Origin of the sequence: Stenotrophomonas sp. 2YAF26, assembly GCF_052114625.1 — a bacterium.
GTDB lineage: Bacteria > Pseudomonadota > Gammaproteobacteria > Xanthomonadales > Xanthomonadaceae > Stenotrophomonas > Stenotrophomonas indicatrix.
This window is the reverse complement of sequence record NZ_JBFRFC010000002.1, coordinates 1-52,094: the sequence shown is the minus strand read 5'-3', so window position 1 is coordinate 52,094 and position 52,094 is coordinate 1. Positions and strand designations below refer to the sequence as shown.

The window sequence follows — 52,094 nt, the reverse complement described above, 5'->3', positions numbered from 1 at the left end:
CTGATCATGGCGCCGAACAAGACCCTGGCGGCGCAGTTGTATGGCGAGTTCAAGGCGTTCTTCCCGCACAACGCGGTGGAGTATTTCGTCAGCTATTACGACTACTACCAGCCGGAAGCCTACGTGCCGTCGTCGGACACCTTCATCGAGAAGGACAGTTCGATCAACGAGCACATCGAGCAGATGCGGCTGGCGGCAACCAAGACCCTGCTGTCGCGACCGGATGCGATCGTGGTGGCGACCGTGTCGGCCATCTACGGCCTGGGTGCGCCGGAAGACTACCTGTCGCTGCGCCTGATCCTGTCCAAGGGCGAGCGCATCGACCAGCGCGACCTGATCAATCACCTGACCCAGCTGCAGTACACGCGCAACGAATACGAGCTGCAGCGCGGTACCTTCCGCGTGCGCGGTGAAGTGATCGACGTGTTCCCGGCGGAGTCGGACAGTGAGGCCCTGCGCATCGAACTGTTCGATGGCGAGGTGGAAAAGATCACGATGTTCGATCCGCTCACCGGCGAGACCATGCGCAACCTCATGCGCTTCACCGTGTACCCGAAGACCCACTACGCGACTACGCGTGAACGGGTGCTGGCGGCGGTGGAGACCATCAAGGTCGAGCTGAAGGAGCGGTTGGAGCAGCTGTACGCGCAGAACAAGCTGGTCGAGGCGCAGCGCCTGGCCCAGCGCACCCAGTTCGACCTCGAAATGATGGCCGAAGTCGGTTTCTGCAACGGCATCGAGAACTACTCGCGGCATTTGACCGGCAAGAACGCGGGCGAGCCGCCGCCGACCCTGTTCGATTACCTGCCGGCTGATGCGCTGCTGGTGATCGACGAATCGCACGTGACCATTCCGCAGATCGGTGCCATGTTCAAGGGTGACCGGTCGCGCAAGGAAACCCTGGTCGAGTTCGGCTTCCGCCTGCCGTCGGCGCTGGACAACCGTCCGCTGCGCTTCGAGGAGTGGGAGGCGCGCTGCCCGCGCAGCATCTATGTGTCGGCGACACCGGGTCCGTATGAATTCCGCGAGGCCGGAGAGGACATGGCCGAGCTGGTCGTGCGCCCGACCGGGCTGATCGACCCCGTGGTGGAGATCCGCCCGGTCGGCACCCAGGTCGATGACCTGATGAGCGAGGCCAACGAGCGGATCAAGGCCGGTGACCGCGTGCTGGTCACCACCCTGACCAAGCGCATGGCCGAAAACCTCACCGAGTACCTGACCGAGCACAGCATCCGCGTGCGCTACCTTCACTCGGACATCGATACCGTCGAACGCGTGGAGATCATCCGCGACCTGCGTCTGGGCAAGTTCGATGTGCTGGTCGGCATCAACCTGCTGCGCGAGGGCCTGGACATGCCGGAGGTCTCGTTGGTGGCGATTCTGGATGCGGACAAGGAGGGCTTCCTGCGCTCGACCGGTTCGTTGATCCAGACCATCGGCCGTGCGGCCCGCAACGTGCGCGGCAAGGCGATCCTGTACGCGGACAGGATCACCCGTTCGATGCAGGCGGCAATTGACGAGACCGACCGTCGTCGCGCCAAACAGGTCGAGTACAACAAGGAACACGGCATCATTCCGCGCTCGGTCCTGCGGCCGATTGTCGATGTGCTGGAGGGCGCACGTTCGGATGCCGCTGAGAAGGAGGCCCGCAAGGGCAAGGGCAAAGGCCGTTCCGGCGTGGCCGAGGATGCGGCCGACTACCGGTCGCTCAGTCCGGCGCAGTTGGCCGCTCGCCTCAAGGCGCTGGAGCAGCGGATGTACCAGCATGCCAAGGACCTGGAATTCGAAGATGCCGCCCGGGTCCGCGACCAGATCAGGCAGCTGAAGGAAGCCAGCCTGGGCTGAACGCGGTAAAACGGCTTTTCTTCACAAAAGTATTGCGCTTGCCGGTCGCCATCCGTAATATACGCGGCCTGCACCGACGCAATCGCGGCGCTGCAGAAGCAACAAACGGGCGGTTAGCTCAGCGGTAGAGCACTACCTTGACATGGTAGGGGTCACAGGTTCGAACCCTGTACCGCCCACCACGGAGTCCCCCAGGGGGCTGTCGTGAGGATCAAAAGCCCGGCCCTGGCGCCGGGTTTTTACGTAGAAGCACCAGCCTGCGGGCTGTACGGAATTTTTGGGCGGTTAGCTCAGCGGTAGAGCACTACCTTGACATGGTAGGGGTCACAGGTTCGAACCCTGTACCGCCCACCACCGATCCCCGGCATGGCCGGAGCAGCGGTGGACACGATGAAAGCCGGCCCCGGGCCGGTTTTTTTGTGCCTGCGATTCGCCGTCGTTCCAGCCTGGCCGGCTCGCTGCCAGCGTCAACCGCGTTGCTCGACACTGGCGCTGCGCTGCAGCTGCCAATGACCATCTACGCGCTGCCACAGTTGCATGAGGCCCCGGCTATGCACTTGCCCGCGCTGTCCCCCAGGCGCTTCACGCTGCACGCGACCATGGGCCACCTGAAGCACGCGATCCGCACTCAGGCGCAGGATCTGTACGCTCTGGCGCTCCGTCTGCCCGCGCGTGGCGGGCTCGCGAGCGGCGCGTTGGGCATCGGCCTGCAGGATCTGCAAGCGCAGCGAATCGTGTCCGGCGCCGGCGTCGCGGTTGCATAGACCGGCCATCAACAGCAGCAAGGCAAGCATCGGCATGGCACGGTGCTCCGGAGAAGGGAGTCCAGCGTTGCACCGTGGCCTGCGCTGTGAAATCGGCATGCGACGAAGACCGGAAAAGCGCGTGCCAAGTGCCGTCTGCAAGGATGAATCCGGGCCGCAAAAAAAAGGGCCGCCCAATCGGACGGCCTGTTGCAACGCCCAGTGCAGACGGGGCGCGTCATCCATGCAGGAACTGTGGCCGGGAAGCCGAAGTCAGGTCCTGCGCTGGATGGGGTGGATCAGGGAACCTGGCAGCAGACGCGTCCGCCGCTCCAGCGGCCGTTGCCGCCGTAAGGACAGCCCGGCGTGTACTCACAGCCCGGTGCGAACCCGGCCTTGGCCGGGGTGGTCGCGAAGGCCTGCGCGGCGCCGAATGACATGGCGGCCACGACAACGATGCCGGCAATGGACGAGAACAGCTTCTTCTTTCCGATCATCTGTATCTCCTTTGCAGAGCTTCGAGGCGGGTTACATGGGATCGCAGCAGGCCAGCAGGCCGTGGGAGCCTGCGTTGCCATAGGGGCAGCTCGGATGTTCCTTGCAGCCCGGCGCGAAGCCGGTCTTCACCGGAGTGGCGAAGGCCTGCGCGGCACCGAATGACATGGCGGCCACCACGACGAGGCCGGCAATGGACGAGAACAGCTTCTTCTTTCCGATCATGTGTATCTCCTTGGAATGGCGATGGAACATGAAGTCACCGCGTGCGGGGCGGTGTCGAAGCGGGATCAGTTGGCGACGCAGCAGATGCGCGTGCCGCCGGCGCGGCCATTGCCGCCGAACATGCATCCGGGGGTATCCACGCACCCTGGGGCGAAGCCGGTCTTCACCGGTGTGGCGAAGGCCTGTGCGGCACCGAATGACATTGCAGCAACGATGACGATACCGGCGACGGACGAGAACAGCGTTTTCTTCCCGATCATGTGTATCTCCTTCAGTTGGTGTGGCTTCCCGGATTCATTGCCTTGGCGACGGCCTGTACCGTCTCTGTGTCGAGCTGGCCGACATGCTTGTAGGCGACGCTGCCATCTGCGGCGAGCACCATCAGCATCGGTGTCAGCGTGGCGCGATAGCGTTTGGAGACTTCGCCCTGATCGTCGACGGCGATAGGGAACGCCAGCGCGTGCTTGCCGGCGTACTCGGCAAGCTGGTCATACGGTGGCAGGCCGACGCCCACAAGTTCGGCGCTGCCGCGTGCAGCCGCGATCTGCTGCAGCTGTGGCACCGAGGCCAGGCAGTAGCGGCAGGCAGTAGAGAAGAAGTAGAGGATCTGCGGAACGGCGCGTGCGCCGCCGATATTGACATGGGCCTGCTGCGTCGTCCGCAGCGTCAACAGTTCAGGTCGGGTGCCGGTTGCAAGGCCATGCGCATCCAGCTGGGTCTGCTGCAGCTGTGCCGCCATTTGTTCATTGACCTGCCGCAACTGGCGGTTCTGCCAGGAAAGCATGATGACCAGTGCGGCCAGCAGCAGGGCGACTACGGGAAACAGTGCACGCTTGAGCATCGATCATCCTTGAACGCCGCGTTGCATTGACCATACCGGAAACAGCAGCAGGAATGTCAAGCTTTTGTATCATCGGTGACGCAGTTCCCAAACCACAGGACACAACCATGAGTGACCATGCTCCCGTTTCCCGGCCGAACCCGATCATCGACCTGCTGTTCGGTGGCAACATGCTGGAAGGCACGTTCAAGGCCGTGGTGTGGGTAGCGTTGCTGTCCGCGGTTCTGGCCTGGACAACCTTCCGCTGACGGAATGCTCAGGCGGCGGTGAAGGCCTGCCGCAGGCTGCGCAGCGTTGCCTGCCGATACTCGGCTGCACACGGCTCACCCATCTCCAGTTCCTGCAGGCGCAGACCGACCAAGGTCATCGACAGCGCATATCCGCGCGCAGCATCGGCAGCGCGTGACAGGCCAAGTGCACGTCGGGTCAAAGCGTCCACATGATCCATGTCCGGCAGCAGGCCCAGGTAGGCGCGCTCGGCGCTGTCCAGATCCGGCGCGCGCAGGATCGCGTTGGCATCGGCGGTGGGGGTGACGGCGGCCATGCGGGATCCTTGTTGTCCGTGCGGCGGATGCAGGTTCGGTCAGAACGCGCGCATCAGTGAGATGAAAGCGGATGTCTGGCTGCTGCGCCGTGCCATCGGGCTGTCCTCGACGGCATCACCGAACCACTGGTTGGCGACGACGCCGGTAGCGCGCCATTTCGTACCCAGCGGCGTGCTGACCGCGATCTGCAGGCTCGGCGAGGTGGCACTGCCGGGCTTGTAGGCCGCCAGCCCGGAGCGCAGCGCTTCCTCGTCGCTGATCCCGTAGTAGTAGTCGAGCAGGCGGGCGCTGGAATGCACCACGCCCACGCGCGGCACCCAGGTGAAGCGACCGGCCTGGATCGGATAGCTGTAATGCAGGCTTGATTCAATACCGCCGCCATGCCCGCTCACTTCGCGCTTCACGCTGGCCGCCACCGCGCCCCAGTCGGCGCTGTAGTCGGCATTGATGCCGACCATCGCCGACATCTGCCGGCTGTGCAGGCGGCGCAGCTGCGGATCGTTCACGTCGTCGGTCTTGAAGCGCAACGTGTAGGGCGTCGCCACCGCCGACAGGCGCAGGCCGTCGGCCTTGTAGAGGTTCATGCCAAGCGAACCGGGGCTGGCGAAGAAGCGCTTGCCCTGCCAGGACAGCGCCGGCAGCACCAGCGGCTTGTCGTCATAGTGTGCGTAGGCGCCAGTGGTCGCGCCGAAGGTGATGCCGGCCTGTACCCCCGGAGCCTGTTCCTGCGCGGTGGCCAGCAGCGGCGTGGAGAGAGCGACGGTGCACAGCAGGGGGCGCAGCAGGGCGGGGGACAGTGAGGTCATCGAAGTAGTGCGTTGCAGGGATGGCGATGCATGCTGCGCGCGCAACATTGTCGGAACATTGCGCAGGCGCAATCTGCTGGCATCGCCGCCACCTGCACGCCGAAGGCACTATGATCGGCACCGTTTCCGGTTGCCGAGCCCCTGATGCGTATTCTCCTGGTCGAAGATGACCCCGATCTCTCGCGAGCCCTGCAGTCCGGGCTTGAGCGCCAGGGTGTGGTCGCCGACGTGGTCGGCAGCCTGGCCGAGGCTGCGCTCGCCCTGCGTGAGCCGGTGCATCAGCTGATGCTGCTCGATCGGCAGCTGCCGGATGGTGATGGCGTGGGCTTCGTGGCGACTGCCCGTGCCCTGCGGCCGAACCTGGCGGTGATCATGCTCACCGCCAAGGGGGGCCTGTCAGACAAGGTGGAGGGGCTGGATGTCGGTGCCGATGACTACCTGGTCAAGCCGGTGGCGATCGAAGAGCTGATGGCGCGCATCCGCGCCGTATCGCGTCGACCGTCGGCAATGGTGACCCCCCGGTTGCGGCTGGGCCGGCTGGAGTTTGATTTCGAATCGCTGCAGGCACAGGTGGATGGCCAGCCGGTCGCACTGCCGCGGCGGCAGGTGCTGGTGCTGCAGGCCTTGGCGATGCGGCAGGGGCGCACGGTCACCCGCAGCGCGCTGGAAGCGGCGGTGTACGGATTCGATGATGAGATCCAGTCCAATGCGCTCGACGCGCATATTTCAAAGCTGCGCAAGGCGCTGCAGCAGGCTGGGGCAGGCGTGGAGATCCACGTGATCCGTGGCGTCGGTTACCTGTTGGCGGAGGCTTGAGATGGCGCGACCGATCCGTTCGATCACGCTGGGCCTGGCATGGCGGCTGTTCCTGGCGCAGGCCTTCACGGTGTTGTTCGCCGTTGTCGCGCTGATCCTGACCTGGGGCGACAAGGACACCTGGGGCATGGACATGTTCATGGCCGAGAGCGCGGCCAATGCCGTGCACAGCGAAGGGGGCCGGCTGGTGCTGGACGAAGCACGCTGGCAGAAGCTCGATGCGCGTGCTGGTGGCAACCTGTGGTTTGCCGCGGTCGACGATCGGGGTGTATGGCTGCAGCGCGGCACGCTGCCTGCCATCCACGCGCCGCTGCTGGCCCGCCTGCCGACACTGGGCGCCACCGAGCTGGGGTCGCTGGTACCGCCGTACCTGGACGTGGCCCGGGTGATGATCCGCAACGAAGACGGCCGCCGCATCACGGTGATGGTGGGCGGGGCGCCGAAGGGCGGCCTGCTGGATGGCGCATTGATGGTGCTGCGGTTGATCGGCCTGTGGTTCTTCCTGCCGTTGATCGTGGTCACGCTGCTGGTGATGCCGACAGTGATCCACCGCGCCATGCGTGGCGTGCGCCGGTCCGCGCAGCAGGCCAAGGAACTTGATATCGGCCAGCCCGGTGCGCGCCTGGACGCGCAGCTGGTGTCTACCGAGGTGGCGCCTCTGGTTGAAGCGTTCAACGATGCGATCGACAAGGTGCAGCAGGGCTACGCAGCACGCGACAAGTTCCTGGCCGATGCCGCGCATGAACTGCGGGTGCCGATTGCGGTGGTGCAGGCGCGCTTGTCGCAGTTGCCGCAGGGAGAGTTGAAATCGCAGCTGCTGACCGATGTCGCCCGCCTCGGCAACGTCGCCGAGCACCTGCTCGACCTGCAGCGCCTGGACCGGAACGTCGCAGCGTTGCAGCGGCTGGACCTGGCGCATGTCGTGCGCGAAGCGGCCGCGGACCTCGCTCCGCTGGTCGTGGGTGCCGGCTATGGCTTCGAAGTGGATGCGCCGGAAACGCCGGTATGGATCCATGGTGATGGCCTGGCCCTGGGCCGGGTGATCGCCAACCTGGTGCACAACGCCATCGTCCACGGCGGCGGACGCGGCACCATCTGCGTGCGTCTGGACCGACAGGGCCTGCTGGAGGTCAGCGATCAAGGCGCCGGTGTGCCGGTCGGTGACCGCGAAGCGATCTTCGAGCCGTTCCACCGCCTGCGTGCCGCCGGCAGCGGCAGCGGCCTGGGCCTGCATCTGGTCAAGGAAATCGTGCAGCACCACGGGGGCACGGTGAGCGTGGGCGAGGCTGTCGGAGGCGGCGCCAGTTTCCGGGTCAACTTCCACCGCGGCAGCGTGCGTCGTTAGTCGGGCGCTGACAAAACCGCAGGGAGTTGCCTGATGGTTGCGTGAGGCCTTACCACGGCACGCTGTGTCGATGGCTGCCGATCGGACCTTGTCGCCGCTGCTGGGCCCCGCGTGCGCCGCCGCTCTGGTCACCGGTGCCTTGGCCTGCGTGCTGTTGCCGGTGTTGCCGCCGCTGTGGCTGTCTGTTCTGGCGGCCGCCGTGGCGGCGTTGGGCTGGGTGCTGCGCTGGCGCGGGCGCGCGGCGGCTGCGCTGCTGTTCGGCTTGGCCTGGACGTCCTGCCATGGGCATTGGGCATTGCAGGCGCAGCTGCCGGCCGGTGCTGCTGCCCAGGATGTGCTGGTCCGGGGGCAGGTCGTCGACCTGCCGAAGCAAGCGCCTGGATACACCCGGTTCGAATTCCGGGTCGATGCGTCCGATGCGACGCCGATGCTGCGTGGAAAGCGGCTGCAGGTGTTCTGGCACGCGCCCCGGCGCGGGCCGGTCGACGCCGGGGCTGATCAGAGACATCGCCTGCACGCCGGCGCGGACTGGCAGTTGTCGCTGCGCGTGCGGCCGCCACGCTCGCGTATCAATCCAGGGGGCTTCGATGGCGAACGGCATGCGTTGCTGCACGGGCTGGCAGCGAGTGGCAACGTGCGTGATGCCAGCACCACGAGGCAGCTGCGTCCCGCGCACGGCCTGCCCGCTTGGCGCGAGCGCACCAGTGCGGCCATCGCCACGCAGATCGCACACCCCTCGGCACGGTTCATCCAGGCCTTGGCGCTGGGCGATACGCGTGGCCTGTCCGATATCGACTGGGCGCAGCTGCGCGCGCTGGGCCTGACCCACCTGATCGCCATTTCCGGCTTCCATGTCGGTCTGGTGGCGGGCTTCGCCGCATTGCTGTGTTCTGTTCTCTGGCGGTCCTGGCCGGGGCTTGCCGGGTTCTGGCCACGACCACAGGCGGCGGCCTGCGCGGCGGCGGTGGCAGCGGCCGGCTATGCCGTTGTCGCAGGCAGCGAGCTGCCGACTGTGCGCACCGCGTTGATGATCGCGGTGGTGGCCCTGGCACGCGTCGTCCGCCGTCCGGTGACAGTGGCACAGGGCTTGGCGCTGGCCGCGCTGGCGATGTTGCTGCCGGCACCGCTGTCGGTGCTGTCTGCGGGCTTCTGGCTCAGTTTCGGCGGCGTACTGTGGTTGTTGTGGTGCCTGCCGCAGGGGCGGCCGAAGGGGGGCGCCGCGATGCTGCGCGGCGCGCTGGCAGGACAGGGGGTGGCCAGCGTCGCTCTGCTGCCGCTGGCAGTGGCGCTGTTTGGCGGAACCGCGCGGCTGGGGCCGCTGGTGAATCTGCCGGTCATTCCGCTGTGGAGCCTGCTGGTAGTGCCTTTGGCCCTGCTGGGAACCGCTCTGGAGGCCCTGCTTAGTGGGGCAGGGCAGTGGCCTTGGCGCGCGGCAGCCTGGGTGTTCGATGGCAGTTGGCAGCTGATGCAGCCGTTGGCCGAGCACCCGCAGGCGATGTGGTGGCTGGCGCAGGGGCCAGCCTGGGCGGTGCCGGCGGCGTTGCTGGGGGTGTTCTGGTGGTTGTTGCCGCGTGGTGCCGGTGCGGTGCTTGCCGGGTCATTGCTGTGCCTGCCATTGCTGTGGCCGGCACGGTCGGTGCCGCAGCAGGGCGAGTTGGAACTGGTGGTGCACGATGTCGGCCAGGGCGCGGCCGTGCTGCTGCGAACCGCCCACCACGCACTCTGGTACGACGTCGGCCCGCCGGCGGGCAGCGGAGGCGAGGAGCGGATACTGCTGCCGACGTTGCGGGCGTTGGGACAGGTGCCGCCGGCACGGGTGATGATCAGTCACGACCACCTGGACCACAGCGGCAACCTCGCCGCGTTGCGCCGACAACTGCCGGGCCTGGACGTACTGGCGCCACAGGGCAGTGCGATTGCCACTGCCCGCACCTGCCAACAGGGACTGCGCTGGCAATGGGATGGGGTCGATTTTCAGGTGCTGCATCCGCCCGCTTTGCCTGCAGCTCCGGCGAAGGGCGTCGACAACGAGGCCAGTTGCGTGCTGCGGGTCGCCGGCGCACACGGGGTGGTGCTGCTGCCCGGTGACATCGGCCGGCCCGGCGAGCAGGCGCTGCTGGCGGGCGCTGCCGCGGCGCTGCGTGCTGACGTGGTGCTGGTGCCCCATCACGGCAGTGGCGGCAGCTCCACCCCCGGCTGGGTGAAGGCGGTGGCGCCACGGTTGGCGCTGGTCTCGGCCGGGCACCAGAACCGCTTTGGACACCCGAAGCGTGACGTGGTGCAGCGCTGGCGGGCGGCCGGCGCCGAAGTGCTGTCCACCGCCGAGTCCGGCGCGATCCGCGTATGGCTTGGCGCACAAGGCCTGCAGCTGCGTGAACAGCGTATCCACGCAGCCCGGTGGTGGGATGCCGCTGGGCGGGCACGGTCGGCTGCTATCCTATCGCCGATCGAACAAGCGGCCGTTGGGCCGGAGGGTTGAAACGTGTGGGAACTGGTCAAGGCCGGTGGCTGGCCGATGGTGCCGCTGCTGCTGTTGGGCGTACTGGCTTTGGCGATCGTCCTGGAGCGTTTCTGGTCCCTGCGGCGTAACGAGGTACTGCCGCCTGGCCTGGGCCAAGAAGTGCGCAACTGGGCTGCGCGCGGCAAGCTCGACCCGGCGCACCTGCAGACCCTGCGTGCCAATTCGCCGTTGGGCGCCCTGCTGGCCGCGGCACTGGAAGCGCGCAATCGCCCGCGCGACCAGATCCGCGAGCGCATCGAAGACACCGGTCGCCACCTGGTGCACCGCATGGAGCGTTTTCTCAACGCGCTGGGCACCATCGCCTCGGCCGGCCCGTTGCTGGGCCTGCTCGGCACCGTGGTCGGCATGATCCAGATGTTCCTGGGCATCCTCGATCACGGCGTGGGTGACGTGAACCAGCTTGCAGGCGGTATCGGCAAGGCGCTGGTATGCACCGCCACCGGCATGATCGTGGCGATCCCGGCGCTGATGTTCCACCGCTTCTTCAAGGGCCGCATCCACGGCTACGTGGTGGAGATGGAGCAGGAAGCCAGCGCATTGCTGGATACGCTGGATGGCCGGCCCGGGGTGATGACCCCGGCACCCGCCACGCGCGCGTCCTCCGCCGCTACGGCAAAGGCCTGATCGATGCGTATCGGCAACGACCGGTCCCAGGATGAGCCGCATATCGACCTGGTGCCGCTGATCGACGTCATCCTGGTGCTGATCATCTTCTTCGTGGTCACCACCACCTTCGATGCGCGTTCGACCCTGCAGGTGCAGCTGCCGACCGCCAGCCAGCAGCAGACCAACGAGCCGCCGCGCTCGCTGAGCGTGCTGATCAACGCTGACGGCCGCTACTTCGTCAACGATCAGGAAGTGCTGCGCAGCGACGTCGAGTCGGTCAAGCAGACCATTGCGGCTGTCGCCGGCAGCGACCGCGAACAGACCGTGCTGCTGCGTGCCGACGCGCGCACTCCCTACCAGGCCGTGGTCACCGCGCAGGACGCGCTGGGCCAGCTCGGATTCCGTCGTATCGCCATTGCAACAGCGCCAGAGGTGCGTCCATGAGTTCCCATCACGCGCCAGTGTGGCCGATCTACAAACGTCTGCTGGGCTATACCCGCACCTACTGGGTGTTCATGATCGGCGCGGTCATCGCGATGGTGGTCGAAGCCCTGGCCGGCTATCACTTCACCAAGCTGATGGAGCCGCTGGTCAACCGGGGCTTCGTCAACCCTGAGCCGCGCATGGCGGTGATCCTGCCGCTGACCATCCTCGGCCTGTTCCTGATGCGCAGCGTGGCGACCTGGGTCAGCGACTACACGCTGGCCAAGACCGGCCGCAGCGTGGTCCGCGATCTTCGCGAACAGGTACTGCAGAAGTACCTGCACCTGCCGTCCTCGCACTTCGACGCCGAAGCGACGCCGGTGATGGTCAGCCGCCTGAACTTCGATACCGAACAGGTCACCCAGGCAAGCGCCGACGCGCTCAAAACCGTAGTCGCCGATACCCTCACCATCATCGCCATGCTGGCGGTGATGCTGCAGATGAGCGTCAAGGTGACGCTGGCGATGCTGGTGGTGGTGCCGCTGATCGGCGTGATCGTCTCCTACGTGGGCAAGCGCTACCGGCGCATCAGCCGCGGCATCCAGGACGGCATGGGCACCATGGCGCAGACCGCCGAGCAATCGCTGGCGGCGCAGCAGGAAGTGAAGGTGCACGGCACCCAGCAGCACGAGATCTCGCGCTACTCGCGCCTGGCCAACCGCATGCTGGCACTGAACATGAAGGTGGAAGTGACCCGCGCGGCCGCCTCCAGCGTGGTCCAGTTCCTGGCGGCGCTGGCGCTGGCGGTGATCGTGTGGGTGTCCACCCGCGAGGCGCTGGCCGGCAAGCTCAATGCAGGCCAGTTCATGGGCCTGATGACCTCGATGATGGCCATCATTCCGTCGCTGCGCCGGCTGACCAGCGTGCAGACCTCGATCTCACGCGGCGTGGCCGCTGCCGAGCGCCTGTTCAGCATCATCGACATGCCGGTCGAGCGCGACGACGGCAAGCACGCGGTACAGCGCGTACGCGGCGAGCTGGCCTTCGAGCACGTCATGCTGCGTTACCGTGAAGACAGCGGCATCGCCCTGGACGACATCAGCTTCGTTGCCAGGCCGGGTACGGTCACCGCCATCGTCGGTCGTTCCGGCAGCGGCAAGACCAGCCTGATCCGGCTGGTCCCACGCTTCTACGAACCCAAGGGGGGGCGCATCCTGCTCGACGGCGTCGCCCTGGATGACTACCCGTTGGCCGATCTTCGCAGGCAGGTGGCCATCGTCGGCCAGAAGGTGATGCTGTTCGACGACACGATTGCGGCCAACATCGCCTACGGCATGGATGCAACCGACGAGCAGATCCGCGCGGCGGCCGAAGCGGCCAATGCCTGGGAGTTCATTGCACGCATGCCGCAGCAGCTGCAGACACCGGTGGGTGAGAACGGCGCGCTGTTGTCCGGCGGCCAGCGCCAGCGCCTGGCGATCGCCCGCGCGATCCTGCGCGACGCGCCGATCCTGATCCTGGACGAGGCCACCGCGGCGCTGGACAACGAATCCGAGCGCCTGGTGCAGGATGCGCTGCAGCGTTTGATGCCCGAGCGCACCACTCTGGTGATCGCGCACCGCTTGTCGACCATCGAGCATGCCGACCAGGTACTGGTGATGGACCATGGCCGCATCGTTGAACGCGGGACCCACCAGGAACTGCTGTCAATGGGTGGCCTGTACCAGCACCTGCACAACATGCAGTTCCGCGAAAGGCAGGACTGATGGCGGGCAAAGGTACCCAGACCCCGCCGTACTGGTATGACGGCAGCCCGGTTCCCTGGCCGATGCGATTGCTGGCACCGCTGTACGCGGGCGTCACCGCGTTGCGTCGGCGCCTGTACCGGCGTGGCTGGCGCAAGCGCCATGCGCTGGCGGTGCCGGTCATCGTGGTCGGCAACATCACCGCCGGCGGCACCGGCAAGACGCCCCTGACCATCGCCCTGGTCGAGCGCCTGCGGGCAGCCGGTTGGAAGCCCGGTGTGGCCAGTCGCGGCTATGGCCGCGAAGACGCCGACAAGGCACGTTGGGTGGAAGCCGATACGCCGACCGCCCTCGGTGGCGACGAGCCGGTGCTGATCGCTTGGAAAACGGGCGTGCCGGTGCGCGTGGACAGTGATCGCGTGGCGGCGGGCAAGGCGTTGATCGCTGCCGGCTGTGACGTGATCGTCTGCGATGATGGCCTGCAGCACTACCGGCTGGCGCGCGACATCGAGATCGAGGTGGTCGATGCCCAGCGTCGCTATGGCAATGGCCGCATGATTCCAGCCGGCCCGCTGCGCGAGCCGGTCGGTCGCGCCGCCGAATGCGATTTCCGCGTGGTCAACCTCGGCCAAGCGGATGAAACGACGGCTGCCCAGGCCTGCGGCTTCGGCCAATGGCCGATGGCCCTGCACATCGACAGCGCACAACCGCTGACCGGTGGACGGGCGCGTCCCCTTTCGTACTTCGCCGGCCAGCGCGTGCATGCCGTGGCCGGCATCGCCCATCCGCAACGCTTCTTCGACATGCTGCGTGCGCGTGCGATCGGCGTGGTGCCGCATGCCTTTGCCGACCATCACGCTTATCAGCCGCAGGATCTGTCCTTTGGCAGCCAGTTGCCGGTGCTGATGACCGAAAAGGATGCCGTGAAGTGCCGCGCCTTCGGCAACGACTGGCATTACGCCGTGCCGCTGCGTGCCGAGATGCCTGCTGCTTTCTGGATCGCGTTGACCGATCGCCTGGATAAGCTGCGACCGAACTGAGGGCCGTGCGGCGCTTGCAAATGCACGCCGCCGGCCGCATTCCTGCTGTATCGCGCCTGCCGAGTACCGCCCGCATGACCGACTTCGTTGTTGCCATCCCGGCCCGCTATGCCGCTTCGCGGCTGCCGGGCAAGCCGCTGCGCCTGCTGGGCGGAGAGCCCATGGTGCTGCATGTGGCCCGCCGCGCGCTGCAGGCCGGCGCAGGTGAGGTATGGGTCGCGACCGACGACAAGCGCATTGCCGACGCATTGTCCGGCCTGGGGGAAGTGAAGGTAGCGATGACCGCAGCTTCGCATGCCTCTGGCACCGATCGCCTGGCCGAGTGCGCACGCATCGCCGGCTGGGCGGACGACACTGTAGTAGTCAACCTGCAGGGCGATGAGCCGTTCGCACCGGCCGCCGGCATTCGCGCTGTGGCTGCGGCACTGGTGGAGGGCAGCGCACCGATGTCGACCTTGGCCACGCCGGTCGAGGATGCGCACACGCTGTTCGACCCGAACGTGGTCAAGCTGGTACGCAACGTGCGCAACGAGGCCATGTACTTCAGCCGTGCGCCGATTGCCTGGCATCGAGATGGCTTCGCCCGCAGCCGCGAGATCCTGCCCGAGGGCCACCAGTGGCTGCGCCACATCGGCATCTACGGCTACCGTGCCGGCTTCCTGCAGCAGTTCGCCTCGATGCCCCCGGGCGCGTTGGAACAAGTGGAATCGCTGGAGCAGCTGCGCGTGCTGGAAGCGGGCTACCCGATCGCCGTTGCAATCTCGCCCGAACCCTTCCCGCCGGGCATCGACACCCCTGAAGACCTGCAGCGCGCCGAAACGCTGCTGCAGGCGATGGCCGCGCGATGAGGCTGCTGGTCGTCTGCCTCGGCAACATATGCCGCTCGCCGATGGCCGAAGGCGCGCTGCGCGCCCGCCTGGATGCCTCGGCGCTGGCCGGGCGGGTGCAGGTCGATTCGGCCGGTACCGGCGACTGGCATGTGGGCCAGCCACCCGACCGGCGTGCGATTGCGTGCGCGGCCGGGCATGGCGTGGACCTTGGCAGCCTGCGCGCGCGGCAACTGCAGCGGCAGGACTTCGACGCCTTCGACTGGATCCTGTGCGCCGACGAAGCCAATCTGCGTGATGCCGCTCGCCTTGCTACCGCCACCCAGCGCGAGCGCCTGGCGCTGTACCTGCCGTGGTCGGGCGGGCAGGGCGAACGTGCGATTCCCGATCCCTATACCGGCGGCAGTGATCATTTCGAACAGGTCTGGTCGCTGGTCGATGCTGCTGCCGAACGCACCGTGGCACGCCTGTTGCATCACGCCCACTCCGGCATAATCGGGCCATGAACATCCAGCCCGTCCCGGACCTGCCCGAGTTCGCCGCTTGGCTCAATGCCGCGCCCTGCACCCTGACCGAACTGCGTGGCCGGCCGGTCGCGCTGTTGTTCGTCAATGCCGCGTCCGCGTGGAGCGCGCAACGGCTGGCCGAGTTCAGCCAGTGGCTGTCACGCCACCCCGGCAAGCTGCAACCCCTGGTGCTGCAGGTGCCACGCTTCGATTTCGAGCGTGACGCCAGTGCTGCATTGAAACTGCTGCGCCGGCAGGGCCTGACGATGCCGGTGCTGCTCGATGCCGATTGGGATGGCTGGCGCCGCTTCGGCGTCACCGCCTGGCCGACCATGGTGTTGCTGGACGCGCAGGGCCGCGAACAGCAGCGCTTGATCGGCCAGGGTGCGCCCGGCGAGCTGGAGCGGGCCCTGAACGTCCTCTGCGAGGGGGCGCCGTCGGCGCCTTCGCGCGGCGGCAGTGAACTGCACCCCGAACCGCGCCAGGCGCTGCGGTTCCCGATGGGTCTGGCGGTGAGCCAGGAACGGCTGTACATCGCTGACAGTGGCCGCCACCGCATTCTCGAATGCAGTCACGGTGGCCGCGTGCTGCGTCAGTTCGGTCTGGGCACCGCCGACTTCATGGACGGCAACCTCGCCGAAGCCGCCTTCCACCGGCCGCAGGCGCTGGCGCTGGAGCGTGAGTCGCTGTACGTGGCCGACACCGGCAACCATGCCGTGCGCCGCATCAATCTGCTGACCGGCCTGGTCGATACGCTGTGTGGCAACGGCCGTCCGGGCGCCCCCGTGGAAGGGCCGGTGGCGCAGCCACGGCAGGTGTCGCTGGATCATCCGGTGGGCCTGGCCATCGCCGAAAACCAGCTGCACATCGCCATGGCCGGCGACAACCGCATCTGGAGCTACCACCTCGGCCAGCGCAGCCTGCAGTGGCGCGCCGGCAGCGGCGCCATCGACGAGCGCGACGGCAGTGGCCATCTGGCTGCGTTCGCCCAGCCCACTGCCGTGGCCGTGGTCCAGCAGGTGCTGTACGTGGCCGACGCGCTGGGTTCATCGATCCGTTCGCTGCAGCTGCGAGGCGATCTGGTGCAGACCCTGGTCGGGCAGGGCACCTGGCGCTTCGGTGAAGATGACGGCCCGCGCGCGCAGGCCAGCCTGCAGTTCCCGCAGGCGATCGCGTTGAGCCCGGATGCCCCGTTGTTGTGGATCGCCGATACCGGCAATGGCCGCCTGCGCACGTTGCGCCTCGGTGGCGGCGAACTGACCACCCAGCCCTTGCCGCGGCGCCTGCATGGCCCGGCCGGCCTGGCCGTCGGTGCCGGCGCGGTGTGGATCGCCGAAACAGATTCCCACTCCGTACTGCGCCTGGACCCTGACAGCGGCGTGCTCAGCGAAGTGCCGATCAGCGAATGACCGTTGTTCCTGTCCCGACCTTCGATGGCAAGGCATTCGCGGCCCAGCTGAGTACCGCCCCGGGCGTGTACCGCATGTACGCGGCCGACGACACGCTGTTGTACGTCGGCAAGGCCCGCGCGCTGCGCAACCGCGTGGGCAGCTATTTCAACGGCAGTCCGAAGAACGCGCGCATCATGTCGATGCTCTCGCAGATCGTGCGCATGGACGTGACCGTAACGCGCTCGGAAGCCGAAGCGCTGCTGCTGGAAAACCAGCTGATCAAGTCGCTGTCGCCGCGCTACAACGTGTCCCTGCGCGACGACAAGACCTATCCGCATGTGCTGCTGACCCGCGAAGACTGGCCGCGCATCGCCCTGCATCGTGGTCCACGTGCCATTCCCGGGCGCTATTTCGGGCCGTATCCCGGCGTCACCGCGGTGCGCGAGACGCTGAACCTGATGCACAAGCTGTTCAAGCTGCGCAGCTGCGAAGACAGCGTGTTCCGCAACCGCTCGCGGCCCTGCCTGCAGTATCAGATCGGACGTTGCAGCGCGCCGTGCGTGGAACTGGTGCCAGCAGCGGACTACGCCGAGTCGGTGCGCCGGGCGGCGATGTTCCTGGAAGGCAAGAGCGATGAGCTGACCCGCGAGCTGGGCGAGCAGATGCAGGCCGCCAGCGAAGCGCTGGAATTCGAGCAGGCCGCGCGCCTACGCGACCTGATCACATCGTTGCGCAGCATGCAGACCCGCCAGTACGTGGACGGCCGCGCGGCCGACCTGGACGTGCTGGCGGTGGCCATGCAGGGCTCGCAGGCCTGCGTGATGCTGCTGGCGTTCCGTGATGGCCGCAACCTGGGCACCCGCCCGTTCTTTCCCCGCACCAACGGCGAGGAAAGCCCGGATGAAGTGCTGGCGGCCTTTGTTTCGCAGTACTACATCGAATTCGAGCCTCCGCGCGAGATCCTGCTCGACCGCGAAATTCCCGATGCCGATCTGATCGGTTCTGCGCTGTCGGCCTCGGCCGAGCGCAAGGTGCAGTTGAAATGGAACGTCCGCGGCGAGCGCGCCGGCTACCTGGAACTGGCCAGCCGCAACGCGCAGTTGACCCTGGCGACCGAGATCAACAGCCGCACCGCGCAGCACGCGCGCAGCGAAGCCCTGCGGGTGATGCTGGGGCTGGCCGAACCGGTGAAGCGGGTGGAGTGCTTCGATATCAGCCACACCATGGGCGAAGCCACCGTGGCCTCCTGCGTGGTGTTCGATGCTTCCGGCCCGGTGCGCGCGCAGTACCGCCGTTTCAACATCAGTGGCATCGAGCCGGGCGATGATTACGCCGCGATGCGCCAGGCGATCGACCGCCGCTTCCGCCGCGCGGTGGAGGAGCAGGGCGTCCTGCCGGATGTGCTGCTGATCGACGGTGGCGCCGGCCAGCTGGCACAGGCCCAGGCAGCGTTGGCCGATCTGGGCGTGGAAGACGTGCTGCTGGTGGGGGTGGCCAAAGGCGTGGAACGCCGTGCCGGCCACGAAGCACTGGTGATGCCCGATGGCCGCGAACTGCGCCCGGGTGCGGCCGATCCCGCCCTGCAGTTCATCCAGCAGGTGCGCGATGAAGCCCACCGCTTCGCCATCACCGGCCATCGCGGGCGCCGGCAGAAGGCCCGGATGACCAGCAAGCTGGAAGACATCCCCGGCATCGGGCCGCGCCGGCGCGCCAGCCTGCTGAAGCATTTCGGTGGCCTGGTCGGCCTGAAAGCGGCCGGAGAAGCGGAAATTGCCAAGGTGGAAGGCATCAATGACGCCCTTGCAGCGCGCATCTACGCTAACCTGCACGGGTTGGCCGCGCCGGATCCGGCCGAGTAGAGAGAGAATAAAGCAGCATGACGTTGACCCTGCCCACCTGGCTGACCCTGTTGCGGATCGTGATGATCCCGGTGCTGGTGCTGGTGTTCTACCTGCCCTACACCTGGACCAACTTCGCATCGGCGGCGATCTTCGGCCTGGCCGCGATCACCGACTGGCTCGATGGCTGGATCGCGCGCCGTTACGGCCTGGAGTCGGCGTTCGGCGCGTTCCTCGACCCGGTCGCGGACAAGCTGATGGTTGCGGTGGCACTGTTCCTGATCGTGCAGGGTCATCCGACCCCGTGGATGGCGTTCTGGGCGGCGGTGATCGTCGGCCGCGAGATCGCGGTGTCTGCACTGCGCGAGTGGATGGCCGAACTCGGCCAGCGTGCCAAGGTGCGGGTGGCGATGATCGGCAAGGTCAAGACCACCGCGCAGATGGTCGCGCTGCTGTGCCTGCTGTATTCGGTGGCGCCCAACGTGCCGGTCAACGACATCTGGATGGGCCCTCCGGTATTCCATATCGGTGACTGGACCCTGGCCATTGCCGCAGTGCTGACCCTGTGGTCGGGCCTGCAGTACCTGCACGCCGCCTGGCCCAGCCTGCGTGACGACGAGCGCGCCGCGCGCGAGCGTTCGCGGCAGAAGAAGCTGGGCAACTGAGCACCGGGGTCGGATCCCTTTCCGCAGGAAAGGGCTCTGACCCCAGGGACGCCTCCATCCACGCATGGCGTGGATCTACTGGGCATACGTTCTACGCAGGATTCCTCATCCACGCATGGCGTGGATCTACGGGAATGTGGGTTTGCGGTAGATCCACGCCATGCGTGGATACGCCATGTCGGCCACTCCCGCAAATCCCTGAAAAAAAGCGCTTGACGCAATCCTTGGAATAGGTAGAATTTCGCCTCCCAAGCGGGAATAGCTCAGTTGGTAGAGCGCAACCTTGCCAAGGTTGAGGTCGCGAGTTCGAGTCTCGTTTCCCGCTCCAGATTTAAGAAGAACGCTCCCGAAAGGGGGCGTTTTTCGTTTTGGCCGGAGCGGCTTCATCCCCACTTCACCGCCACTCCATCGCCTCACCATCTGCCGATCCCACGCTGTACTCCCGGATCCAGCAAGGTGATGCCGCGATGCCTCACACTCCCCCTGCCAACGACTACGACGTGGTCATCGTCGGCGCTAGTTTTGCCGGCGCCGCCTGCGCACTTGCCGCCGCTCAGTACGGCCTGCGCGTCTGCGTGCTCGAGCGCAAGGCCGACCCTGGCGAACGCCTGCACACCACCGGTATCGTGGTGAAGGAGGCGATGGAACAGACCTGGCTGGGGCGCGTGCCTGATCATCTCGTGCAACGCGTCGCACGCGTGCGCCTGTATGCGCCGAACCTGCACAACGTGCTGCTGACCGCACCGGGTTACTACTTCCTCACCACCGATACGCCGAACCTGATGCGCTGGCTGGCCAGCGAACTGCGTGCCAATGGCGTGGACCTGCGGCTGCAGCAGTCGTTCACCGACGCCTGCCGCGACGGCGACGCGTGGCAGGTTGAAGGGGTGGGGCGCACGGCCTATCTGGTCGGCGCTGATGGCGCACGATCACGTGTTGCCCAGCGTACCGGCCTGGGCCAGGTGCGCGACAATCTGTATGGCGTCGAGCGCGAGTTTGCCGGCGTGCAGCTGCCGGAAGGCGATGCCTTGCACTGCTTTGTCAGCCGCCGGTTCGCACCCGGCTACATCGGCTGGGCCGCGCAGAACCCCACCGGCGTGCAGGTGGGATTGGCGCTGCGGCATGATCCCGCACATGCACGCGCGCCGGATATCGAGGGTTTCCTTGAACACGTGCGCGACGTTGTGGGACTTCCGCACTCGGCCCAGGTTGCCGGCACCCGCGCGGGCCTGGTGCCCTGCGGGTTGCCGGATGGCCCGATCACCGCGCCGGGCGTGATCCTGACCGGTGATGCGGCAGGTGTCGTCTCGCCGCTGTCGGCCGGCGGCATCCACTCGTCATGGCGGCATGGCTGGGCGGTCGGTGATGCGATCGGGTTGCACCGGCGCGGCAAGGGGCCGGCCGCAGAGCAGGTGGCGCGTCAGGCGGCCCCCACCTTTCACCGCAAGCGCGTGCTGCGCTGGGCAATGGACCACCTGCAGCGGGACTGGCCGGTGGATGCGCTGCTGCGCACCGGCCCGATGCGCCGGCTGGCCGAGCAGATCTACTTCCATCGGCGGGGCGTGCGGATGTGATCCTGAAGCTGAACGCTGCTTCATGAGGGGGAAGCAGAATCCTGTTGACGCCGTGCAGCAATCCCGACACAATAGCGCTCCTTCGACGCAGGTCGAACGGAATCTGCGGGAATAGCTCAGTTGGTAGAGCGCAACCTTGCCAAGGTTGAGGTCGCGAGTTCGAGTCTCGTTTCCCGCTCCAGATTCAGAAAAACGCTCCCGCAAGGGGGCGTTTTTCGTTTGCGCACCGGCAAGGGATTGCGATTGCGCTAGCGCGGGCTGCCTCGGCCCGCACTGCACCAGGTTCGCACGTCCGCACGATCGAAGCCGGCGCAGGCGTTCTTCCGCGTGATGTACAGATACGGGGCGTCGGCCTGGTAGGTGAAGTGGTAGTAATAGGTCCGGTCCTGGCCGTACAACCAGTAGCTCGACGAGCCCTCGTTGATCACGTAGGGCTCGAAGGAAAAGATCGACGACTGCGCGGGGATGAAGTTGCTGCGGTCCATCAGCAGCATGGCCGCGTTCGACGCCAACGGAGTGGTCAKGCAGATCGCCGTCGTGCCCACGATGAGCACGGTCGCGAAGATGCCGAGCGTGCGGCGAAGGGCGGATTTCAAGCGTATTGCCTGCCAGTGGAAGCGTTCAGGACAATGTGCCGCAGCACCCGCGGACAGTCCAGCGTTCAGCTTGGCGGCGCCGATGAAAGGCTGTGGAAAGGCCGAGGGTTCGCAATGCATGCACCGCACACGCGCTGTAACGCACCTCCGACCGATTCTCCATGTCCACTCCACAATCGCGGCGTAGCCTCCTCGGCTTCTCTCTCCACGAAGGCGGGCGGGTGGCCAGTCCCATCACTTTCCCGGCAGCGTTCGCGCAACGGTATGCCGTCGTCCCACGCATCGTCCTGGGTACCGGGGCGCTGCTGACCAGCATGATGCTGGTGGGCTGCGTGTCGGTGCCGGTTCCCGATCTGCCTGATCGCGTACCAGCAGTCTGGAATCAGCCCGCGCTAGGGCAGGGCGTAGCGGTCGACGCGCGGCAGTGGTGGAAGGTGCTGGCCGATGCGCGCTTGAACGCGCTGGTGGAAGAGGCCGTCGCCGGCAATCTGGACCTGCGCCAGGCCACCCTGCGGTTGCAGGCGGTACGCCTGGTGTCGGGCACCTCCGATGCGCGCTTCCGTCCGGAAATCTCCGCCAGTGCCAAGCAGGTGCAGGACGCCGCCGCGGTCGACACGTATTTCCACGCCGGCGTCGAAGCGATCTGGGATCTTGGCCTGTTTGGCGCAGCGGAGAGTGCCCGTCTAAGCGCGCAGGCGGCCAACGGAAATGCCGAAGCGCTACGCGATGCGGCGCAGGTGGCGGTCATCGCTGATGTGGTGCGCAGCTACCTGGATCTTTCCGTCGCGCAGGCGCAGGTGGATCTGCTGGGCAGGCAGCAGGCCGTTGACGCACGTGGCGAGCAACTGGGCCTGGTGCGGCAGCGCCTGCATCTGGACGAGCCTGGTGAACTGGATCGCCTGCGCGCGCGGCGGGCGGCCACGCGCGCGGCCATTGCACAGGCGAATGAAAACGCGGGCAACGCCGCGCGCGCGTTGGCGCTGCTGCTGGGTCGCGATGGTCCGGATCCGGCCTGGAATGCCTACCGCACGCCACCGCAGTTGAGCGCCTTCACCCTGCAGCAGGTGCCGGCCGATCTGCTGCGCCATCGCCCGCAGATCCTGCTGGCCGAGGCCGATGTGCTGCAGGCTGCCGCCGAAAAGGGCAGTGCGCGCGCGTCGATGTTCCCGAAACTGAGCCTGGGCGGTTCCATCCTGTACGCCTACAACCTGACCCAGAACGCTCGCTCCAACTCTGATTCCAGCCCATCGATCGGTCCCTACATCGATATCCCTCTGTGGGATTGGGGCCAACGTCGCGCGCGCTATCAATCCGACGACAAGCAGCTGGATGCAGCCTTGCTGGGGTATCGCAAGGCAGTGCTGCAAGGCGTGGCGGAAGTGGAGGGTGCACTGGGCAGCCTGGCCCGCGAGGACAGCAGCATCCAGTCGCTGCAGGTGGCCGACGAAGCTGCCCGGCAGCAGGTCGCACGACAGGCCCGGCAGGTGCAGCTTGGTCTTTCCAGTGAGTTCGACGGGCTGGAAACCCAGCGTGCCGCGCTGTCCGCGCAGGCCGACCTGATCGGCGCGCAGTGTGCTCGCGTACTTGCATTCGCGTCGCTCTATCGCGCAGTGGGTGGGGCCCCCTTGCCGGCCGAGCCTGAAGGCGACGCGCAATGATCGCGCTTGCCCGCAAGACCCTGGTTTACGAGTGGCGGCGTTTCCTGCCGGTGGTGCTGGCCATGTGTTTCGCCGGCGTGCTGCTGATCGTGCAGGCGGCGCTGGTACTGGGCATCTTCGGCACCGCCGCGATCTACGTGAAGGCATCCAGCGCCGATGTCTGGGCGGGCTTTGCCGGCACGCAGAGCGTGAACTACGGTCATGCGATCAGTGCCGATGTAGAGAATCGCCTGCGGATGGACCCGGATGTCACCCGCGTCGAACCCTACGAGTGGGTCGATGGCGAGTGGCGCTCCAGCGCACAGGGTGCCGGCAACGTGTCGGTGTATCTGTCTGGCATCTCCACGGCAGGCGACGCGATGATGTTCTCGCGCATCCTGTCGCCCGATCTGCGTGCCCGGTTGCGCGAACCCGGTGCAGTGATCGTCGACAGCGCGGACCTGGATACGCTGGGCGTCGATCTGCACCGCAACCGCGCGTGGATCAATGGCAAGGCCGTGCGTGTGGTTGCCGCGCAACCCGGCCTGCGTGGCCTTGGCGGCGTCAACGTGCTGGCGTCTTTGGATACCGCGCGTGCCATCGCCGGAACCGATCCACATGAAGGCAGCACCTATTTCGTGGCGGGCACGCGCTCACCGGAGCTGGCCGCGCGCGTGCGCGACCGTCTCAGTGCATCGACGGGCCGCGCCACGCCCGTCGAGTTCTGGACAGCGCCGGAGTTCGCCAGTCGTTCGCAGCAGTACTGGCTGTTCGATACCGGCGCCGGCATCGCAGTGCTGTTCATGGCGGTCATCGTCTGCTTCGTCGGCGCGGTGATCACCAACCAGTCATTTGCGGCGGTGGTGGCCGGGTCGGTACGCGAGTACGCCACCCTCAATGCGCTCGGCGCAGGCCGCTACGCGCTGGCCCGCGTTGTGTTCGAACAGGCCCTGCTGATCGGTGGTGTCGGCATGCTGCTGGCCGCAGCCTTCAGCACGGTGGTGCTGCTGGCCGCGCAGACCCAGCGCGTACCGGTACAGCTCACGCCGATGGTGGTCCTTGGCTGCGTGGCGCTGGTCGCGGTGATGGCCATGCTGTCGAGCATCATGGCGGTGCGCAGCGTCGTCCGTTCCGATCCATCGCTGCTGTTGCGTTGAGGGGCCACCGATGACGAATGCTCCCATCGCGATCCCGACCCTGCGTGCCGACGCACTCGAAAAGGGCTTCGTGTCCGGCGATGTGCATGTGCCCGTGCTGCGTGGCCTGTCGTTGGACATCTATCCCGGCGAATTGACCTTGGTATCGGGCCCCTCGGGCTGCGGCAAGAGCACGCTGCTGTCGCTGATGTCCGGGCTCTCAACGCCTGATGGCGGTCGCGTGCATGCGCTTGGCCAGGACGTCAGCCACATGACCCGCAGCGAGGTGGAGCGCTTCCGCCTGCACCACGTCGGTTTCGTATTCCAGGGCTTCAACCTGTTCCCGGCGCTGACGGCGCTGGAGCAGGTGCAGCTGCCGTTGGGCTATCGCGGCATGCGCAACCGCGACAGCGAGCCGTTGGCGCGGCAGGCGCTGGACGAGGTCGGCCTTTCGCACCGCAGCCACATGCGCCCGGCACAGCTGTCCGGCGGCGAGAAACAGCGCGTAGCCGTTGCCCGTGCGTTCGCCAAGTCACCCACGCTGATCTTTGCCGACGAACCCACCAGCGCATTGGATGCCGAGAACGGCCAGCGCGTGATCGACATCCTGCACCGTTATGCACGCGCGCATCAGGCCACGGTGTTGTGTGTAAGCCACGATCCACGCCTGATCCGCCATGCGGATCGGGTGATCGCCATGGAAGACGGCACGGTCCGCGATGACCGCCGCCAGAACGAAACCGTAGAGCCCAGCCCATGACCAGAATGCCGCCGTTGTTCTCCCTCAGCTTCTCCTTGGGCGCGGCATTGCTGCTGGGTGCCTGCAGCAAGGATGCACCCGTACCCGCGCAGCCGACCGCTGCCACGTCCGCCAGCGCGGACAACGTCGCCGTCGCGCCTGGCATCATCGATGTGGAAGGCGGGCTGATTGCACTGGTACCAGCGATGGATGGTTCGGTCAGCACCGCGCCGGTGAAGGAAGGAGCGGTGGTGCGCAAGGGCGACGTCCTGCTCACCCTGGATGGCGCACTGCTTGAACAGGAGGTGGGCATGGCCAACGCCGATCTCGCGCTGGCCACCGATCGGCTGAAGGGCAGCCAGGCGCAACTGCGCGAACTGGAGCGCAACGCCACCCGCCTCGCCACCGGCGCCAGTGAAGGCGTGTCGTCCAACCAGCAGGCCGACGCAGCCAGGCAGCAGCTGGCAGGTGTGCGCGCCGATGTGGATGTGGCCGGAGCGCAGGTCGACATGGCCCAGCACAAGTTGGAGCACGCCAGGCTCAAGCTGCGACAGATGTCGCTGACCGCGCCGGACGCCGGCACCGTCGTCGGCCAGGTGCCGGGCGTGGGTGCGTTCGTGCAGGCCGGCAAGCCGGCGATGTCACTGTTGCCGGCGCGACCGTTGCAGGTGCGTGCCGAGCTGAGTGCGGCCTACGCCGATGCCGTGCAGGTTGGCATGCGTGCGACGGTGGTGATCGATAGCGATGGCGCAGAGGGCAAGCCATTGCCGGTGGCACGCGTGGTCCGCATCAGCCCGGTGTTCGCGCAGGCACGATTGCCCGAAGACGCAGGGCGCGGCGTGGCCAAGGTGGTGGAGTGCGTGCTGGAATTCGACAGCGCCGCCAAGGCGCGCGTCGGCCAGCATGTGCGGGTGGAATTCCACAGGTAGGGGCGTGCTTCGCTAGGGGCGTGCGCGTCGGGTCTGTTTCCCGGTCAACGCCCGCCACGCACTGGCCAGCGACACCACGCACAGCGCCAGCAGCACAGCCAGGTCGATCAGCAGCAGGCACAACAGATGCATGCCCTGCACCGGTGCCTGGTGCAGGGCAGCGGCCAGCCACGGGAACGACCAGGCCAGCAGCAACACCAGGGCGATCAGCAGCCGCAGCCACAGGCGCCCTGGTTTCCAGGGACGCACGATCAGCACGGTGACGACCAGTTCCGCTCCAGCCAGTACAGCGAACTGGACGACCGCGCCGGTGGGGTAGGGCAGGGTGGCGTCTTCGAAGTGGCGCAGCATCCAGTAGTCCGGGGTGAAGCCCGCATTGATCAGTGCAGCGATCACCGCAAGCCAGGCCAGGGCGACAAGGCTCCAGCACAGGCGGGCAAAACGAGCTCTCGTGGGCGGGTTCATCGGTGCTGCGGACTGTTGACGGCGTGAAGGAATTTGGACACAATAGCGCTCCTTCGACGCAGGTCGGAGAATCTGCGGGAATAGCTCAGTTGGTAGAGCGCAACCTTGCCAAGGTTGAGGTCGCGAGTTCGAGTCTCGTTTCCCGCTCCAGATTGCACAGGGCCCCGGTTGGGGCCTTGTTTTTCTCCCGCCACGGCAAGGCGGGGCACGTTGAGCTACAAGGCTCTTCGCGCAGTCAGAAAAGTGAAAACTGTTGTGAAATGGCTGGTGTGTGTCCCGGGCTTCCGGTACCATGACGGCTTATGCGGGAATAGCTCAGTTGGTAGAGCGCAACCTTGCCAAGGTTGAGGTCGCGAGTTCGAGTCTCGTTTCCCGCTCCATGTTCCGACAGGCCCCATCGCGGGGTTTTGTCATGTCAGGGGCGTCGTTCCTGATCGCAGTACGTTGGCCTCATGGCAGAGTGGCTATGCACCGGATTGCAAATCCGTTTACAGCGGTTCGATTCCGCTTGAGGCCTCCAATTGAAAAGCCCTGATTCCGGTCAGGGCTTTTTCTTTGTGCGTCCCCCTGGCGCCAGCAGGGGTACCAAACTGCACATGCGACCCCGGGGGACCGGCTGCTAACGTCGCCGCACTCCTCTTCAGCGGTGGTGACTGCAGTGCGGAATCTGGCGATCCAGCAGGCGGTATACGTTCCCCTCGGTGCCATGATGGCGCTGATCGCTTTTGCTTTCACCGTGCCCGGCTACCACCCGCTCTCCCAGCATCTCAGCGAGCTGGGCCTGATGCCGGGGCTGCCAGCCAAGGCGGTGCAGGTCGGCGCGGTGGTCAGTGGCTCGGCCATCATCGTCTTCAGCCTTGCATTGCTCGCACAAAGCCGCCGTTTCGCGCTCACTGTGCTCACCTCCATCCTGTTCGGCGTGTCCATGGTCAGCAATGGCGTCTTCACCACGGGCAGCCCGCTGCATGGCCTCTATGGCATCGGCATCTTCTCGATCCTGACCCCGCTGCTGTTCCTGGCTGAGCTGGGCCCTGCTGCGTCGACGCGGATGGCCTGGATTGCGCGTGCCATCTCGCTGCTGGGGATGGCCTATCTGTGGCTGATGCTTTCCGGATTCGACCCGGAGCCCTATCGCGGCCTCACACAGCGCATCGCGCTGCTGCCGGCGTTCGGCTGGTACACCTTCGCCGCGCTGGAGCTGCGTCGATCCCGCGTCTGAATCAGGGGCTTCTTCTACTTCTTGTCGGCGGCGCGCAGCCAAGGGTTCAGGCAGGCAATGGCAAAGGATCGTCAGCGCGGAAATTGCGCGCCACCGGCGTGGTGGTGCCCACATAGTGACGGAACAGATAAATCAACGGTGCCCAGCGCTGCACGTCGATGTGGTGGGTGCCGGCAACAGTGATCGCCTCGTGCGCATGCACCCGGCAGATCCGTCCTTCGACGATCATGAAGCCCTGATCCTGGGTTCCGCTGGGCCGGTGCGAGGCGAGCAGCGCGACCTCCACCTGCAACGGGCATTCGGCAATCGCCGGCGGGGCCACCTGCACCGAGTCGACGCGGCTGAAGCCGCCCAGTGCGAACTTGTCAGGCACATGCACGTACCCCATGGCGCGCTTCGACTCCGGCACGGGGGTACGAGCGGTGGCGCGGGCGATGGCTTCAACCTGCGCCGCCTGCGTGGCATCTGCGAAGTTCAGTACGCATTCGCCGCGTGTCAGAAGGTTGCTGCAGCCTTGGCCCTGTTCGCCGATGCCGAGCACCACGCGGTCGCCCAGCGCCCAGAATGATGAAAGCGGACTGATGTTCGCACTGCCGTCTTCATTCAACGTAGTCATCAGCACTACCGGTGTTCCCGGGTAGAGCACCGAGGGGGTGATGCAGCGGCGTTGGAAGTCTTCCGGTGGCATGCCTGAGCTCGTGGGGTGCGGGCGATGACTGTGCCCTGTGCAGGGGCGCGCATGCTTCGATCCGGGTCGAACGATGCGCGGAAAGCGGCATGCCACAATGCGGCCATGGTCCAGACGTCCCGCTCCTTCATCCATGTCGGCACGCTGGTCGGTGACCACGCACGCGCGGCCATGCTGTTGACGTTGATGGATGGACGGGCGCACACGGCGTCCGAGCTGGCCGGCGTGGCTGGCATCTCGCCGCAGACCGCAAGCAGTCATCTGCGGCGGTTGCTCGACGGCGGCATCCTGGCCGTGGCGGTGCAGGGACGCCACCGCTATCACCGGCTCGCCTCGACCGAGGTCGCCGACATGCTGGAAGGCATTCTGCGTTTCAGCGATCAACGGCCACCGCTCTCTCCACGAACCGTACAGGTCGATGCCGGCTTCCGTCGGGCGCGCACCTGCTACCGGCACCTGGCGGGTGAATGCGCTGTCGCCATCTGTGACCACCTGCTGAGTACCGGAGCGATTACCGCGGCGGCAGACCACTGGCAGATGACGGCTCATGGCGCCGCCATCCTGCGCGCGGTGGGTCAGCCGCTGGAAGCGTTGATCGCGCGATCGCCACAGGTGACGCCCGCGCGATACTGCCGCGGCTGCCTGGACTGTACCGAGCGGCGCCCGCACATGGCCGGCATGGTCGGCGAAGCACTTCTGGAGAGTTTCCTGCAGAACCACTGGCTGCGTCGCCTTGAGGGGCGGCGCGACCTGCAGGTGACACCCGACGGGCAGAAGGCATTCCGCAGGCTGTTCGACGTACATGCCTGAGGCCCGCCCAGCGCCGCTGACAGTCTCAGTCGGCCACGACATTGCGACGGGGTATGGTCGAGTTCTGGTCTTCGGGAGCAGCAATGGCAGGCAAGGACATGAGGGGCCGCACGCACGATGCGGCTGGCCGGCAATGAGCAGATCCACCGCAGATGTGCGCTGGCTTACATTCCGGCTGAAGAACGGGCAGTCCATCGGCCCCGATCAACTGAAGGACGGCTGGGTCCTCGCCTCGGAGAGCCGTCATTGTGACGTGCGCCGCGAGCGCATCGAGGGCGCAGGCGTGGTCTATGCGCTGTATGGCCCGCCGGATCTTCCGTCTCCGCGCCGCGCCGAACTGCGCATGCGCGACTTCCTCATGCGCTCCGGGTACACCTTCACCATGGGTACGCTCGGCCACTGATGCGGTCGGCTGCTCAGAAGGGAGCCGCTGCTGCCTTCAACGCCTCGACCACCTGTGAATCCGCAAAGCCGCAGTGGCCTTCGCCCACCGCAGGCAGTACGCGCGGCAATGGCGTGGCCCCAGCGTGCTCGGCCAGTTGCGGATACACCGCCTGCATGCGCGGCACGATGCTCGGGTCGTTGTTGTTGAACTGGATCACCAGCGGTCGCTTGAGCGCGCCGGTCAACGCCAGCTTTTCGCGCACGTATCGCTGTGCCGGCGCAGCAGGTGCCAGCCGCTGCACGCCCGCGTTGAACGCCTTGTCGTCACCGAATCCGCGGTAGACGGTCGTAACGTTGCCGACCGGCATGCCGCCGGCGCGCGTGGCCAGTTCGTGCAGGATCATCGCGTGCAGGCTGATCGTGCCCGGCAATGCCTCCACGCTTACCTGCAGTCGTGCAGCCAGTTGCGCAGCCACGGCCGGCCGGGTCTGAAGCGCGGCGGCGATGCCTTGATAGAGCTCCATCTGCGGCAGTGCCGCAGCTTCCGCCGATGCCAGGCCCTGCCGGGGCAGTCCCTTGGCTTCGGGGAAGAAATAGTCGAACGCCACCAGGGTGGTCAGCAGGTCATTGGCCAGTTGTTCGCCAGGCAGGTTGGCCCCGCACAGCGACACGCCACCGGCGTAGTGCTGTGGCAGGCGTTCGAGGGTGGCGATGGCCACCGCACCGCCCATCGAAAAGCCGAGAATCCAGGTGCGACGCACGTCCTTCAGTTCGGACAGGGCGTGCGCGCGCAGGCGTTCCATGTCCACGATCGCATCTGCCACCGCCCAGCCCTGGCTGGCATAGGCGCTCTGCGCCACGGCATAGCCTGCTGCAAGCAGGCTGGCGGTGCTGTCGTTGGCCGGCATCGGTGATGGCTGCGGCACGCCGACCGGCTCATAGCCATGCGCCAGCATTACCAGTTCGCCGTTCCAGCCGGTGGGCGCATCCAGACGCCAGCGTGCGCCCTGCAGTTCGCCGCTGAAGGTACGCGGCGTGGCGGGCGGCACGGCGGCCTGCGACACGTGCGGCAGCAGCAGGGCCAGTGCCAGGACCAGCCGGTGGAAGGTTCGCATCATGGTCTTTGCCCTGGCCGGTGCGGTCTGCGCGGAAGGTGCCGCCTGTATAGCGCTGCCCCTGCACGGTGGCTAGCCCCTGACGCAACGCAATCGAATTCGATACGATCTGCCGTATCTGCTCCCTTCCATTTGATCTGGGGTCCCGCCATGGTCGATCGCCTCGCCATCCTGCTCGAACGCTTCGCGGTCACCGCCTCGGTGTTCCATGCCGGCGCGCTGTGCGGCATCAACAGCCTGGAGGCCGAAGGCGACGCCGGCCAGCTGCACCTGGTGCGGCGCGGTCCGTTGCAGGTCAGTCATGGCACGCAGACGGTGCAGGTCGAGGTTCCCAGCCTGCTGCTGTACCCGCGCCCGCTGCCGCATCGCTTCCACACCGATCCACAGCACGGCGCCGACATGGCCTGCGCCAATCTCCATTTCGAAGGTGGCAGGCTCAACCCGATCAGTGCGGCGCTGCCCGACTTCATCTGCCTGCCCTTGGCCGATCTGTACGGCGGCCATGCCGCCCTGGAGCTGCTGTTCGAGGAGGCATTCGAGCAACGCTGCGGTCGGGCGGTGATGGTCAACCGCCTGTTCGAGGTGGTGATGATCCAGGTGCTGCGGCAGCTGATGGAAGGGGGCGAGATGCGCGGTGGCCTGTTCGCCGGGCTCGGTCATCCACGTCTGCGGTTGGCGCTGGTGGCGATGCATGAGGCACCGGCCCAGGCCTGGACGCTGGAAGATCTGGCCGACGTCGCAGGCATGTCACGCAGCGTGTTCGCCGCCAGCTTCCGTGAGGCCATGGGGACCACGCCCGGTCACTATCTGCAGGGGTGGCGGGTCGGCCTGGCGCAGCAGGCGCTGCGTCAGGGGCGACCGTTGAAACGGATTGCCGACGAGGTCGGCTATGGCAGCGAGGCGGCGTTGTCGCGGGCGTTCAAGGCACACACCGGGCAATCGCCACGGCAGTGGCGCGGACAGGCGCGCGTTGCCGCGAGCTGAGTGTCACCCCAGCGCGAGCCGGGTCAGCTTCATGCCGGCGAACAGCCCGGCCAGGCCAAGGGCGACCGAGCCGCCCGCGTAGAGTGCGGCCAGGCCATGCTGGCCCCGCTGCAGCAGCAGGCCGATTTCCAGCGAGAATGTGGAGAACGTGGTGTAGCCGCCAAGAATGCCGGTGGCCAGCAGCAGGCGCAGTTGCGGTGACGCGCCGTTGCGCAGGGCAAATGCCTCCACCACCACGCCCATCAGCAAGGCGCCGCTGATGTTGATCAGGAAGGTCGACCAGGGCCAGGAACTGCCGACGGCGACGCGGGCGCCGATCAGATTGCAGGCGTGACGCAGGCAGGCGCCGACACCGCCGCCCAGGAATACCAGCACATAGTTGTTCATCGTCTGCATTGCTTGCCTCGAGTGCGTGTTCGCAGGTTCGACGGCGTGCGCAATGGCGGGCAAGACCTGCCATCGACGAACGCCGGGTTCGTCGCAGCAGGAGCCATCAGCCATCTCAGGCGGTTATCGGGGGAGCCCCATCCCCATCGATCACCATGCTACCAGCCCGCGATGGGTCAGGGCAGGGCGGTCATCACCACGCGTGCGACCTTGCCGCGGCTGACCCCTTCCATCAGCAGGTCATGGGCCATCAGCCCCAGCGTGGCCTCGCGCCGGTAACCGACCTCCAGCCCACGCTCGGCAAGGATGTGGGCGACCAGCTCATAGGCCGCTTGCCACACGTCCAGATGGGCTTCGCTGGGCATGTGCATGTAGGCCGTGCCGCGCTCGCCGACACCCCGTCCCAACGGGCCGAACAGCAGTTCCCGTGGGTCCAGCTTCACCGCGTCGGCCATGCGGAACAGCTGTTCGGCTTTCACGTGATTGGCTTTGACGTGGTCGTTGAGCCAGTTGCTGACCGTCGCCGTCGTCGTGTCGGCGGCACGCGCCAGGTCGGCCGGGCGTGCATGCCCGGCGTCCTTCATGGCGACCGCGAGTCGTTGTCCAAGAGTATTCATCTATGCAAGCCAGCTTAACGCGTGGAATCGAAAGAGGCCTTGGCGCAAGAATAAGTTTGATGATGAAAGGGATCGAAAATGGACGAATTCTGGAGCAAGCGGCAGGTCCGCACGCGGCTCGGTTTTTCCACCGACGCAGAGCTCGCCAAGTTGTTTGGAATCAGCAGATCCGCTGTCTCGCAATGGCCCAGAGGCTTTCCCATCCCGCCGCTGAGGCGCTACATCCTGCAGCAGCGATACCCCGCGCTGTTCCCGGTGGATCAGAACTCGCAGGATGAAGCCGGATGAGATGCGTCGAGGGTTGTCGCGGAAAGACCGTTAAGAGTAATTCGCTAAGCATGCTTAGCAATATGGCCAGAATTGATCCACTTGCCGGCGGCGATGGCCTGATCTGTGATCGGCGCCCGGGTTCGCAGGTGGGCGATGTCGACATCGGCACGGAGATTCCCGATCCCCGTCGTTACGTCCTTTCATGAACGATTAATAATTTCAATCGCGAAAGTCGCGCCCTGTAATTGACGTGTCGTGAAATCTATGACTAATTGGCATCAACCGGTTGTGAAGGCCGGGAGTCTTTCAGTAGCTCGCAAGTGAATTGGTCGACCGTCAACGATGCAGAACAAGTCAAACGGAGGTCGTATGGAATACGGCATGCATGGCTTGGCTGAACGGGTACGCCGCGAACTGGAAGCCAGTTATCACAAACACGGATGCGGTCCGGCGTTCTGGGATACCTACCAGCAGGTGCTTGATCGTCTGGTTCCGCAGGGGACCGGGCGGACCGATGTCACCAACGAAATGGCGCTGATCATCGAACAACTGGGCATCGTCCGTCGCGCCCAGCTGGTACCGCCACGCCCGGGCGACCCGGGCTGACTCAGAGCAGGCGCCAAGCGCCAAAGGCCAGCAGGGCCAGCAGCATCGATGCCAAGGCGGTGGTGCGGGGGCGCCACCAGCGGCGCGGCTGGCCCGACATCACCTGCGGGCTGCAATAGTGCACCAGGCTGGGCCCGAAGCCTGCCTGCTGCTGTTGCTGGGTGCACGCTTCCAGACAGGCACCGCAGGCCAGGCAGTCGGCTTGTGGGCCATGGCGGATGTCCAGCTGCATCGGGCAGGCGCGTACGCAGGCCATGCAATCGATGCAATCGCCCAGCCGATCCGCGCTGAAGGTCGGCATCGGTCCGGCCAGCAGTGGATGTGCGGCACGGAAAACGTAGTCCTGCGCTGTGGTCGGGTCGAGCAGGCCACGACCGCGCCCGAGCACACCGCCCAATGCCGGCGGGCGGGCGCCGCGCGGTTCGCCACGGCGTGGGTCATACAACATGCGCGGGGTGTGCGGGTCGGTCAGCAACGGCTGCATGCGCGCGAACGGACAGAGCGATCGGCACACCTGCTCGCGCAGGAACCCGGCATTGCCCCAGGTGGCGCCCGCATAGAACAGCACCCAGAAAGTCTCCCATCCGCTCCAGCGGCCATCGAACGCGCCGGCGACGAGTTCGCGGATCGGACTAAACAGTCCTACGAAGGTGATCCCGGTCCACAGCGACAGCAGCAGCCAGACCACGTGGGTGACCGGCCGCGCTGCCTGCGCGGGCAGGACGCGGGCCAGTGCCTGCGCGATCCCATCGAAGGCCCGTGTCCACAGTGTCTGCGGGCAGGCATGCCCGCACCACACGCGGCCAGCCAGATGGGTGAGCAGGGCCAGGCCCACTGCCATCACTGCCAGCAGGCCCAGCAGCACGCCGATGTCATCCGGCCACAAGGTCCACGCGAACAGATCGAAGCGGCGCGCGGTGAGGTTCAGCAGCAGCGCCTGCCGGCCATTCCATTGCAGCCACGGCAGCGCATGGAACAGGACCAGCAGCGCAACGCCCAGGGTGCGGCGCCAACGCCATGGGTGGGGCGGCGGGGAAGCGATGATGCTCATCCCAGCGGCAGCTCCTCATCCTCATCGTTCGGCATCGGCCGCAGCAGATACCCGGTCACCGCGCTGGACAGTGCGGTGACGGCCCAGAACATGAAGAAACCTGCGGTGTAGCCCAGCTCACGGCTGATGGCCGTAGCCGGGAAGCTGATCGCCTGCAGCCGCAGTGGATCGACGAAGGCGAAGAACACCACGCAGGCCAGGCCGGCGGCGATGAAGCTGGGCCACAGGACTGCGCCCCAGTGCTGGATCAGCCGCTGGCGGCTGGAAGATGGTGTGTTCATGCGGGTTCGGGTTGAAGAAGGGGGCGGCGCGTATACTTCGCCGTGGTTGGCGCAGCATCCGCAGGGCATGCTTCCTGCAAGCGTGCCAGCCTAGGTGCGCCGCAGTGCGCTGACATTGATCTGGATCAACAGCGGTGGTGGCGGCATGCGGCACACTGCCGATCCGCACTTGGTGCCCTGATGAACGCAACGCCCACGACTGCCCTTCCCATTGCTTCGCCAGAGTTGTGCAGCGAGGAGGAAGTGACCCGGTTGGTCCACGATTTCTATGCGCGCGTGCGTGAAGAGGAGCGTCTGGGGCCGGTATTCGAAGGGCATGTGCGCGACTGGCCGGAACACCTGGCCCAGCTCGTCGATTTCTGGTCGGCGATGCTGCGCGGGACCCGCAGGTTCAAGGGCTCGCCGATGTCCAAGCACATGGCGATCGATCTGGAAAAGGATCTGTTCGACCGCTGGCTGGTGCTGTTCCACATCACCACGGCCGAATGCAACAACCCGCCCATGCAGGCGCTGGCCGACGATGTGGCCGCCCGCATCGCCGACACCTTCTGGCGCCGCTACCAGATGCTGCGCTGGCCGCAGGTCATGCTGCCGGTGCTGGGCGTGCCCACCAAGGATTGATCTGGGTCAAGGCGCACCGCCCGGCGTGGCGCGATGCTGGCGCCATGGACACGTTCTCTCCCGCTGCCGGTGGCCTGGCCTGGACCTTCGATCCCGATCTGCTGCGACGGCATGACCGTCCCGGCCCGCGCTACACCTCCTATCCCACCGCGCCGCACTTCCATGACGGCTTCGATGCACCCGCGCTGCGCCAGGCGATAGCCGACAGCAACCCGTTGGCGCGCGCGTTGTCGTTGTACGTCCACGTGCCATTCTGCTCCAGCCCCTGCTTCTACTGTGGCTGCAACCGGGTGATCACCCGCGACCGCGGGCGTGGTCACAGCTATGTGTCGCGCGTGCTGGCCGAGGCCGACCTGCTGGCGCCGCAGTTCGCTGATGATCGTGAAGTGATCCAGCTGCACCTCGGTGGCGGCACACCGAATTTCCTCGATGCCGATGCGATGACCGCACTGGTCGAGGGCCTGCGTCGGCGCTTCGATTTCAGCGATTCCTCGCAGCGTGATTTTTCCATCGAACTGGACCCGCGTTTCATCGACACCAGCGACGTGGCGATGCTGGCCCGGCTCGGCTTCAACCGCGCCAGCCTGGGTGTGCAGGATTTCGACCCGCAGGTGCAGGAATCGATCAACCGCGTGCAGGGCGTGCGGCAGACGCTGGATATCCTGCGTGCGTGCCGCGACAGCGGCATGCGTTCGGTCAACGTCGATCTGATCTACGGCCTGCCCGGGCAGAGCCTTGAGGGATTCGGCCGTACCCTGGAACTGGTGCTGGCGCTGCGTCCGGATCGACTGGCGGTGTACGGCTATGCGCATCTGCCTCACCTGTTCCGCGCGCAGCGACAGATCGACGAAAGCCGCATGCCCTCGCCGGAAGACAAGCTGGCGCTGCTGGGCCTGGCGGTGGAGCGCCTGTCCGCAGCCGGCTACCAGTACATCGGCATGGATCACTTTGCCTTGCCGGAAGAAGATCTGTCGCGTGCCCAGCGCGCCGGCCAGCTGCATCGCAACTTCATGGGCTACACCACCCACGCCGACACCGATCTGCTCGGCCTTGGCGTAAGTGCGATCAGTCACATCGGTACCACCTACAGCCAGAATCCGCGTGACCTGCCGTCGTGGGAGAGCGCGGTGGACCAGGGACAGCTGCCGGTCTGGCGCGGCGTCGCACTCAGTGCCGACGACCAGCTGCGCGCCGAGCTGATCCAGCAGTTGATGTGTCAGGGTGAGGTGGATGGAATGTCACTGGCCCAGCGCCACGGCATTGATTTCGAGACCTACTTCGCCGAAGACCTGCAGGCTGTGCAGCGACTGCAGCAGGATGGCCTGGCCGAATACCGCGATGGCGTGGTGCGCACCAGCGAGCCCGGGCGGCCGCTGCTGCGCCTGCTGGCGATGTGCTTCGATCCCTATCTGCGCGCTGCGCAGGAGCAGCCGCGTTATTCGCGGGCGATCTGAGCGCAGGTCTCAGCGCTTTCCGACGCCGCGTTCGGGGTGGCGAGCGGCCATGCCACCACTGGAGGTGGTGCTCCAGTTGCCGCTCAGATCGCGCACGCTGGTGGAGTAGGAGCCGTCGCTGTACTCGGTGCGCCACCGGCCGCTCAGGTCACGCTTGCTGACCGAGTAGCTGCCGTCACTGTACTGGGTGCGGATGTTGCCGCTCAGGTCAGTGCTGCTGTTGGAGTAGCTGCCATCGCTGTGGGTGGTGCGCTTGCGGCCACTCAGATCCGTGGTGGTGGTCGAACGGCTGCCGTTGCTGTGCTCGGCGGTCACCCGGCCGGACAAGTCGCGCTTGATGCGGCTGGACGATCCGTCACTGTTGCGGATATCCAGGCTTCCGTCGAGGTTGCGATGACTGTCCGAACGACTCTGCGCCGATGCCGGTGCGGTGGCCTGGGCGAGCATCGCGACCAGCGCCAGCGATGACGCGATCCCTATCCACTTCATGGCTGATCTCCTTGTGCGCGGTTCGGCGGCCGGGGCGTTCGATTCTGCCATGCCGGCTTGGAGCCGTCTTGATCGCAGCGACGTCAGCCGAATGGCCGCATCGCTTTCAACGGGCTGCTGTTGAACCAGCGGTGCGTTGGCCCATTGCGGGGGCGTCGATGCTTGATTGGGTGGTGCCCGGAGCCGGAATCGAACCGGCATGACCTTGCGGTCGGCGGATTTTAAGTCCGATGCGTCTACCAGTTTCGCCATCCGGGCCTGCAGCGCGCGCCGATTGTAACGGAATCGCCGCCGCTGCCGCCGGCTAACGCGGCTTTTACGCAGTCGGGCGCGGGGCTGGGTACAGTCCGCCAACATTTCCGGGAATGGCGATATGCGTGCACGCGGCGAGCGATGGATCGGATGCAGTGCCGTGCTGGGGCTGATGCTGGCGATCGGCCCGGCTGCCGCGCAGCAGGTGCCTGCGCCCACCGGGGCGGTGGTGGACATGGAGACGGTGCAGGTGACCGGCGTACAGCCCGGCCCCGGCCTCTGGAAGGTCACCGCTCCACAGGGGAATGTGTTGTGGATCCTGGGCACGGTCTCGCCGTTGCCGAGCGGTGTGCAATGGCGCTCTGACGAAGTCGAACGGACCATTGCCGGCGTCGACCATGTGCTGGGCGATCCGGGTTTCGCCCTCGATGCGAAGATCGGTGTGTTCAAGGGCCTTACCCTGCTGCCACTGGCGTTGAAGACGGCGCGCGATCCGCAGGGGCGCACGCTTGACCAGATCCTGCCGCCGGCAACGCACGCGCGCTGGCTCGGCCTGAAACAGACCTACCTGGGCAATGACCGTGGCGTGGAAAAGGACCGTCCGCTGGTGGCCTCCGGCCGCTTGTACCAGGCCTTCCTCAAGCGCAACGGCCTGCGCGATGGCAAGCAGGTCAAGGAAGCACTCGGGCGCGCGTACAAGGCGCACGATCTGAAGCCGGAAGACGTGCAGGTCAAGCTGAAGGTCGACGACATCCGTGGCACGTTGAAGGAGCTGCAGGCCACCGAAGTCGATGACCGCGCGTGCTTCGAACGCACGCTCGACACGGTGGAATTCCAGGCACCGGTGTTGCGCGAGCGCGCCAACGCCTGGGCACTCGGCGATGTCGCCGCACTGCGCCGGCTGTCGGGCTCGTCGATGGCCCGGACCTGCCGCGAACTGCTGCAGGATTCGGCCTTCGTGCGTAGGCGTGGCTGGAGCGATATGCCGCAGCAGGTGCGCACGCGCTGGCTGCAGGGCGTGGATGCGGCGCTGACCCGTCACCCAGGCACCTTCGCGACGGTGCCGGTCAGCCTGCTGCTGGGCGAGGGCTATCTGGATGCGCTGGTGCAACGCGGCTACCAGGTCGAGTCGCCGCCGGAATAACCAACGCTTGAAGTCCTCGTGCTTCCTGTCATATTCCTCTGCACTCAGGAGGGGAGTGATGGACATGCCGTTGCATGCGTACGCCTATGTCAGCACGGCCAGGGAGGGACTGGACGTGCCCGAGCTCGATGCATTGCTGGCCGATGCGACCGCGTTCAACCGCATGGCCGGGGTGACCGGGGCGCTGATGTTCGATGGCAGCCGTTTCCTGCAGTACATCGAAGGCCCACGGGATGGGCTGGCTTCGGTGCACGCGCGGATCGGCAACGCGCGTCGCCACGGCAGCATCATCCAACTTGCCGCAGGCCCAATCCCGAGCCGCTGGTTCCCGCGCTGGACGATGGCCAACCGGCACGTGGATGCGGCGACGCTGGGCAGCATCGTGGCGGCCCCGTGGCATGGTTTCAGCCTGGCGCAGGAGCCCCCGGAGCATGGCTTCTGCCTGTTGTTGCGGGCCTGGACGGGGCGGCACGGCGAACTCGAGCCGGCGGCCGTCAGCCTCGGATCCTGATCGGGGCGTGGTCTGGCGCCGCTGCCGCGGTTAACCTTGTCGGCATGTTTGCCTGCACCCGGACCCTCGCATGACCCAGTGGACACCGTTGCCGCCTGCTGGACGCCGCGCATGAGCGCGCCGATCGGCGCAGCACAGATGCCGTCCCCGGCCATCATCGGCCTGGGGTATGTCGGGCTGCCGTTGGCGGTGGCTTTCGGCCGGCAGCTGCCCACGCTGGGGTACGACATCGACGCTGCGCGCATCGCCGAACTGGCTGGCGGGCAGGACCACACGCTGGAGATGGAGCCGGACGAACTGGCCAGCGCCACGCTGCTGCGCTACAGCAGCGATCCCGCGCAGCTTGACACCTGCAACGTCTACATCGTCACCGTGCCCACGCCGATCGATGCCTACGAGCAACCGGATCTGGAGCCGCTGCGCTCGGCGACGCGATTGATCGCCAGCCATCTTCGCGCCGGTGACCTGGTGATCTACGAATCCACCGTCTACCCGGGTACCACCGAAGAAGTCTGTGTGCCGTTGCTGGAGCAGGGCTCGGGCCTGCGCTTCAACGACGATTTCTACTGCGGCTACAGTCCCGAGCGGGTCAGCCCTGGCGACCGCCAACGGCGCCTGGCCGACATCCGCAAGATCACCTCCGGCTCAACGCCAGAAGTGGCTGCGATAGTCGACGGCCTGTACCAGCGGATCATCACCGCCGGTACGTTCCCGGTGCCGTCGATGCGGGTCGCCGAAGCGGCCAAGGTGGTGGAGAACATCCAGCGCGACGTCAACATCGCGCTGGTCAACGAGTTGGCCTTGATTTTCGATCGCCTCGGCATCGACACCCAGGATGTGCTCGACGCCGCGGGCAGCAAATGGAATTTCCTGCCGTTCCGTCCGGGGCTGGTGGGTGGCCACTGTATCGGCGTGGACCCGTACTACCTGCTGCACAAGTCCGAAAGCATGGGCTACCACCCCGACCTCATCCACACCGCCCGGCAGGTCAACAACCGGGTGGGCGAGCATGTGGCCAAGCGCGTGCTGGCGATGCTGGCCGAACGTGGTCGCATGCCAGCGCATTCGCGCATCCTGGTGCTGGGCGTGACCTTCAAGGAGGACTGCCCGGACCTGCGCAACAGCCGCGCGCTGGAACTGGCCCAGCGGCTGGCCGGCAGCGGCGCGCAGGTGGACGTCAGCGATCCGTGGGTAGGGCCGGCTGCCATGGCGGACGAGGGCGTGAACTGGCTGGCCGAGCCGGTGGCCGGCAGCTACGACGCGGTGGTGCTGGCGGTGGCGCATGAGAGCTTCAAGGCGATGGACGATGCCCATATCCGCAGCCTGTTGGCGCCCGGTGGGCTGGTCTATGACGTGAAGTCCGCCTGGCCGCGCAGCGTGGTCGACGATCGCCTGTAGGTGCTTGCGCGGTAGACTCGGGGGCAGTTGCAACCGAGGAACGCCATGCACCGGTATATCGTCTACCTGCTCGCCATCCTGATGTTTCCGATCTGCCTGTGGCTGGCCACGATCTGGCCGGCCTGGTATTGGGGCGTCGGCCTTACAGCTGCGATGGTGGCGCTGGGGACCTGGGACCTGCTGCAGAAACGCAGCACCTTGCGCCGCAACTATCCGGTGATGGCGCACTTCCGTTATGGCCTGGAATCGATCGGCCCGGAGATCCGCCAGTACTTCGTGCAGAGTGATCTGGAGGATGTGCCGTTCTCGCGGCAGCAGCGCGCGCTGATCTACCAGCGCGCCAAGAACCAGATGGACACGGTGCCCTTCGGGACCCTGCGCAGCACGTATGCGGTGGACTACGAATGGATCAACCATTCGCTGGCGCCCACCACCATCGCCAAGCATGATTTCCGCGTGCTGATCGGTGCGAACTGTGCCAAGCCCTATTCGGCAAGCGTGTTCAACATCTCGGCGATGAGTTTCGGTTCGCTGTCGGCCAATGCGATCCGCGCATTGAATGAAGGCGCACGCTTGGGGGGGTTCTACCACGATACCGGCGAAGGCTCGATTTCGCCGTATCACCGTGAGATGGGCGGTGACCTGGTCTGGGAGATCGGCTCGGGCTACTTCGGGTGCCGTGATGAGAAGGGCGGCTTCAGCGAGGAACGCTTCGTTGCCAATGCCAACCACGATCAGGTGAAGATGATCGAGATCAAGCTGTCGCAGGGCGCCAAGCCCGGCCATGGCGGGGTGCTGCCGGCGCCGAAGGTGACCGCCGAGATCTCGGTGACGCGTGGCGTGCCGATGGGCGTGGACTGCGTGTCCCCATCGCGCCATTCGGCCTTCTCCACGCCGGTTGAACTGCTGCAGTTCGTCGCCCGCCTGCGCGAACTGTCCGGTGGCAAGCCGGTTGGTTTCAAGCTGGCCATCGGCCACCCATGGGAATGGTTCGGCATCGCCAAGGCAATGCACGAGACCGGTCTGCTGCCTGATTTCATCGTCGTCGATGGCGCCGAGGGCGGTACCGGCGCGGCGCCTGCCGAATTCGTCGATCACGTGGGGGTGCCGATGCACGAAGCGTTGCTGCTGGTGCACAACACCCTGGTCGGCCTGGACCTGCGCGAGCACATCCGTATCGGCGCTGCCGGCAAGATCACCAGCGCGTTCGATATCGCCCGCACCATTGCGATGGGCGCGGACTGGTGCAATGCCGGGCGCGGTTTCATGTTCGCGCTGGGCTGCATCCAGTCGCTCAGCTGCCATACCGACAAGTGCCCGACCGGCATCGCGACCCAGGATCCGGCACGCTGGAAGCATCTGGATGCACCGGACAAGGCCACGCGCGTGTACAGCTTCCACGAGCACACCCTGCACGCGCTGAAGGAGTTGCTGTGCGCGGCGGGCTTGAACGATCCGGCCGAGCTCGGCCCGGAACACATCCTGCGGCGGGTGTCGCCGGTCGAGATCCGTTCGCTGGCCTCGCTGTATCGCTACCTGGAACCGGGCGAGCTGCTGCACAAGGTGCCCGACCACGCGGTGTTCCATTCGTTCTGGGCGGACGCACGCAGCGATTCGTTCCAGCCGCCACCGAAGATCCAGGCGCTGCGTGCCAGCAAGTCGCGATGACCCGCGTTGCAGGACCGAGCCCATGCTCGACTGCACGAAAACCATCCATGCAAGGAGGCTGCATGCAGTTCAGGACGGGTACCGACGATGATGTGGGCACGCTGTGGGCCCTGCGAACGCGCTGCGTACGTGAGCTGTGCAGCAGCCATTATCCGCCGGAGGTGATTGCACCCTGGTCGGCATCGCCGCCGCCGGTGCAGTATTCGCGGCTGCTGGGGCAGGGCGGTTGCGTCGTGGCCGAAGATGACCGGGGCAATGTGCTGGGGTTCGGTGTGTTCGATACCGAGGGCAACGAGATCGACGCGCTGTTCGTCGATCCGGATCGGGGCGGGCAGGGTATCGGCCAGGCGCTGATGCAGCGGTTGCTGGCCCTGGCCGACCCGACGCGGGAGGTTGTGCTGTCGGCCTCGCTCAACGCCGTGCCGTTCTACCAGCGGCAGGGCTTCGTCGCCGAGCGCGAGGAACTGTATCCGCATCCCAGTGGCGTGGCATTGGCGTCGGTGAAGATGCGCCGGCCGAGGTGAAATTTCCGGCGCTATCGCGCGTTGATCAACGCGTGGCCAACCACGCGGTCACGCCCTCTGCCGCACGCAGTCCGCTGGCATAGCACGCCGTCAACAGGTAGCCGCCGGTCGGTGCTTCCCAGTCCAGCATCTCTCCGGCGCAGAACACGCCGGGCAAGGCACGCAGCATCAGGCCCTCGTCCAGCGCGTCCAGGCGCACGCCGCCGGCCGTGCTGATCACCTCGGCCATCGGCCGCGGGCGCAGCAGGCGCAGTGGCAGGCGCTTCAACGTGGCGATCACCGCGGCTAGATCGTTGCCAGCATCCTTGCCCAGTGTTTCGAACACCAGTGCGGTCTTCACTGCGTCCAGTCCAGCCTGGCGACGCAGGTGCTCGCCGAAGCTTCGCCCCTTGCGCGGCTGCGAAAGGTCGGCCAGCAGCCGTGCCTCGTCGCGGCCCGGAACCAAGTCCAGCCACAGCGTGGCGTGGCCGTCGCGGTTGAGGGTTTCGCGCAGATCGGCCGACAGGGCGTAGATCAGGCTGCCTTCGATACCGTACTCGCTGGCCACGCACTCCCCTTGCAGGGTGTGCGGCTCACCGTCGAGGCCATGCCAATGTGCGACGACCGGCTTCAGTGGTGCGCCCGCATGGCGTTGCGCGAAGAACGGCGTCCATGCAACGTCGAATCCGCAGTTGGCCGATTGCAGCGGCGCGATATCCACGGCGCGGGCCTGCAACGCCGGAACCCAGGCACCGTCACTGCCCAGCTGCGGCCAGCTTCCGCCGCCCAGTGCCAGTACGGTCGCATCGGCGCGCACCTCCAGTTCGCCGTTGTCCGTGGCAAAACGCAGTGCGCCGTCGTCGCTCCAGCCCAGCCAGCGATGGTTGACGTGCAGGCGCACGCCCTGTTCCTTCAGCCGGCGGACCCAGCCGCGCAGCAACGGTGCCGCCTTGCGGTCGACCGGGAACACCCGGCCGGAACTGCCGACGTAGGTCTCCACGCCGAAGCCAGCGGCCCAGTCGCGCAGCGCCTGCGCGTCGAAACCATCCAGCCAGCGGCCGACGCGGGTTGCCTGCTCGCGGTAGCGGCTGTCGAACAGTGGACGTGGGTCGGAATGGGTGAGGTTGAGCCCACCCTTGCCGGCGATCAGGAATTTGCGGCCCGGCGAGCCCTTGGCCTCGTACAGATCGACATCCAGGCCTGCCGCGCGCAGCCGCTCGGCGGCAAACAACCCGGCCGGGCCGCCGCCGATGACGGCGATGCGGCGCGGCGGGCGGACGTCACTGTTGGACATTGAGCAGCTCGACGTCGAACACCAGCGACGAACCTGCCGGAATCGGGCCGACCTGGCGGTCGCCATAGCCGAATTCCGGCGGAATCATCAGCGTGCGCTTGCCGCCGACCTTCATGCCGGCGACGCCTTCATCCCAGCCACGGATGACCTGGCCCGCACCCAGCGTGAAGGTGAACGGCTCGCCGCGCTCGACCGAACTGTCGAAGGTCTTGCCGTGCTTGTTGTCGGCGCGCTCGTCGTAGATCCAGCCGGTGTAATGCACGCTGACCTTCTGGCCCGGCACGGCCTCGGCACCACTGCCCGGCTGGGTGTCGATGCGCTCGAACGTGGCAATGGTGCCTCCCGGCGGCGGGCCGGACGGCTCCGACGAGCAACCAACGGCGGCGAGGGACAGCAGCAGGGGAAGCAGCAGGCGGCGCATCAGGCGTCTCCAGGGGCGATGAGTCGAGGGCGGCAAGGTTAGCGCATCGGCGCCGGGTATCATGGTGGCATGGCAAAACTCCTGCTCAATCTGCGCAATGTCGGCAACGACGAATATGCCGATGTCTGCACGCTGCTGGACCAGCACGGCATCGCCTGGTACCGCACCGAACCCAGTCCGTGGGGCATCTCCAATGGTGGCCTGTGGCTGCGCGAGGATGCCGACCAGCCGCGTGCCAAGGCGCTGATGGCCGAGTACCAGGCGGCCCGCGGGGTGCGGGTCCGCGCTGAGCGCGAGCAGGCCCTGCGCGACGGCACTGCCGAGACCTTTGGCAGCCTGTTCCGGCGCCGCCCTGTGTTCGTGGTGCTGGTGCTGCTGGGCATGGCGGTGGCGGCGGCACTGGTGCTGCTGCCGTTCATGCTGCTGCGTGGGTAGGGGTGTTCGGCCGGGTTGCACCCGGCACCTGCAGAGGCCTTCAAGCAACATCACAAGCGGCTTTCCGTGGGATGGCGGGGCAGTGTGGGTTTGCGGGGCCGCCGTGAACCCATCCTTGGGGGCTTGGTCGCCGCATCCATGCGGCTCACACCCCGCAAACCCACACTGCCCCGCCTTCGACAGTTTCCGGCGTCTGTAGATCCACGCCATGCGTGGATGAACGGTGGAGGCTGATACGGGGGCGGTCAGGCGCTAAAATGGCGGGATGATCGCCAATACCGCTGCCTATCATTTCGCCGTCATCGACGCCCCCCACGCCCTGTGCGACCAGCTGCAGGCGCGTGCCGAGGCGTCCGGCCTGCAGGGGACGATCCTGGTGGCGGGCGAGGGGCTGAACCTGTTCCTGGCGGGTGCGCCGTCCGCGATCGATGGCTTCTACGCGGAACTGCGTGCTGATGCGCGCTTCGCCGATATGCGGGTCAAGACCAGCTTCAGCGAGCACCAGCCGTTCGCGCGGCTGAAGGCCAAGGTCAAGGACGAGATCATCAGCTTCCGTCGTGACGATGGCCAGCCGCTGGACTACCCGCGCGCGCCAGCGATTGATCCCGCCACCGTGCAGCGCTGGCTGCGGCAGGGGCACGATGATGCTGGCAAGCCGGTGGTGATGCTTGATACGCGCAACCTGCAGGAGATCGAGTACGGCACCTTCAAGGATGCGCTGGTACTGCCCATCCACAAGTTCACCGATCTGCCTGAGGCGCTGGCGCCCCATCGTGAAGCGCTGAAGGACAGCACCGTGGTCAGTTTCTGCACCGGTGGCATCCGCTGCGAGAAGGCGGCGCTGTGGATGCTCAATGACGGCATGGACAACGTGCTGCAGCTCGATGGCGGCATCCTCGGTTACTTCGAGGAAGTGGGCGGCGAGGGCTATGAAGGCCGCTGCTTCGTGTTCGACGAACGCGTGGCGCTGGACGCCGAACTGAAGCCGCTGGTGGACGAACCGCTGGCCGAGCCGCGCCCCAGCGACTTCTGACCCGAAATGTCGGTGCCCGGTAGAGCCGGCCGCTGGCCGGTTGCCACGCCTCTCTGCCTGCCGGCCAGCGGCCGGCTCTACCGGATCAAGCCCGGCGGGCCCTGAGCCCGCCCAACGGGAATCAGCGTCCCGCCACCGGCACTGGCCGTGGGGGCAGGGCGACCCCATCAAACGGGGATCTTGTGACGGAAAACCGCCTGATGATCCCGTTGTCGATCCTCGACCTGGCCCCGGTCTGCGAGGGCAGCGATACCACTGCCGCCTTTGCCAACATGCTTGAGTTCGCCCAGCATGCCGATGCGCTGGGCTACCGCCGCTACTGGCTGGCCGAACACCACAACATGCCTGGCATCGCCAGTGCCGCCACGGCGGTGCTGATCGGCCATGTGGCCGGTGGTACGAAACGTATCCGTGTCGGCGCCGGCGGCATCATGCTGCCCAATCACGCGCCTCTGCAGGTGGCCGAGCAGTTCGGCACCTTGGCCTCGCTGTACCCGGATCGCATCGACCTCGGCCTGGGCCGCGCACCGGGTACCGACCAGCCGACCGCGCGCGCCCTGCGCCGCTATTTCGACAGTGCCGACCAGTTCCCGCAGGACGTACGCGAGCTGCTGCACTACTTCGAACCGGTGCAGCCGGGGCAGGCGGTGCAGGCCGTACCGGGTGGCGGCCTGCGGGTGCCGACCTGGATCCTCGGTTCCAGCCTGTTCGGCGCACGCATGGCCGCCTCGATGGGCCTGCCGTACGCCTTCGCCTCGCACTTCGCCCCCGATTCCATGGATGAAGCGCTCGCGGTGTATCGCCGCGAATTCCGCCCTTCGGCCACGCTCAAGCTGCCGCACGCGATGCTGGCGTTGAACGTGGTGGCCAGTGACAGCGAGGCCGAATCGCGGCGGTTGTTCACCAGCCAGCAGCAGAGCTTCGTCAACCTGCGTCGCGGCCGTCCGGGCAAGATTCCGGCGCCGATCGATGACATCGAAGCGTTCTGGGAACCCCACGAGAAGCTGGGCGTGGAGCGGGCGCTGGCGTGCACCGTGCTGGGTGATCCGCAGCAGGTCGCCGATGGCATTGCGGCGTTCGTCGAACGCCATCAGCCCGACGAACTGATGCTCACTGCCAACCTGTACGACCATCGCGCGCGCCTTCGCTCGTTCGAGCTGGCAATGCACGCCTGGCATGCCCGCCACGCGGGCTGAACAATTGCGTCACGGCAATTTGCGGTGCGGACGCGTCTGATGGGGGCTCCCACTTCCGGAGTCCCCCATGGACGAATCGCGTACCGAGCACATTGCCCAGCTGGCTGAACTGATCAAGGACGTGGAGGTGGCGATGTTCACCACCCGTGGTGTCGATGGGCGCCTCTACAGCCGTCCGCTTGGCACCCAGCAGGTCGCCTTCGATGGCGACCTGTGGTTCGCCACTGCTGCCGACAGCCCGAAGGTGGCCGAGATCGCGCTCGACCCGCGGGTCAACGTGGCCTATGCCTCGCCATCGAAGAATACGTATGTGTCGGTAGCCGGCGTGGCACGGATCATCGATGACCGCGCGAAGGTCGAAGAGCTGTGGTCGCCGGCGATGAAGCTGTTCTTCCCCGGCGGCCCGGATGACCCGAGCCTGCGCTTGATCCACGTGCGTGCAGAGACCGCCGAGTACTGGGACGGACCGGGCACGCTGCTCGGCTCGGCGTTGAGTTTCGTGTTGTCGGCGGTGCAGGATGAGCCGGCACGGTTGGGCGACAACGGATTCATCGATCTGCGTTGATCCCAGCCCGTGGTAACGCGGGTTGATCCGGGCCCGAGGTAGTGCCGGCCGCTGGCCGGTAATCAGGGAAACGTGGCAGCCGGCCGGCGGCCGGCTCTACCACGGTGCGCTCAGAACCAGCGCTGGAACAGGTCGACGGTGTAGCCCACCAGCTGCCCGGAACTGAAGCCGAAGAAAGCGATCGCCACCAGCGCAGCCACCCAGTTGAACAACATCAGCGCGCCGTCGCGTTCAAGCAGGGCCAGCGCAAACAGCAGCAACTGGAAGCCGAACAGATAGTTGGTGAACGGAATCGGCAACGACAGCAGCAGGCCCAGCAGAACCAGCAGCAGACCGCTGAAGGCGTGGGCGGGGGCAGGCGTCAGCAGCTGTGGCATGCGCGGCTTGAGCATGCGGTCGAGACGGCGCAGGGCACCATCGATGCGATCCAGGAACCGGTGCATGGTGCCGCGCTTCGGCCCGCGACGGGCAATGAAGCCGGGCAGCCAGGGCCGGCGCATGCAGAACAGCATCTGCAGGCCGATCAGGATCACCAACGGACCGCTAACCGCGCCGCCCAGCCCCGGGATGGGGATGAAGGCCGGCAGGATGGCGACGAACAGGAATACACCAAAGGCACTCTGCTGCAGATCCTGCAGGATCTGCCCCAGCTTCATGTGCTGGGCCGGGTCACCGAAGGCGAACATCGCCAGCAGGGTCCGGATGCCCTCGTTGCGGTACTCCGGCGATGCAGCGCCGGGGCCGGCGTCAGGCGGTGAGCTCATCGGCCTGCTCGTCGGACAGGGTGCGCAGCAGCAGCTTGTCCACGCGCGCACCGTCCAGATCGACCACCTCGAAGCGCCAGCCGGCCCAGTCGAAGTACTCGCCCGCGTGCGGGATGCGACCGAAGAAGTGGATGCACATGCCGGCCAGGGTGTAGTAATCGCCATCCTCGGCGTCGGGCAGGTCGTTGCTGCCGATCAGCTCGCGCAGGTCCTCGATGGGCAGCGAGCCGTCCACCAGCAGCGAGCCGTCCTCACGGGTTACCACCAGCGCGTCCTCGTCGGCATTCTCCGTCGCCTGCAGGCGGCCGACCACCGCGCCCATCAAATCGCTGATGGTCACCAGGCCCTGGATCTCGCCGTACTCGTCCACCACCAGCGCCATCGACTGCTGTTCTTCGCGGAAGATCTCCAGCAGCTTCATCGCGTGGGTGGATTCGGACACATAAAGCGGTTCGCGCAACGTCTGGAACAGCGCGTTGTCGCCGCGTGCCATCCGCGTGGCCAGTGATTTCAGTTCAAGCACGCCAACCACGTCCATGTCGTTGTCGCGGTACACCGGGTACCGCGAGAACTCGTGCTCGGCCATGATCTCCAGGTTCTTGTCCAGGCCACCCAGGGTGTCCAGCCAGGCGATCCGGTTGCGCGGGGTCATCAGGCTGTCGGCGGTGCGGTCGCCCAGGCGCATCACGCGGTTCATCATGTCGCGCTCGTGGCTGTCGATCACGCCGGCCTCGTGGCTCTCGGCCACCAGCATGCGGATCTCCTCTTCGGTCACCGACGCGACCTCGTCCTTGCCCAGGCCGAACAGGCGCAGCACCAGCTGGGTGGTCTTGGACAGCAGCCAGACGAAGGGGAAGGCCAGCTTGGCCAGCCAGCTCATCGGTAGCGCCACCAGCCCGGCGATGTCCTCTGAACGGGTCAGGGCCAGGCGCTTGGGCACCAGTTCGCCGAAGATCAGCGTGATGAAGGTGATGAAGGTGACCGCCAGCGCCTTGCCAACCGCACCGGCATAGGCGAAGCCCGGCATCAGCCCCTGGATCCAGCCGCCGATGGCCTCACCCAGTGCTTCGCCGCCGAGGAAGCCGGTCAGCACGCCGATTACGGTGATGCCGATCTGGACGGTGGACAGGAAGGCTTCCGGCTTCTCCGACAGTTCCAGGGCCTTGGCCGCGCGCTTGGAGGTGCCGGCCAGCTGCTTCAGCCGGCTCTTGCGCGAGGTCATGACCGACATCTCGGACATGGCAAAGAAGCCGTTCAGCAGAACAAGCGCGAAAACAATCAGGATCATTTCAAACACGGGCATCGTCCCCGGTTGGTGACAGGGAGGGCGGGTGCTTGCGATGGCGGCAGGCGCTCAGGAACGGGGTCCGGCGCGGCGCTGGGGGATAAGGGTCGTCGTCCATAAGGTGCGCCCGAAGGCGCGCTGGCATCTTAGCAAAGGGCCGTGGCTGGGTGGCAAATGCCTGTTCAGTTTTGGGCGTCCCGACCCCCGAAAAGGGCCAGGGATACCCGTGATGGTCATCTAGCCGTCATAATTCGCACTGGTGCCGTCCTTCCCGCGACGGCTGACAGGTTTCTCAATGTTCTCTCTGCAGACCATTTTCGGTTCCGGCAAACAGTTCTACACCCTGCTCGATGAGGCTGCCGTCGCGGCTTCCGATGCCGCCAAGGCACTGCATTCGATGCTGCGCGACGCCGATCGCCAGCCCGCCCTGGACGCCTTCAAGCTGGCCCGTCTGCGCGAACGCGCGGCCTCGGACAAGATCAGCCAGGCGCTGGTGGACAGCTTCATGACCCCGATCGAGCGCGAAGACATCGAAGCGCTGGGCTCGGCCCTGTACAAGATTCCCAAGCAGATCGAGAAGTTCGCCGATCGCTATTCGCTGGCCACGACCCACCTGGAACACATCGACTTCGCGCCGCGCGCGGCGATGCTGGAGCAGGCCGCTGGCGTGGTGGTGGAGATGGTCGCCGACCTGCGCCACATGAACCTGGACCGGATGACCGCGCTCAACGAGCGTCTGCGTTCGCTGGAAAACGAAGCCGACCGCCTGATGCTCGAGCTGTACCGCGACATCTATTCCGGTCGCCTGGACAACCTGCAGATGTTCCTGCTGAAGGAATTCTTCGAGATCCTGGAAAAGGCCATCGACCGCTGCCGCGAAGCCGGCGTGGTGGCCTACCAGATCGTGTTGAAGAACAGCTGACGGACGCCACAGCATGCTGACCCTCGTTCTGGTGGTGATCCTGGCCGCGCTCGTTTTCGAGTTCATCAACGGCTTCCACGACACCGCCAACTCCATCGCCACCGTGGTGGCGACCAAGGTGCTCTCGCCCGGTTGGGCGGTGATGCTCGCCGCGTTCATGAACCTGCTGGGTGCGCTGACCGGCACCGCCGTGGCCCTGACCATTGCGTCGGGCCTGCTCAACACCAACGTGGTCGATGTGACCCCGCAGGTGATCCTGTGCGCGCTGCTGGGCGGCATCATCTGGAACCTGATCACGTGGTGGAAGGGCCTGCCGTCCTCGTCCTCGCACGCACTGATCGGCGGCCTGTGTGGTGCCGGCCTCGCCGCCGCCCACAACAACTGGGACGCGCTGATCTGGTCGGAACGCTTCGGTAGCTGGGCGCAGAACAAGGGCCTGCTGTGGAAGGTGTTCGTGCCGATGATCACCTCGCCGATTGCCGGCTTCCTGCTCGGTATCGTGGTGATGGTGCTGCTGTGGGCACTGATCGCCGGCCTGGCCAAGATCGGCGGCGCAATCGGCCGACTGGCACGCCCGCGCATCGTCAATGCCTTCTTCGGCAAGGCACAGATCGCCTCGGCGGCCTACATGGGCTTTGCCCACGGCCACAACGATGCGCAGAAGACCATGGGCATCATCGCGATGACCCTGATCGGTGCCGAAGCGACCGGCGCGTTGAACGACCTGCCGTCGTGGCTGGCCTTCATGCATCCGGACGCGCACGCCGGTGATGGCATTGCCATGTGGATCGTGCTGACCTGCGCCGTGGTGATGGCCGCCGGTACCGCCTCGGGCGGCTGGAAGATCATCAAGACCCTGGGCCACAAGATGGTCAAGCTGCATCCGATCCACGGTTTCGCTGCGGAAACCAGCTCGGCCACCGTGCTGACCGTGGCTGCCCACTTCGGCATGCCGGTGTCGACCACCCACAGCATCTCGACCGCGATCATGGGCGTCGGCTTTGCCAAGAACCCGCGTTCGCTGCGTCTGGGCGTGATCGAGCGCATCGTCTGGGCATGGATCCTGACCATCCCGGCGGCGGGCGGCTGCGCCTACCTGATCCTGAAGCTGTTCGAGCTGCTCGGCTGGGCCTGAGTTCCACGCCAATGCTGGAAACAAAAAGCCCGCCGGATTCCGGCGGGCTTTTTTCATGGGCAGATCATTTTCCCGTATCCACGCAYGGCGTGGATCTACCGTGTCGACSAAGRTYGACACCCACCAACAGCAGCCGGAACCCGCCGAAGGCGGGGTGGGTCCGGTTGCGGGGGTGTCCGCGGCATGGATGCCGCGGCCAAGCCCCCAAGGGTGAGGGCGCTTTGCTTGCGAAGCACTGCTTCGCAAGCGCCCGAACGCACAGCCGCCAGCGGCTGGGCCGGTCTGGGGGTTTA

58 protein-coding genes, 8 tRNA genes and 1 riboswitch (1 of these 67 running past the window's edge) are annotated in these 52,094 nt (G+C 66.3%); of the genes, 46 read left to right on the top strand and 20 right to left on the bottom strand.

Features of this window, described 5'->3' with window-relative positions:
• From uvrB to AB4Y98_RS02580, 4 genes are all read left to right on the top strand, one after another.
• A protein-coding gene (gene uvrB, locus AB4Y98_RS02595; RefSeq protein ID WP_442243714.1) for an excinuclease ABC subunit UvrB crosses the window boundary here: on the top strand, positions 1 to 1,845 show its 3' portion. Its footprint begins 180 nt before the window's first position; 1,845 of the gene's 2,025 nt are visible here — the last part of the coding sequence; its start codon lies off the left edge, out of view; it ends in the stop codon at positions 1,843 to 1,845.
• A gap of 107 nt (positions 1,846 to 1,952) precedes the next feature.
• A tRNA-Val gene (locus AB4Y98_RS02590) sits at positions 1,953 to 2,027 on the top strand.
• A gap of 97 nt (positions 2,028 to 2,124) precedes the next feature.
• A tRNA-Val gene (locus AB4Y98_RS02585) sits at positions 2,125 to 2,199 on the top strand.
• Positions 2,200 to 2,354: 155 nt separating this feature from the next.
• Positions 2,355 to 2,609 carry a hypothetical protein gene (locus AB4Y98_RS02580; RefSeq protein WP_313248933.1) on the top strand — a complete coding sequence of 85 codons (255 nt, stop codon included), beginning with the start codon at positions 2,355 to 2,357 and terminating at the stop codon, positions 2,607 to 2,609.
• 278 nt (positions 2,610 to 2,887) lie between these two features.
• Here the strand turns inward: AB4Y98_RS02580 and AB4Y98_RS02575 are convergent, their stop codons facing one another.
• The 4 genes from AB4Y98_RS02575 to AB4Y98_RS02560 form a co-directional block, all read right to left on the bottom strand.
• The gene (locus tag AB4Y98_RS02575; protein WP_093817838.1) at positions 2,888 to 3,085 is read right to left on the bottom strand and encodes a hypothetical protein; all 198 of its coding nucleotides are present in this window, start codon (positions 3,083 to 3,085) and stop codon (positions 2,888 to 2,890) included.
• Positions 3,086 to 3,116: 31 nt separating this feature from the next.
• The gene (locus AB4Y98_RS02570; RefSeq protein ID WP_093817839.1) at positions 3,117 to 3,308 is read right to left on the bottom strand and encodes a hypothetical protein; all 192 of its coding nucleotides are present in this window, start codon (positions 3,306 to 3,308) and stop codon (positions 3,117 to 3,119) included.
• 65 nt (positions 3,309 to 3,373) lie between these two features.
• Positions 3,374 to 3,568 carry a hypothetical protein gene (locus AB4Y98_RS02565; protein ID WP_025875233.1) on the bottom strand — a complete coding sequence of 65 codons (195 nt, stop codon included), beginning with the start codon at positions 3,566 to 3,568 and terminating at the stop codon, positions 3,374 to 3,376.
• Between the two features lie 11 nt (positions 3,569 to 3,579).
• On the bottom strand, positions 3,580 to 4,149 hold the full coding sequence (locus AB4Y98_RS02560; protein WP_442243713.1) for a TlpA family protein disulfide reductase: 570 nt from the start codon (positions 4,147 to 4,149) through the stop codon (positions 3,580 to 3,582).
• Between the two features lie 107 nt (positions 4,150 to 4,256).
• On the opposite strand from AB4Y98_RS02560, the gene AB4Y98_RS02555 reads away from it, so the two are divergent.
• A complete protein-coding gene (locus AB4Y98_RS02555) occupies positions 4,257 to 4,397 on the top strand; it encodes a hypothetical protein (protein WP_165780968.1) in 141 nt (46 codons plus the stop codon).
• Positions 4,398 to 4,405: 8 nt separating this feature from the next.
• Here the strand turns inward: AB4Y98_RS02555 and AB4Y98_RS02550 are convergent, their stop codons facing one another.
• Positions 4,406 to 4,693 (bottom strand): hypothetical protein, encoded by a 288-nt coding sequence (locus AB4Y98_RS02550; RefSeq protein WP_025875229.1) that lies wholly within the window; start codon positions 4,691 to 4,693, stop codon positions 4,406 to 4,408.
• A gap of 39 nt (positions 4,694 to 4,732) precedes the next feature.
• A complete protein-coding gene (locus AB4Y98_RS02545) occupies positions 4,733 to 5,500 on the bottom strand; it encodes a MipA/OmpV family protein (protein ID WP_312786234.1) in 768 nt (255 codons plus the stop codon).
• 144 nt (positions 5,501 to 5,644) lie between these two features.
• Between AB4Y98_RS02545 and AB4Y98_RS02540 the strand changes: the two genes are divergently transcribed.
• The 15 genes from AB4Y98_RS02540 (at position 5,645) to AB4Y98_RS02470 (ending at position 20,978) form a co-directional block, all read left to right on the top strand.
• The gene (locus tag AB4Y98_RS02540) at positions 5,645 to 6,316 is read left to right on the top strand and encodes a response regulator transcription factor (RefSeq protein ID WP_025875225.1); all 672 of its coding nucleotides are present in this window, start codon (positions 5,645 to 5,647) and stop codon (positions 6,314 to 6,316) included.
• A gap of 1 nt (position 6,317) precedes the next feature.
• Positions 6,318 to 7,661: a sensor histidine kinase gene (locus AB4Y98_RS02535; protein WP_312107831.1), complete on the top strand. Its 1,344-nt coding sequence runs from the start codon at positions 6,318 to 6,320 to the stop codon at positions 7,659 to 7,661.
• Positions 7,662 to 7,731: 70 nt separating this feature from the next.
• On the top strand, positions 7,732 to 10,140 hold the full coding sequence (locus tag AB4Y98_RS02530; protein ID WP_442243712.1) for a DNA internalization-related competence protein ComEC/Rec2: 2,409 nt from the start codon (positions 7,732 to 7,734) through the stop codon (positions 10,138 to 10,140).
• Positions 10,141 to 10,143: 3 nt separating this feature from the next.
• The gene (locus AB4Y98_RS02525; protein WP_108265380.1) at positions 10,144 to 10,806 is read left to right on the top strand and encodes a MotA/TolQ/ExbB proton channel family protein; all 663 of its coding nucleotides are present in this window, start codon (positions 10,144 to 10,146) and stop codon (positions 10,804 to 10,806) included.
• A gap of 3 nt (positions 10,807 to 10,809) precedes the next feature.
• Positions 10,810 to 11,232 (top strand): ExbD/TolR family protein, encoded by a 423-nt coding sequence (locus tag AB4Y98_RS02520; RefSeq protein ID WP_025875217.1) that lies wholly within the window; start codon positions 10,810 to 10,812, stop codon positions 11,230 to 11,232.
• Positions 11,229 to 12,977 (top strand): lipid A export permease/ATP-binding protein MsbA, encoded by a 1,749-nt coding sequence (gene msbA / locus AB4Y98_RS02515; protein WP_442243711.1) that lies wholly within the window; start codon positions 11,229 to 11,231, stop codon positions 12,975 to 12,977. Before AB4Y98_RS02520 ends, msbA begins: the two co-directional genes overlap by 4 nt.
• A complete protein-coding gene (lpxK, locus tag AB4Y98_RS02510; RefSeq protein ID WP_442243710.1) occupies positions 12,977 to 13,996 on the top strand; it encodes a tetraacyldisaccharide 4'-kinase in 1,020 nt (339 codons plus the stop codon). Before msbA ends, lpxK begins: the two co-directional genes overlap by 1 nt.
• A gap of 74 nt (positions 13,997 to 14,070) precedes the next feature.
• On the top strand, positions 14,071 to 14,844 hold the full coding sequence (gene kdsB, locus AB4Y98_RS02505) for a 3-deoxy-manno-octulosonate cytidylyltransferase family protein (protein ID WP_442243709.1): 774 nt from the start codon (positions 14,071 to 14,073) through the stop codon (positions 14,842 to 14,844).
• On the top strand, positions 14,841 to 15,329 hold the full coding sequence (locus tag AB4Y98_RS02500; RefSeq protein ID WP_363731058.1) for a low molecular weight protein-tyrosine-phosphatase: 489 nt from the start codon (positions 14,841 to 14,843) through the stop codon (positions 15,327 to 15,329). Before kdsB ends, AB4Y98_RS02500 begins: the two co-directional genes overlap by 4 nt.
• Positions 15,326 to 16,738 (top strand): hypothetical protein, encoded by a 1,413-nt coding sequence (locus tag AB4Y98_RS02495; RefSeq protein ID WP_312786529.1) that lies wholly within the window; start codon positions 15,326 to 15,328, stop codon positions 16,736 to 16,738. Before AB4Y98_RS02500 ends, AB4Y98_RS02495 begins: the two co-directional genes overlap by 4 nt.
• On the top strand, positions 16,735 to 18,579 hold the full coding sequence (uvrC, locus tag AB4Y98_RS02490; protein ID WP_312786530.1) for an excinuclease ABC subunit UvrC: 1,845 nt from the start codon (positions 16,735 to 16,737) through the stop codon (positions 18,577 to 18,579). Before AB4Y98_RS02495 ends, uvrC begins: the two co-directional genes overlap by 4 nt.
• A 17-nt stretch (positions 18,580 to 18,596) precedes the next feature.
• Positions 18,597 to 19,223 carry a CDP-diacylglycerol--glycerol-3-phosphate 3-phosphatidyltransferase gene (pgsA, locus tag AB4Y98_RS02485; RefSeq protein WP_049469025.1) on the top strand — a complete coding sequence of 209 codons (627 nt, stop codon included), beginning with the start codon at positions 18,597 to 18,599 and terminating at the stop codon, positions 19,221 to 19,223.
• Between the two features lie 252 nt (positions 19,224 to 19,475).
• Positions 19,476 to 19,551: transfer RNA gene (locus tag AB4Y98_RS02480), tRNA-Gly, on the top strand.
• Positions 19,552 to 19,690: 139 nt separating this feature from the next.
• On the top strand, positions 19,691 to 20,797 hold the full coding sequence (locus tag AB4Y98_RS02475; RefSeq protein ID WP_442243708.1) for an NAD(P)/FAD-dependent oxidoreductase: 1,107 nt from the start codon (positions 19,691 to 19,693) through the stop codon (positions 20,795 to 20,797).
• Positions 20,798 to 20,902: 105 nt separating this feature from the next.
• Positions 20,903 to 20,978: transfer RNA gene (locus tag AB4Y98_RS02470), tRNA-Gly, on the top strand.
• A gap of 67 nt (positions 20,979 to 21,045) precedes the next feature.
• On the opposite strand, the gene AB4Y98_RS02465 is transcribed toward AB4Y98_RS02470, so the two are convergent.
• Complete coding sequence (locus tag AB4Y98_RS02465) at positions 21,046 to 21,393, bottom strand: hypothetical protein (RefSeq protein ID WP_442243707.1); 348 nt, start codon at positions 21,391 to 21,393, stop codon at positions 21,046 to 21,048.
• Between the two features lie 161 nt (positions 21,394 to 21,554).
• On the opposite strand from AB4Y98_RS02465, the gene AB4Y98_RS02460 reads away from it, so the two are divergent.
• From AB4Y98_RS02460 to AB4Y98_RS02445, 4 genes are read left to right on the top strand one after another with little or no spacing between them, the layout of a single operon-like run.
• Entirely contained in the window at positions 21,555 to 23,051 is a 1,497-nt protein-coding gene (locus AB4Y98_RS02460; RefSeq protein ID WP_442243706.1) for a TolC family protein, read from the top strand.
• Positions 23,048 to 24,187 carry an ABC transporter permease gene (locus tag AB4Y98_RS02455; protein ID WP_442243705.1) on the top strand — a complete coding sequence of 380 codons (1,140 nt, stop codon included), beginning with the start codon at positions 23,048 to 23,050 and terminating at the stop codon, positions 24,185 to 24,187. The genes AB4Y98_RS02460 and AB4Y98_RS02455 overlap by 4 nt, the downstream gene beginning before the upstream one ends.
• A 10-nt stretch (positions 24,188 to 24,197) precedes the next feature.
• Positions 24,198 to 24,926, top strand: coding sequence for an ABC transporter ATP-binding protein (locus AB4Y98_RS02450; protein ID WP_025875189.1), 729 nt, complete (start codon positions 24,198 to 24,200; stop codon positions 24,924 to 24,926).
• A complete protein-coding gene (locus tag AB4Y98_RS02445) occupies positions 24,923 to 25,834 on the top strand; it encodes an HlyD family secretion protein (protein WP_442243704.1) in 912 nt (303 codons plus the stop codon). The genes AB4Y98_RS02450 and AB4Y98_RS02445 overlap by 4 nt, the downstream gene beginning before the upstream one ends.
• A 12-nt stretch (positions 25,835 to 25,846) precedes the next feature.
• On the opposite strand, the gene AB4Y98_RS02440 is transcribed toward AB4Y98_RS02445, so the two are convergent.
• Positions 25,847 to 26,299, bottom strand: coding sequence for a hypothetical protein (locus AB4Y98_RS02440; RefSeq protein ID WP_442243703.1), 453 nt, complete (start codon positions 26,297 to 26,299; stop codon positions 25,847 to 25,849).
• Positions 26,300 to 26,373: 74 nt separating this feature from the next.
• Here AB4Y98_RS02440 and AB4Y98_RS02435 point away from each other — a divergent pair.
• From AB4Y98_RS02435 to AB4Y98_RS02420, 4 genes are all read left to right on the top strand, one after another.
• Positions 26,374 to 26,449: transfer RNA gene (locus AB4Y98_RS02435), tRNA-Gly, on the top strand.
• 154 nt (positions 26,450 to 26,603) lie between these two features.
• Positions 26,604 to 26,679, top strand: a tRNA-Gly gene (locus tag AB4Y98_RS02430).
• A gap of 66 nt (positions 26,680 to 26,745) precedes the next feature.
• Positions 26,746 to 26,819, top strand: a tRNA-Cys gene (locus tag AB4Y98_RS02425).
• A 189-nt stretch (positions 26,820 to 27,008) separates the two neighbouring features.
• Complete coding sequence (locus tag AB4Y98_RS02420) at positions 27,009 to 27,518, top strand: DUF998 domain-containing protein (RefSeq protein WP_442243702.1); 510 nt, start codon at positions 27,009 to 27,011, stop codon at positions 27,516 to 27,518.
• 46 nt (positions 27,519 to 27,564) lie between these two features.
• Here the strand turns inward: AB4Y98_RS02420 and AB4Y98_RS02415 are convergent, their stop codons facing one another.
• On the bottom strand, positions 27,565 to 28,206 hold the full coding sequence (locus AB4Y98_RS02415) for a flavin reductase family protein (RefSeq protein WP_442243818.1): 642 nt from the start codon (positions 28,204 to 28,206) through the stop codon (positions 27,565 to 27,567).
• A gap of 171 nt (positions 28,207 to 28,377) precedes the next feature.
• Between AB4Y98_RS02415 and AB4Y98_RS02410 the strand changes: the two genes are divergently transcribed.
• Together AB4Y98_RS02410 and AB4Y98_RS02405 are read left to right on the top strand one after the other, a co-directional pair.
• Complete coding sequence (locus AB4Y98_RS02410; protein WP_442243701.1) at positions 28,378 to 29,016, top strand: ArsR/SmtB family transcription factor; 639 nt, start codon at positions 28,378 to 28,380, stop codon at positions 29,014 to 29,016.
• A gap of 133 nt (positions 29,017 to 29,149) precedes the next feature.
• Entirely contained in the window at positions 29,150 to 29,419 is a 270-nt protein-coding gene (locus AB4Y98_RS02405; RefSeq protein WP_089240177.1) for a hypothetical protein, read from the top strand.
• A gap of 13 nt (positions 29,420 to 29,432) precedes the next feature.
• On the opposite strand, the gene AB4Y98_RS02400 is transcribed toward AB4Y98_RS02405, so the two are convergent.
• Positions 29,433 to 30,515 carry an alpha/beta hydrolase gene (locus AB4Y98_RS02400; protein WP_312107783.1) on the bottom strand — a complete coding sequence of 361 codons (1,083 nt, stop codon included), beginning with the start codon at positions 30,513 to 30,515 and terminating at the stop codon, positions 29,433 to 29,435.
• Positions 30,516 to 30,665: 150 nt separating this feature from the next.
• On the opposite strand from AB4Y98_RS02400, the gene AB4Y98_RS02395 reads away from it, so the two are divergent.
• On the top strand, positions 30,666 to 31,499 hold the full coding sequence (locus AB4Y98_RS02395; protein WP_312786231.1) for an AraC family transcriptional regulator: 834 nt from the start codon (positions 30,666 to 30,668) through the stop codon (positions 31,497 to 31,499).
• A 3-nt stretch (positions 31,500 to 31,502) separates the two neighbouring features.
• On the opposite strand, the gene crcB is transcribed toward AB4Y98_RS02395, so the two are convergent.
• Both crcB and AB4Y98_RS02385 read right to left on the bottom strand, forming a co-directional pair.
• Positions 31,503 to 31,895, bottom strand: a complete 393-nt coding sequence (gene crcB, locus AB4Y98_RS02390; protein WP_363731080.1) for a fluoride efflux transporter CrcB — start codon at positions 31,893 to 31,895, stop codon at positions 31,503 to 31,505.
• 81 nt (positions 31,896 to 31,976) lie between these two features.
• Positions 31,977 to 32,040: riboswitch (Fluoride riboswitch) on the bottom strand.
• Positions 32,041 to 32,062: 22 nt separating this feature from the next.
• Positions 32,063 to 32,503, bottom strand: a complete 441-nt coding sequence (locus tag AB4Y98_RS02385; protein ID WP_363731081.1) for a helix-turn-helix domain-containing protein — start codon at positions 32,501 to 32,503, stop codon at positions 32,063 to 32,065.
• A 78-nt stretch (positions 32,504 to 32,581) separates the two neighbouring features.
• Between AB4Y98_RS02385 and AB4Y98_RS02380 the strand changes: the two genes are divergently transcribed.
• Both AB4Y98_RS02380 and AB4Y98_RS02375 read left to right on the top strand, forming a co-directional pair.
• On the top strand, positions 32,582 to 32,791 hold the full coding sequence (locus AB4Y98_RS02380) for a helix-turn-helix domain-containing protein (RefSeq protein ID WP_442243700.1): 210 nt from the start codon (positions 32,582 to 32,584) through the stop codon (positions 32,789 to 32,791).
• Between the two features lie 351 nt (positions 32,792 to 33,142).
• Positions 33,143 to 33,379 carry a hypothetical protein gene (locus AB4Y98_RS02375; RefSeq protein WP_025875165.1) on the top strand — a complete coding sequence of 79 codons (237 nt, stop codon included), beginning with the start codon at positions 33,143 to 33,145 and terminating at the stop codon, positions 33,377 to 33,379.
• Between the two features lies 1 nt (position 33,380).
• On the opposite strand, the gene AB4Y98_RS02370 is transcribed toward AB4Y98_RS02375, so the two are convergent.
• Positions 33,381 to 34,430: a 4Fe-4S dicluster domain-containing protein gene (locus AB4Y98_RS02370; protein WP_230110711.1), complete on the bottom strand. Its 1,050-nt coding sequence runs from the start codon at positions 34,428 to 34,430 to the stop codon at positions 33,381 to 33,383.
• Entirely contained in the window at positions 34,427 to 34,711 is a 285-nt protein-coding gene (locus AB4Y98_RS02365) for a hypothetical protein (protein WP_230110709.1), read from the bottom strand. The genes AB4Y98_RS02370 and AB4Y98_RS02365 overlap by 4 nt, the downstream gene beginning before the upstream one ends.
• A gap of 180 nt (positions 34,712 to 34,891) precedes the next feature.
• On the opposite strand from AB4Y98_RS02365, the gene AB4Y98_RS02360 reads away from it, so the two are divergent.
• Both AB4Y98_RS02360 and hemN read left to right on the top strand, forming a co-directional pair.
• Positions 34,892 to 35,332 carry a group III truncated hemoglobin gene (locus tag AB4Y98_RS02360; RefSeq protein ID WP_032976493.1) on the top strand — a complete coding sequence of 147 codons (441 nt, stop codon included), beginning with the start codon at positions 34,892 to 34,894 and terminating at the stop codon, positions 35,330 to 35,332.
• A gap of 44 nt (positions 35,333 to 35,376) precedes the next feature.
• Positions 35,377 to 36,786, top strand: coding sequence for an oxygen-independent coproporphyrinogen III oxidase (gene hemN, locus AB4Y98_RS02355; protein WP_442243699.1), 1,410 nt, complete (start codon positions 35,377 to 35,379; stop codon positions 36,784 to 36,786).
• 9 nt (positions 36,787 to 36,795) lie between these two features.
• Here the strand turns inward: hemN and AB4Y98_RS02350 are convergent, their stop codons facing one another.
• Positions 36,796 to 37,275 carry a hypothetical protein gene (locus AB4Y98_RS02350; RefSeq protein WP_059063732.1) on the bottom strand — a complete coding sequence of 160 codons (480 nt, stop codon included), beginning with the start codon at positions 37,273 to 37,275 and terminating at the stop codon, positions 36,796 to 36,798.
• A gap of 171 nt (positions 37,276 to 37,446) precedes the next feature.
• Positions 37,447 to 37,533 (bottom strand) — tRNA-Leu (locus AB4Y98_RS02345).
• Positions 37,534 to 37,648: 115 nt separating this feature from the next.
• Here AB4Y98_RS02345 and AB4Y98_RS02340 point away from each other — a divergent pair.
• The 5 genes from AB4Y98_RS02340 to AB4Y98_RS02320 all read left to right on the top strand — a co-directional run bounded on the left by AB4Y98_RS02340 (position 37,649) and on the right by AB4Y98_RS02320 (position 42,772).
• Positions 37,649 to 38,671, top strand: a complete 1,023-nt coding sequence (locus AB4Y98_RS02340) for a TraB/GumN family protein (RefSeq protein ID WP_442243698.1) — start codon at positions 37,649 to 37,651, stop codon at positions 38,669 to 38,671.
• Between the two features lie 58 nt (positions 38,672 to 38,729).
• Entirely contained in the window at positions 38,730 to 39,182 is a 453-nt protein-coding gene (locus AB4Y98_RS02335) for a BLUF domain-containing protein (protein WP_312786223.1), read from the top strand.
• 111 nt (positions 39,183 to 39,293) lie between these two features.
• Positions 39,294 to 40,580, top strand: a complete 1,287-nt coding sequence (locus AB4Y98_RS02330) for a nucleotide sugar dehydrogenase (protein ID WP_442243697.1) — start codon at positions 39,294 to 39,296, stop codon at positions 40,578 to 40,580.
• A gap of 45 nt (positions 40,581 to 40,625) precedes the next feature.
• Positions 40,626 to 42,248, top strand: coding sequence for an FMN-binding glutamate synthase family protein (locus AB4Y98_RS02325; RefSeq protein WP_442243696.1), 1,623 nt, complete (start codon positions 40,626 to 40,628; stop codon positions 42,246 to 42,248).
• Positions 42,249 to 42,310: 62 nt separating this feature from the next.
• The gene (locus tag AB4Y98_RS02320; protein ID WP_301867427.1) at positions 42,311 to 42,772 is read left to right on the top strand and encodes a GNAT family N-acetyltransferase; all 462 of its coding nucleotides are present in this window, start codon (positions 42,311 to 42,313) and stop codon (positions 42,770 to 42,772) included.
• Between the two features lie 25 nt (positions 42,773 to 42,797).
• Here the strand turns inward: AB4Y98_RS02320 and AB4Y98_RS02315 are convergent, their stop codons facing one another.
• Complete coding sequence (locus tag AB4Y98_RS02315; RefSeq protein ID WP_313446598.1) at positions 42,798 to 44,045, bottom strand: TIGR03862 family flavoprotein; 1,248 nt, start codon at positions 44,043 to 44,045, stop codon at positions 42,798 to 42,800.
• Positions 44,032 to 44,466: an FKBP-type peptidyl-prolyl cis-trans isomerase gene (locus AB4Y98_RS02310; protein WP_025878883.1), complete on the bottom strand. Its 435-nt coding sequence runs from the start codon at positions 44,464 to 44,466 to the stop codon at positions 44,032 to 44,034. Before AB4Y98_RS02310 ends, AB4Y98_RS02315 begins: the two co-directional genes overlap by 14 nt.
• Positions 44,467 to 44,535: 69 nt before the next feature.
• On the opposite strand from AB4Y98_RS02310, the gene AB4Y98_RS02305 reads away from it, so the two are divergent.
• The 4 genes from AB4Y98_RS02305 to AB4Y98_RS02290 all read left to right on the top strand — a co-directional run bounded on the left by AB4Y98_RS02305 (position 44,536) and on the right by AB4Y98_RS02290 (position 47,695).
• The gene (locus AB4Y98_RS02305; RefSeq protein ID WP_223494763.1) at positions 44,536 to 44,901 is read left to right on the top strand and encodes a DUF6164 family protein; all 366 of its coding nucleotides are present in this window, start codon (positions 44,536 to 44,538) and stop codon (positions 44,899 to 44,901) included.
• Positions 44,902 to 45,166: 265 nt separating this feature from the next.
• On the top strand, positions 45,167 to 45,934 hold the full coding sequence (locus AB4Y98_RS02300; RefSeq protein ID WP_442243695.1) for a sulfurtransferase: 768 nt from the start codon (positions 45,167 to 45,169) through the stop codon (positions 45,932 to 45,934).
• A 200-nt stretch (positions 45,935 to 46,134) separates the two neighbouring features.
• Positions 46,135 to 47,130 (top strand): LLM class flavin-dependent oxidoreductase, encoded by a 996-nt coding sequence (locus tag AB4Y98_RS02295; RefSeq protein ID WP_442243694.1) that lies wholly within the window; start codon positions 46,135 to 46,137, stop codon positions 47,128 to 47,130.
• Between the two features lie 67 nt (positions 47,131 to 47,197).
• Positions 47,198 to 47,695, top strand: a complete 498-nt coding sequence (locus tag AB4Y98_RS02290; protein ID WP_025878887.1) for a pyridoxamine 5'-phosphate oxidase family protein — start codon at positions 47,198 to 47,200, stop codon at positions 47,693 to 47,695.
• Between the two features lie 110 nt (positions 47,696 to 47,805).
• Here the strand turns inward: AB4Y98_RS02290 and AB4Y98_RS02285 are convergent, their stop codons facing one another.
• Positions 47,806 to 48,459: an exopolysaccharide biosynthesis protein gene (locus AB4Y98_RS02285; RefSeq protein ID WP_025878888.1), complete on the bottom strand. Its 654-nt coding sequence runs from the start codon at positions 48,457 to 48,459 to the stop codon at positions 47,806 to 47,808.
• Positions 48,443 to 49,747, bottom strand: coding sequence for a hemolysin family protein (locus AB4Y98_RS02280; protein ID WP_223880018.1), 1,305 nt, complete (start codon positions 49,745 to 49,747; stop codon positions 48,443 to 48,445). Before AB4Y98_RS02280 ends, AB4Y98_RS02285 begins: the two co-directional genes overlap by 17 nt.
• A 292-nt stretch (positions 49,748 to 50,039) precedes the next feature.
• Here AB4Y98_RS02280 and AB4Y98_RS02275 point away from each other — a divergent pair, with 292 nt between their 5' ends.
• Both AB4Y98_RS02275 and AB4Y98_RS02270 read left to right on the top strand, forming a co-directional pair.
• Entirely contained in the window at positions 50,040 to 50,666 is a 627-nt protein-coding gene (locus tag AB4Y98_RS02275) for a DUF47 domain-containing protein (RefSeq protein WP_025878890.1), read from the top strand.
• A gap of 13 nt (positions 50,667 to 50,679) precedes the next feature.
• Positions 50,680 to 51,801 (top strand): inorganic phosphate transporter, encoded by a 1,122-nt coding sequence (locus tag AB4Y98_RS02270; RefSeq protein WP_312107468.1) that lies wholly within the window; start codon positions 50,680 to 50,682, stop codon positions 51,799 to 51,801.
• The last annotated feature ends 293 nt before the right edge of the window (positions 51,802 to 52,094 follow it).

Excerpts from the sequence above, each read along its gene's own strand:
- pgsA (WP_049469025.1), top strand. The coding sequence starts at position 18,597 with ATGACGTTGACCCTGCCCACCTGGCTGACCCTGTTGCGGATCGTGATG.
- AB4Y98_RS02565 (WP_025875233.1), bottom strand. The coding sequence starts at position 3,568 with ATGATCGGGAAGAAAACGCTGTTCTCGTCCGTCGCCGGTATCGTCATC.
- AB4Y98_RS02455 (WP_442243705.1), top strand. The coding sequence starts at position 23,048 with ATGATCGCGCTTGCCCGCAAGACCCTGGTTTACGAGTGGCGGCGTTTC.
- AB4Y98_RS02380 (WP_442243700.1), top strand. The coding sequence starts at position 32,582 with ATGGACGAATTCTGGAGCAAGCGGCAGGTCCGCACGCGGCTCGGTTTT.
- msbA (WP_442243711.1), top strand. The coding sequence starts at position 11,229 with ATGAGTTCCCATCACGCGCCAGTGTGGCCGATCTACAAACGTCTGCTG.
- AB4Y98_RS02370 (WP_230110711.1), bottom strand. The coding sequence starts at position 34,430 with ATGAGCATCATCGCTTCCCCGCCGCCCCACCCATGGCGTTGGCGCCGC.
- AB4Y98_RS02415 (WP_442243818.1), bottom strand. The coding sequence starts at position 28,206 with ATGCCACCGGAAGACTTCCAACGCCGCTGCATCACCCCCTCGGTGCTC.
- hemN (WP_442243699.1), top strand. The coding sequence starts at position 35,377 with ATGGACACGTTCTCTCCCGCTGCCGGTGGCCTGGCCTGGACCTTCGAT.
- AB4Y98_RS02350 (WP_059063732.1), bottom strand. The coding sequence starts at position 37,275 with ATGAAGTGGATAGGGATCGCGTCATCGCTGGCGCTGGTCGCGATGCTC.
- AB4Y98_RS02410 (WP_442243701.1), top strand. The coding sequence starts at position 28,378 with ATGCTGTTGACGTTGATGGATGGACGGGCGCACACGGCGTCCGAGCTG.
- AB4Y98_RS02310 (WP_025878883.1), bottom strand. The coding sequence starts at position 44,466 with ATGCGCCGCCTGCTGCTTCCCCTGCTGCTGTCCCTCGCCGCCGTTGGT.
- AB4Y98_RS02580 (WP_313248933.1), top strand. The coding sequence starts at position 2,355 with ATGACCATCTACGCGCTGCCACAGTTGCATGAGGCCCCGGCTATGCAC.
- AB4Y98_RS02290 (WP_025878887.1), top strand. The coding sequence starts at position 47,198 with ATGGACGAATCGCGTACCGAGCACATTGCCCAGCTGGCTGAACTGATC.
- kdsB (WP_442243709.1), top strand. The coding sequence starts at position 14,071 with ATGACCGACTTCGTTGTTGCCATCCCGGCCCGCTATGCCGCTTCGCGG.
- AB4Y98_RS02320 (WP_301867427.1), top strand. The coding sequence starts at position 42,311 with ATGCAGTTCAGGACGGGTACCGACGATGATGTGGGCACGCTGTGGGCC.
- AB4Y98_RS02375 (WP_025875165.1), top strand. The coding sequence starts at position 33,143 with ATGGAATACGGCATGCATGGCTTGGCTGAACGGGTACGCCGCGAACTG.
- AB4Y98_RS02335 (WP_312786223.1), top strand. The coding sequence starts at position 38,730 with ATGGACATGCCGTTGCATGCGTACGCCTATGTCAGCACGGCCAGGGAG.
- AB4Y98_RS02275 (WP_025878890.1), top strand. The coding sequence starts at position 50,040 with ATGTTCTCTCTGCAGACCATTTTCGGTTCCGGCAAACAGTTCTACACC.
- AB4Y98_RS02520 (WP_025875217.1), top strand. The coding sequence starts at position 10,810 with ATGCGTATCGGCAACGACCGGTCCCAGGATGAGCCGCATATCGACCTG.
- AB4Y98_RS02270 (WP_312107468.1), top strand. The coding sequence starts at position 50,680 with ATGCTGACCCTCGTTCTGGTGGTGATCCTGGCCGCGCTCGTTTTCGAG.
- AB4Y98_RS02575 (WP_093817838.1), bottom strand. The coding sequence starts at position 3,085 with ATGATCGGAAAGAAGAAGCTGTTCTCGTCCATTGCCGGCATCGTTGTC.
- AB4Y98_RS02535 (WP_312107831.1), top strand. The coding sequence starts at position 6,318 with ATGGCGCGACCGATCCGTTCGATCACGCTGGGCCTGGCATGGCGGCTG.
- AB4Y98_RS02385 (WP_363731081.1), bottom strand. The coding sequence starts at position 32,503 with ATGAATACTCTTGGACAACGACTCGCGGTCGCCATGAAGGACGCCGGG.
- AB4Y98_RS02365 (WP_230110709.1), bottom strand. The coding sequence starts at position 34,711 with ATGAACACACCATCTTCCAGCCGCCAGCGGCTGATCCAGCACTGGGGC.
- AB4Y98_RS02340 (WP_442243698.1), top strand. The coding sequence starts at position 37,649 with ATGCGTGCACGCGGCGAGCGATGGATCGGATGCAGTGCCGTGCTGGGG.
- AB4Y98_RS02400 (WP_312107783.1), bottom strand. The coding sequence starts at position 30,515 with ATGCGAACCTTCCACCGGCTGGTCCTGGCACTGGCCCTGCTGCTGCCG.
- AB4Y98_RS02540 (WP_025875225.1), top strand. The coding sequence starts at position 5,645 with ATGCGTATTCTCCTGGTCGAAGATGACCCCGATCTCTCGCGAGCCCTG.
- AB4Y98_RS02360 (WP_032976493.1), top strand. The coding sequence starts at position 34,892 with ATGAACGCAACGCCCACGACTGCCCTTCCCATTGCTTCGCCAGAGTTG.
- AB4Y98_RS02395 (WP_312786231.1), top strand. The coding sequence starts at position 30,666 with ATGGTCGATCGCCTCGCCATCCTGCTCGAACGCTTCGCGGTCACCGCC.
- AB4Y98_RS02305 (WP_223494763.1), top strand. The coding sequence starts at position 44,536 with ATGGCAAAACTCCTGCTCAATCTGCGCAATGTCGGCAACGACGAATAT.
- AB4Y98_RS02450 (WP_025875189.1), top strand. The coding sequence starts at position 24,198 with ATGACGAATGCTCCCATCGCGATCCCGACCCTGCGTGCCGACGCACTC.
- AB4Y98_RS02420 (WP_442243702.1), top strand. The coding sequence starts at position 27,009 with ATGGCGCTGATCGCTTTTGCTTTCACCGTGCCCGGCTACCACCCGCTC.
- AB4Y98_RS02570 (WP_093817839.1), bottom strand. The coding sequence starts at position 3,308 with ATGATCGGAAAGAAGAAGCTGTTCTCGTCCATTGCCGGCCTCGTCGTG.
- AB4Y98_RS02560 (WP_442243713.1), bottom strand. The coding sequence starts at position 4,149 with ATGCTCAAGCGTGCACTGTTTCCCGTAGTCGCCCTGCTGCTGGCCGCA.
- AB4Y98_RS02440 (WP_442243703.1), bottom strand. The coding sequence starts at position 26,299 with ATGAACCCGCCCACGAGAGCTCGTTTTGCCCGCCTGTGCTGGAGCCTT.
- AB4Y98_RS02325 (WP_442243696.1), top strand. The coding sequence starts at position 40,626 with ATGCACCGGTATATCGTCTACCTGCTCGCCATCCTGATGTTTCCGATC.
- AB4Y98_RS02315 (WP_313446598.1), bottom strand. The coding sequence starts at position 44,045 with ATGTCCAACAGTGACGTCCGCCCGCCGCGCCGCATCGCCGTCATCGGC.
- AB4Y98_RS02460 (WP_442243706.1), top strand. The coding sequence starts at position 21,555 with ATGTCCACTCCACAATCGCGGCGTAGCCTCCTCGGCTTCTCTCTCCAC.
- lpxK (WP_442243710.1), top strand. The coding sequence starts at position 12,977 with ATGGCGGGCAAAGGTACCCAGACCCCGCCGTACTGGTATGACGGCAGC.
- AB4Y98_RS02530 (WP_442243712.1), top strand. The coding sequence starts at position 7,732 with ATGGCTGCCGATCGGACCTTGTCGCCGCTGCTGGGCCCCGCGTGCGCC.
- AB4Y98_RS02445 (WP_442243704.1), top strand. The coding sequence starts at position 24,923 with ATGACCAGAATGCCGCCGTTGTTCTCCCTCAGCTTCTCCTTGGGCGCG.
- AB4Y98_RS02555 (WP_165780968.1), top strand. The coding sequence starts at position 4,257 with ATGAGTGACCATGCTCCCGTTTCCCGGCCGAACCCGATCATCGACCTG.
- AB4Y98_RS02405 (WP_089240177.1), top strand. The coding sequence starts at position 29,150 with ATGAGCAGATCCACCGCAGATGTGCGCTGGCTTACATTCCGGCTGAAG.
- AB4Y98_RS02545 (WP_312786234.1), bottom strand. The coding sequence starts at position 5,500 with ATGACCTCACTGTCCCCCGCCCTGCTGCGCCCCCTGCTGTGCACCGTC.
- uvrC (WP_312786530.1), top strand. The coding sequence starts at position 16,735 with ATGACCGTTGTTCCTGTCCCGACCTTCGATGGCAAGGCATTCGCGGCC.
- AB4Y98_RS02495 (WP_312786529.1), top strand. The coding sequence starts at position 15,326 with ATGAACATCCAGCCCGTCCCGGACCTGCCCGAGTTCGCCGCTTGGCTC.
- AB4Y98_RS02500 (WP_363731058.1), top strand. The coding sequence starts at position 14,841 with ATGAGGCTGCTGGTCGTCTGCCTCGGCAACATATGCCGCTCGCCGATG.
- AB4Y98_RS02330 (WP_442243697.1), top strand. The coding sequence starts at position 39,294 with ATGAGCGCGCCGATCGGCGCAGCACAGATGCCGTCCCCGGCCATCATC.
- AB4Y98_RS02475 (WP_442243708.1), top strand. The coding sequence starts at position 19,691 with ATGCCTCACACTCCCCCTGCCAACGACTACGACGTGGTCATCGTCGGC.
- AB4Y98_RS02280 (WP_223880018.1), bottom strand. The coding sequence starts at position 49,747 with ATGATCCTGATTGTTTTCGCGCTTGTTCTGCTGAACGGCTTCTTTGCC.
- AB4Y98_RS02285 (WP_025878888.1), bottom strand. The coding sequence starts at position 48,459 with ATGAGCTCACCGCCTGACGCCGGCCCCGGCGCTGCATCGCCGGAGTAC.
- crcB (WP_363731080.1), bottom strand. The coding sequence starts at position 31,895 with ATGCAGACGATGAACAACTATGTGCTGGTATTCCTGGGCGGCGGTGTC.
- AB4Y98_RS02295 (WP_442243694.1), top strand. The coding sequence starts at position 46,135 with ATGATCCCGTTGTCGATCCTCGACCTGGCCCCGGTCTGCGAGGGCAGC.
- AB4Y98_RS02300 (WP_442243695.1), top strand. The coding sequence starts at position 45,167 with ATGATCGCCAATACCGCTGCCTATCATTTCGCCGTCATCGACGCCCCC.
- AB4Y98_RS02550 (WP_025875229.1), bottom strand. The coding sequence starts at position 4,693 with ATGGCCGCCGTCACCCCCACCGCCGATGCCAACGCGATCCTGCGCGCG.